The organism is Streptomyces sp. NPDC005551, from assembly GCF_042871785.1.
GTDB lineage: Bacteria > Actinomycetota > Actinomycetes > Streptomycetales > Streptomycetaceae > Streptomyces.
On record NZ_JBIAJE010000002.1, the window covers coordinates 741,813 to 797,265 of the forward strand.

The 55,453-nt window shown below is 71.9% G+C and carries 50 protein-coding genes and 4 tRNA genes (1 of these 54 running past the window's edge); 25 read left to right on the forward strand and 29 right to left on the reverse strand.

Annotated features, from left to right (window positions below):
* Window positions 1-413: 413 nt before the first annotated feature.
* The 3 genes from ACFYP4_RS07405 to ACFYP4_RS07415 all read left to right on the forward strand — a co-directional run bounded on the left by ACFYP4_RS07405 (window position 414) and on the right by ACFYP4_RS07415 (window position 1,823).
* A complete protein-coding gene (locus ACFYP4_RS07405; RefSeq protein WP_388783568.1) occupies window positions 414-800 on the forward strand; it encodes a hypothetical protein in 387 nt (128 codons plus the stop codon).
* Between the two features lie 263 nt (window positions 801-1,063).
* Window positions 1,064-1,759 (forward strand): bifunctional DNA primase/polymerase, encoded by a 696-nt coding sequence (locus ACFYP4_RS07410; RefSeq protein ID WP_358855937.1) that lies wholly within the window; start codon window positions 1,064-1,066, stop codon window positions 1,757-1,759.
* Window positions 1,750-1,823 (forward strand) — tRNA-Lys (locus ACFYP4_RS07415). The genes ACFYP4_RS07410 and ACFYP4_RS07415 overlap by 10 nt, the downstream gene beginning before the upstream one ends.
* A 106-nt stretch (window positions 1,824-1,929) precedes the next feature.
* Here the strand turns inward: ACFYP4_RS07415 and ACFYP4_RS07420 are convergent.
* Window positions 1,930-3,510 (reverse strand): M6 family metalloprotease domain-containing protein, encoded by a 1,581-nt coding sequence (locus tag ACFYP4_RS07420; RefSeq protein WP_358855938.1) that lies wholly within the window; start codon window positions 3,508-3,510, stop codon window positions 1,930-1,932.
* A 356-nt stretch (window positions 3,511-3,866) separates the two neighbouring features.
* Here ACFYP4_RS07420 and ACFYP4_RS07425 point away from each other — a divergent pair, with 356 nt between their 5' ends.
* Complete coding sequence (locus ACFYP4_RS07425; protein WP_388783572.1) at window positions 3,867-5,819, forward strand: putative bifunctional diguanylate cyclase/phosphodiesterase; 1,953 nt, start codon at window positions 3,867-3,869, stop codon at window positions 5,817-5,819.
* Here ACFYP4_RS07425 and ACFYP4_RS07430 read toward each other — a convergent pair.
* Entirely contained in the window at window positions 5,795-6,889 is a 1,095-nt protein-coding gene (locus ACFYP4_RS07430) for an LLM class flavin-dependent oxidoreductase (RefSeq protein ID WP_358855940.1), read from the reverse strand. The two genes, ACFYP4_RS07425 and ACFYP4_RS07430, sit on opposite strands and share 25 nt — an antisense overlap.
* 292 nt (window positions 6,890-7,181) lie before the next feature.
* Here ACFYP4_RS07430 and ACFYP4_RS07435 point away from each other — a divergent pair, with 292 nt between their 5' ends.
* From ACFYP4_RS07435 to ACFYP4_RS07445, 3 genes are all read left to right on the forward strand, one after another.
* On the forward strand, window positions 7,182-8,162 hold the full coding sequence (locus ACFYP4_RS07435) for a D-2-hydroxyacid dehydrogenase (RefSeq protein WP_358855941.1): 981 nt from the start codon (window positions 7,182-7,184) through the stop codon (window positions 8,160-8,162).
* Window positions 8,163-8,466: 304 nt separating this feature from the next.
* On the forward strand, window positions 8,467-9,225 hold the full coding sequence (locus ACFYP4_RS07440) for an IclR family transcriptional regulator C-terminal domain-containing protein (protein ID WP_358855942.1): 759 nt from the start codon (window positions 8,467-8,469) through the stop codon (window positions 9,223-9,225).
* A gap of 109 nt (window positions 9,226-9,334) precedes the next feature.
* Window positions 9,335-9,408, forward strand: a tRNA-Lys gene (locus tag ACFYP4_RS07445).
* A gap of 87 nt (window positions 9,409-9,495) precedes the next feature.
* On the opposite strand, the gene ACFYP4_RS07450 is transcribed toward ACFYP4_RS07445, so the two are convergent.
* From ACFYP4_RS07450 to ACFYP4_RS07475, 6 genes are all read right to left on the reverse strand, one after another.
* Window positions 9,496-10,149 (reverse strand): LuxR C-terminal-related transcriptional regulator, encoded by a 654-nt coding sequence (locus ACFYP4_RS07450; RefSeq protein WP_388783576.1) that lies wholly within the window; start codon window positions 10,147-10,149, stop codon window positions 9,496-9,498.
* Complete coding sequence (locus tag ACFYP4_RS07455) at window positions 10,134-11,372, reverse strand: sensor domain-containing protein (RefSeq protein WP_388783579.1); 1,239 nt, start codon at window positions 11,370-11,372, stop codon at window positions 10,134-10,136. Before ACFYP4_RS07455 ends, ACFYP4_RS07450 begins: the two co-directional genes overlap by 16 nt.
* Window positions 11,373-11,443: 71 nt before the next feature.
* A complete protein-coding gene (locus ACFYP4_RS07460; RefSeq protein ID WP_388783582.1) occupies window positions 11,444-13,129 on the reverse strand; it encodes a long-chain-fatty-acid--CoA ligase in 1,686 nt (561 codons plus the stop codon).
* Window positions 13,130-13,261: 132 nt separating this feature from the next.
* Complete coding sequence (locus ACFYP4_RS07465; protein ID WP_388783585.1) at window positions 13,262-13,879, reverse strand: lytic polysaccharide monooxygenase; 618 nt, start codon at window positions 13,877-13,879, stop codon at window positions 13,262-13,264.
* A gap of 160 nt (window positions 13,880-14,039) precedes the next feature.
* Complete coding sequence (locus tag ACFYP4_RS07470) at window positions 14,040-15,221, reverse strand: SPFH domain-containing protein (protein ID WP_358851327.1); 1,182 nt, start codon at window positions 15,219-15,221, stop codon at window positions 14,040-14,042.
* Window positions 15,222-15,462: 241 nt separating this feature from the next.
* A complete protein-coding gene (locus ACFYP4_RS07475) occupies window positions 15,463-16,803 on the reverse strand; it encodes a peptidoglycan-binding protein (RefSeq protein WP_388783588.1) in 1,341 nt (446 codons plus the stop codon).
* A gap of 187 nt (window positions 16,804-16,990) precedes the next feature.
* On the opposite strand from ACFYP4_RS07475, the gene ACFYP4_RS07480 reads away from it, so the two are divergent.
* Window positions 16,991-17,064, forward strand: a tRNA-Lys gene (locus tag ACFYP4_RS07480).
* A gap of 114 nt (window positions 17,065-17,178) precedes the next feature.
* On the opposite strand, the gene ACFYP4_RS07485 is transcribed toward ACFYP4_RS07480, so the two are convergent.
* From ACFYP4_RS07485 to ACFYP4_RS07495, 3 genes are all read right to left on the reverse strand, one after another.
* Window positions 17,179-17,841: a class F sortase gene (locus tag ACFYP4_RS07485; RefSeq protein ID WP_358851329.1), complete on the reverse strand. Its 663-nt coding sequence runs from the start codon at window positions 17,839-17,841 to the stop codon at window positions 17,179-17,181.
* A 10-nt stretch (window positions 17,842-17,851) separates the two neighbouring features.
* Window positions 17,852-18,439 carry a hypothetical protein gene (locus ACFYP4_RS07490; RefSeq protein ID WP_388783591.1) on the reverse strand — a complete coding sequence of 196 codons (588 nt, stop codon included), beginning with the start codon at window positions 18,437-18,439 and terminating at the stop codon, window positions 17,852-17,854.
* A gap of 114 nt (window positions 18,440-18,553) precedes the next feature.
* Window positions 18,554-19,333, reverse strand: coding sequence for an HAD-IIA family hydrolase (locus ACFYP4_RS07495; RefSeq protein WP_358851331.1), 780 nt, complete (start codon window positions 19,331-19,333; stop codon window positions 18,554-18,556).
* Window positions 19,334-19,630: 297 nt separating this feature from the next.
* Between ACFYP4_RS07495 and ACFYP4_RS07500 the strand changes: the two genes are divergently transcribed.
* Window positions 19,631-20,623, forward strand: a complete 993-nt coding sequence (locus tag ACFYP4_RS07500) for a hypothetical protein (protein WP_388783594.1) — start codon at window positions 19,631-19,633, stop codon at window positions 20,621-20,623.
* 112 nt (window positions 20,624-20,735) lie between these two features.
* Here ACFYP4_RS07500 and ACFYP4_RS07505 read toward each other — a convergent pair whose 3' ends face one another.
* Window positions 20,736-21,866: an ROK family protein gene (locus ACFYP4_RS07505; RefSeq protein ID WP_388783597.1), complete on the reverse strand. Its 1,131-nt coding sequence runs from the start codon at window positions 21,864-21,866 to the stop codon at window positions 20,736-20,738.
* Between the two features lie 124 nt (window positions 21,867-21,990).
* Between ACFYP4_RS07505 and ACFYP4_RS07510 the strand changes: the two genes are divergently transcribed.
* On the forward strand, window positions 21,991-23,094 hold the full coding sequence (locus ACFYP4_RS07510) for a Gfo/Idh/MocA family oxidoreductase (protein ID WP_358851334.1): 1,104 nt from the start codon (window positions 21,991-21,993) through the stop codon (window positions 23,092-23,094).
* Window positions 23,091-23,564: a heme-degrading domain-containing protein gene (locus ACFYP4_RS07515; protein ID WP_358851335.1), complete on the forward strand. Its 474-nt coding sequence runs from the start codon at window positions 23,091-23,093 to the stop codon at window positions 23,562-23,564. Before ACFYP4_RS07510 ends, ACFYP4_RS07515 begins: the two co-directional genes overlap by 4 nt.
* Window positions 23,565-23,734: 170 nt before the next feature.
* Here ACFYP4_RS07515 and ACFYP4_RS07520 read toward each other — a convergent pair whose 3' ends face one another.
* The 4 genes from ACFYP4_RS07520 to ACFYP4_RS07535 all read right to left on the reverse strand — a co-directional run bounded on the left by ACFYP4_RS07520 (window position 23,735) and on the right by ACFYP4_RS07535 (window position 27,004).
* Window positions 23,735-24,592: a fumarylacetoacetate hydrolase family protein gene (locus tag ACFYP4_RS07520; protein ID WP_358851336.1), complete on the reverse strand. Its 858-nt coding sequence runs from the start codon at window positions 24,590-24,592 to the stop codon at window positions 23,735-23,737.
* A 145-nt stretch (window positions 24,593-24,737) separates the two neighbouring features.
* The gene (locus ACFYP4_RS07525) at window positions 24,738-25,499 is read right to left on the reverse strand and encodes a YidC/Oxa1 family membrane protein insertase (RefSeq protein ID WP_388783601.1); all 762 of its coding nucleotides are present in this window, start codon (window positions 25,497-25,499) and stop codon (window positions 24,738-24,740) included.
* Window positions 25,500-25,596: 97 nt separating this feature from the next.
* Window positions 25,597-25,908 carry a DUF6412 domain-containing protein gene (locus ACFYP4_RS07530; protein WP_358851338.1) on the reverse strand — a complete coding sequence of 104 codons (312 nt, stop codon included), beginning with the start codon at window positions 25,906-25,908 and terminating at the stop codon, window positions 25,597-25,599.
* Window positions 25,909-26,185: 277 nt separating this feature from the next.
* A complete protein-coding gene (locus ACFYP4_RS07535) occupies window positions 26,186-27,004 on the reverse strand; it encodes a class E sortase (protein WP_388783604.1) in 819 nt (272 codons plus the stop codon).
* A gap of 241 nt (window positions 27,005-27,245) precedes the next feature.
* Between ACFYP4_RS07535 and ACFYP4_RS07540 the strand changes: the two genes are divergently transcribed.
* The 3 genes from ACFYP4_RS07540 (at window position 27,246) to ACFYP4_RS07550 (ending at window position 33,239) form a co-directional block, all read left to right on the forward strand.
* Window positions 27,246-28,721, forward strand: a complete 1,476-nt coding sequence (locus tag ACFYP4_RS07540; protein WP_358851340.1) for a glycoside hydrolase — start codon at window positions 27,246-27,248, stop codon at window positions 28,719-28,721.
* 179 nt (window positions 28,722-28,900) lie between these two features.
* Complete coding sequence (locus ACFYP4_RS07545) at window positions 28,901-29,914, forward strand: hypothetical protein (protein ID WP_388783607.1); 1,014 nt, start codon at window positions 28,901-28,903, stop codon at window positions 29,912-29,914.
* A 235-nt stretch (window positions 29,915-30,149) separates the two neighbouring features.
* Window positions 30,150-33,239, forward strand: a complete 3,090-nt coding sequence (locus tag ACFYP4_RS07550) for a DUF3427 domain-containing protein (protein WP_388783860.1) — start codon at window positions 30,150-30,152, stop codon at window positions 33,237-33,239.
* 11 nt (window positions 33,240-33,250) lie between these two features.
* Here the strand turns inward: ACFYP4_RS07550 and ACFYP4_RS07555 are convergent, their stop codons facing one another.
* A complete protein-coding gene (locus tag ACFYP4_RS07555) occupies window positions 33,251-33,895 on the reverse strand; it encodes an ATP-binding protein (protein ID WP_388783610.1) in 645 nt (214 codons plus the stop codon).
* 212 nt (window positions 33,896-34,107) lie between these two features.
* Here ACFYP4_RS07555 and ACFYP4_RS07560 point away from each other — a divergent pair, with 212 nt between their 5' ends.
* Window positions 34,108-34,953, forward strand: a complete 846-nt coding sequence (locus ACFYP4_RS07560; RefSeq protein WP_388783613.1) for a helix-turn-helix domain-containing protein — start codon at window positions 34,108-34,110, stop codon at window positions 34,951-34,953.
* Entirely contained in the window at window positions 34,953-35,153 is a 201-nt protein-coding gene (locus ACFYP4_RS07565; RefSeq protein ID WP_388783616.1) for a DUF397 domain-containing protein, read from the forward strand. Before ACFYP4_RS07560 ends, ACFYP4_RS07565 begins: the two co-directional genes overlap by 1 nt.
* A 68-nt stretch (window positions 35,154-35,221) precedes the next feature.
* Here ACFYP4_RS07565 and ACFYP4_RS07570 read toward each other — a convergent pair whose 3' ends face one another.
* The gene (locus ACFYP4_RS07570; protein WP_388783618.1) at window positions 35,222-36,328 is read right to left on the reverse strand and encodes a hypothetical protein; all 1,107 of its coding nucleotides are present in this window, start codon (window positions 36,326-36,328) and stop codon (window positions 35,222-35,224) included.
* 202 nt (window positions 36,329-36,530) lie between these two features.
* Here ACFYP4_RS07570 and ACFYP4_RS07575 point away from each other — a divergent pair, with 202 nt between their 5' ends.
* Window positions 36,531-36,833, forward strand: a complete 303-nt coding sequence (locus tag ACFYP4_RS07575; protein ID WP_358851352.1) for a hypothetical protein — start codon at window positions 36,531-36,533, stop codon at window positions 36,831-36,833.
* 19 nt (window positions 36,834-36,852) lie between these two features.
* Here the strand turns inward: ACFYP4_RS07575 and ACFYP4_RS07580 are convergent, their stop codons facing one another.
* Window positions 36,853-37,806: a GlxA family transcriptional regulator gene (locus ACFYP4_RS07580; protein ID WP_388783621.1), complete on the reverse strand. Its 954-nt coding sequence runs from the start codon at window positions 37,804-37,806 to the stop codon at window positions 36,853-36,855.
* Window positions 37,807-38,052: 246 nt separating this feature from the next.
* Between ACFYP4_RS07580 and ACFYP4_RS07585 the strand changes: the two genes are divergently transcribed.
* Both ACFYP4_RS07585 and ACFYP4_RS07590 read left to right on the forward strand, forming a co-directional pair.
* Window positions 38,053-38,502: a hypothetical protein gene (locus ACFYP4_RS07585; RefSeq protein WP_388783624.1), complete on the forward strand. Its 450-nt coding sequence runs from the start codon at window positions 38,053-38,055 to the stop codon at window positions 38,500-38,502.
* Window positions 38,503-38,512: 10 nt separating this feature from the next.
* Window positions 38,513-39,031, forward strand: a complete 519-nt coding sequence (locus ACFYP4_RS07590; protein ID WP_358851355.1) for a levansucrase — start codon at window positions 38,513-38,515, stop codon at window positions 39,029-39,031.
* A 68-nt stretch (window positions 39,032-39,099) separates the two neighbouring features.
* Here ACFYP4_RS07590 and ACFYP4_RS07595 read toward each other — a convergent pair whose 3' ends face one another.
* From ACFYP4_RS07595 to ACFYP4_RS07610, 4 genes are all read right to left on the reverse strand, one after another.
* Window positions 39,100-39,459, reverse strand: coding sequence for a VOC family protein (locus ACFYP4_RS07595; protein WP_358851356.1), 360 nt, complete (start codon window positions 39,457-39,459; stop codon window positions 39,100-39,102).
* Between the two features lie 13 nt (window positions 39,460-39,472).
* Window positions 39,473-39,943, reverse strand: coding sequence for a hypothetical protein (locus ACFYP4_RS07600; protein WP_358851357.1), 471 nt, complete (start codon window positions 39,941-39,943; stop codon window positions 39,473-39,475).
* A gap of 246 nt (window positions 39,944-40,189) precedes the next feature.
* Window positions 40,190-41,692 (reverse strand): MFS transporter, encoded by a 1,503-nt coding sequence (locus ACFYP4_RS07605; RefSeq protein ID WP_358851358.1) that lies wholly within the window; start codon window positions 41,690-41,692, stop codon window positions 40,190-40,192.
* An 88-nt stretch (window positions 41,693-41,780) separates the two neighbouring features.
* Window positions 41,781-43,142, reverse strand: coding sequence for a DUF445 domain-containing protein (locus tag ACFYP4_RS07610; RefSeq protein ID WP_388783863.1), 1,362 nt, complete (start codon window positions 43,140-43,142; stop codon window positions 41,781-41,783).
* A gap of 202 nt (window positions 43,143-43,344) precedes the next feature.
* Between ACFYP4_RS07610 and ACFYP4_RS07615 the strand changes: the two genes are divergently transcribed.
* Complete coding sequence (locus tag ACFYP4_RS07615) at window positions 43,345-44,703, forward strand: SGNH/GDSL hydrolase family protein (protein WP_388783629.1); 1,359 nt, start codon at window positions 43,345-43,347, stop codon at window positions 44,701-44,703.
* Window positions 44,704-44,751: 48 nt separating this feature from the next.
* Here the strand turns inward: ACFYP4_RS07615 and ACFYP4_RS07620 are convergent, their stop codons facing one another.
* The 4 genes from ACFYP4_RS07620 to ACFYP4_RS07635 are packed head-to-tail and all read right to left on the reverse strand — an operon-like array spanning window position 44,752 to window position 48,454.
* Window positions 44,752-45,621 carry a DUF1707 domain-containing protein gene (locus ACFYP4_RS07620; protein WP_388783632.1) on the reverse strand — a complete coding sequence of 290 codons (870 nt, stop codon included), beginning with the start codon at window positions 45,619-45,621 and terminating at the stop codon, window positions 44,752-44,754.
* A gap of 10 nt (window positions 45,622-45,631) precedes the next feature.
* Window positions 45,632-46,810, reverse strand: coding sequence for an ATP-binding cassette domain-containing protein (locus tag ACFYP4_RS07625; protein ID WP_388783635.1), 1,179 nt, complete (start codon window positions 46,808-46,810; stop codon window positions 45,632-45,634).
* 5 nt (window positions 46,811-46,815) lie between these two features.
* Window positions 46,816-47,661 (reverse strand): ABC transporter permease, encoded by an 846-nt coding sequence (locus tag ACFYP4_RS07630; protein ID WP_358851363.1) that lies wholly within the window; start codon window positions 47,659-47,661, stop codon window positions 46,816-46,818.
* Window positions 47,654-48,454 (reverse strand): ABC-2 family transporter protein, encoded by an 801-nt coding sequence (locus tag ACFYP4_RS07635; protein ID WP_358851364.1) that lies wholly within the window; start codon window positions 48,452-48,454, stop codon window positions 47,654-47,656. Before ACFYP4_RS07635 ends, ACFYP4_RS07630 begins: the two co-directional genes overlap by 8 nt.
* 200 nt (window positions 48,455-48,654) lie before the next feature.
* Here ACFYP4_RS07635 and ACFYP4_RS07640 point away from each other — a divergent pair, with 200 nt between their 5' ends.
* Window positions 48,655-51,036: a transglycosylase domain-containing protein gene (locus ACFYP4_RS07640; protein WP_388783638.1), complete on the forward strand. Its 2,382-nt coding sequence runs from the start codon at window positions 48,655-48,657 to the stop codon at window positions 51,034-51,036.
* A 112-nt stretch (window positions 51,037-51,148) separates the two neighbouring features.
* On the opposite strand, the gene ACFYP4_RS07645 is transcribed toward ACFYP4_RS07640, so the two are convergent.
* Both ACFYP4_RS07645 and ACFYP4_RS07650 read right to left on the reverse strand, forming a co-directional pair.
* Complete coding sequence (locus tag ACFYP4_RS07645; RefSeq protein WP_358851366.1) at window positions 51,149-51,493, reverse strand: co-chaperone GroES; 345 nt, start codon at window positions 51,491-51,493, stop codon at window positions 51,149-51,151.
* Between the two features lie 43 nt (window positions 51,494-51,536).
* Entirely contained in the window at window positions 51,537-51,875 is a 339-nt protein-coding gene (locus tag ACFYP4_RS07650; protein ID WP_388783641.1) for a DUF3618 domain-containing protein, read from the reverse strand.
* 226 nt (window positions 51,876-52,101) lie between these two features.
* On the opposite strand from ACFYP4_RS07650, the gene bcp reads away from it, so the two are divergent.
* The 4 genes from bcp to ACFYP4_RS07670 all read left to right on the forward strand — a co-directional run.
* A complete protein-coding gene (gene bcp / locus ACFYP4_RS07655) occupies window positions 52,102-52,569 on the forward strand; it encodes a thioredoxin-dependent thiol peroxidase (protein WP_388783644.1) in 468 nt (155 codons plus the stop codon).
* A gap of 107 nt (window positions 52,570-52,676) precedes the next feature.
* Entirely contained in the window at window positions 52,677-54,185 is a 1,509-nt protein-coding gene (proP, locus tag ACFYP4_RS07660; protein WP_358851369.1) for a glycine betaine/L-proline transporter ProP, read from the forward strand.
* Window positions 54,186-54,270: 85 nt separating this feature from the next.
* On the forward strand, window positions 54,271-55,347 hold the full coding sequence (locus tag ACFYP4_RS07665; protein WP_388783647.1) for an HNH endonuclease signature motif containing protein: 1,077 nt from the start codon (window positions 54,271-54,273) through the stop codon (window positions 55,345-55,347).
* 32 nt (window positions 55,348-55,379) lie between these two features.
* Window positions 55,380-55,453: transfer RNA gene (locus ACFYP4_RS07670), tRNA-Leu, on the forward strand; it runs 10 nt beyond the window's last position.

Consider the following 55,453-nt stretch of genomic DNA (forward strand, 5'->3'; position numbering starts at 1 on the left):
CCGCAGGCGGCCCACGGTTGCAGCCCCGACGGCTGGGAGGCCAACCACGCGGTCCTGGCCCGCCTCTCGGAACACCGGGTGGCCTGGCGACCCTGACCGCCCCTCCGGCGCCCTCACGGGCAGGCGATCAGCGAGACGCCGCCCCCTCCGACGGACGGAGTCCGGCACGCCGCCGCAGGCGGCCCACGGTTGCAGCCCCGACGGCTGGGAGGCCAACCACGCGGTCCTGGCCCGCCTCTCGGAACACCGGGTGGCCTGGCGACCCTGACCCTGGCCGCCACCCCGGGGTCGCGCGGGAGCCGGCGCCCGTGACCGAGGCCGCTTGCCCCGGGGCCCTCTTGCACCGGCAGGGGACAATGGACGGTGGCCCGCGCCGGACGCGGGGCACCGGAACCGTACGAGGAGGAGAAGACATGGCGGAGCCCACGCCGCGTCGGAACGAACCGCAGCTACGCCCCGCGCCCCTGCTCTTCGAGCCGGCGGAGGCCGCCGGCGACCCGGAGCACTTCTTCGACCTGGAGTCGATAGACGACCCGCGGGCCCTGCTCGCGCGGGCCACGGAGCTGACCCAGGCGTTCCGTGCCGCGGCCGACCGTGCCGTGGAGTTCCAGGCCATCGCCGCCGCCCAGCTCGCCGACCCGCGCCGCTTCGACCGGCTGACGACCGCCGCCATCGCCGAGCGCGCCCAGTGGACCGAGGACTACGCGAAGAAGATGGTCGAGTTCGGCCGCGACCTGCTGCGCAGCGGTACGGACGGAAGCGGCCGCAGCCACGGGCACGGGATCGGCGACCACGCCTGAGCCCCGGCCCCGCGCCGCCGGAAGCCCCGCACGGGCACGCGCCCCCGGTCGCCCGAGCACGGGCACGCGGTGCGCGAGGCGCGGTGCACGGCACGCCGTGCGCGAGGCGCGGTGCACGAGGTCCGTTGGTCCGGTGGTCCGGTCCGGCCTCAAGGCTGACTGGCATATGCCAGGCGGGCAAGATACTCCCCTCCCCGGCCCCCTGTCCGGACTTTCGGCAACTCTCCGGAACGGAACGCTCACACCGGGTAGATCTTGACGGCATGAGCAGCTCACGGAACCTCGCAGGCACGTCCCCGCACGGCTCCGGCGTGGCCGCGCCGCCCTCCGGCCGCTTCGACGCCCCGGGCGTCACCTCCGACGTATCGGGCGTCACCGCGGAGGGAGCCGCCTGGCTGGCCTCCGCAGGCACGCACCCGCGCAGCACCCTCGCACTCTGGGAGGAGCGGCCCGGCGCCCCGGTCGTCCTGCCCTGCGGCACCGCCTTCGACGTCGTCAATGCCCCCGCGATCTTCGGACGGCGAATGCTCGGCCGGCTGCGGGACGAGGGCCCCGGTTCGGGTCCGGTGGCCGCGTACCGCGGACGGATGCTCCTGTTCGCGGCGCCCGGCACTGCGCAGCGGCTGCCGTCCCTCCTCCGGTGGGAGGACTGGGGCTCCCGGGCGGACGGGAGGCCCGGCCGGTGCGGCGCGATTCCGCCGCTGCTGTGCCACGGCACGGGCGACGCCGTGACCGTGCCCGCCCTGTCCGCGGCGCCGGCCGAGAGTGCCCCTGACCGGCCGGAATCCCGCTGGCTCGTGGCTCCCGACACCCGCGGGCCCTGGCTCCCCGGGCCCGAGGTTCTGCTCTGGGCGGCGGTCCGGGCGGCCCGCGCGGCCGCCTCCGCTGCGGTGCGGATATCGATTTTTCCTCCCGCCGATCAGGGTGCTAAGGTCTACGACGTCAGCAGGCGCCGCTAGCTCAGTTGGTTAGAGCAGCTGACTCTTAATCAGCGGGTCCGGGGTTCGAGTCCCTGGCGGCGCACGTTGGCGATGGCGAGACAAGTTCGTGGAAACGCGAATCTGTCTCGCCATCGTTGTTTTCCCGAGTACCTTCGCGATCGTTGTCGCGATCGTCTTCGCGGCCGGGCTCAATGAGGCGTGATCTTCACCGTCCAGGAGCCCGACGCCGTGCGGTCCTCCACCTCGACACTGACGTTCTCGCCCGGCACGGTGAAGCTCTCGCCGACTCCGACCGGGGCGTCCGCCAGCGGCGGGTAGACCGAGTCTCCCCAGCAGCCCTCGGAGCGGGGATGCGCGTCGAGCACCTCGATGGGGCCGCTGCCGGACTCGGTCTGACTGCGCACGCGGTACACGAGGACGCCCTGCGTACAGGTCGAGCCGTCGTTGCCCGCCGGGGCGCGCACCTCGATGCCGAGCGCGCTGTCCGGGCCCGTGCGGACCACGGCGAGCTTCGTGCCGCGTCCCGTGCCCAGGGTGCGCGCGCCCAGGCCGACGGCCGGTATGCCGGAACCGATCGGCCGCTCGGACGAGCCGACGATCCGCCCGCCGGAACCGACGGGCTGAGCGCCCGACACCAGGGACCGTCGGCCCGCTCCCGAGCTGCCCGCGCCTGAGCTGCCCGAGCCCGCGCCCGCGTCCGCCTCCGCCTCCGCCGCCGCCGCCGGAGCCTGGTCGCCGGATCCCGGGATGCGCCCGGCGGGCCGGGGCGGGACACCCCCGGAGCCCGGCGTCCCGGACTCGGCGGCCTCCGTCACCGGTGGGCCCGCGGCCGCCGTCTCCGCCGGTCCCGTGGACAGCGGTTCGAGGGTGAGGCGGGTGCTGCCGGAGCCCTTGACGCAGGTGACCTGGTGCGGGTCCAGCCAGCCCAGCTTCCACTTGTGCCAGCCGAACAGGTCGGGTGAGAGGCCGAACTGACTGCCCATGAGGTCCCAGTCGCCGACGTGCGTGTCCCAGTCGCCCTTGCCGTCCGTGGGGCGGTGATAGAGGTCGGGCAGATCGAAGACGTGACCCGTCTCGTGGGCGAGGACCAGGCGGTCCGGCGGGTGTTTCTCGAAGACCGTGACCACGCGCCGGATCTCCTTGCCGTCCGCGCGCAGCGGGGTGTCGAGGTTGACCACCTTCGTCGCGTCCGAGTCGACGCCCGGCGCGTCCGGATCGGCCACGAAGTAGACGATGTCGTACCGCGAGAAGTCGATTTGGCCGTCGGCCGCCCTGAGGGCGTCGCGGAGGTAGGCGCCCCGGTGTGCCGCGTTCCAGTCGCGCCGTATGGCGTACGCGGTGGAGGCACGCGGCATCCGGATCCACCGGTGCTGCGGATGCGGGCGCAGCGTGAACTTGCCGTAGGAGGCACGTTCGAAGAAGCGGGTCGTGTCCGGGAAATAGTCGGCGGTGAGTTCGTCGGGTGTGGTCATGGGGGCCGAATCGGGGAAAGAAAGGAACACCATGACCGCGTCGAGGGCGCGGGTGGGGCGCGGATAGGAGGCGTTCCAGGTGTCGACGCCCTCCGAGTGGTGCGCCGGGGTCCGCCTCAGGACGCACGGCGCCGCGAGCGGTTCGGCGAGCGCGGGCGCGGTGACCAGGGAGGTCGCGGCCAGCGCGGTCATCGAGGTGAACGCGGCGGCGGTACTGCGCAACCGGGGCGCCCCGTCCCGGGCGAGTCCCTTCAGGGCCTCGCGGGTGAGCCCCTTCAGTGGCAGCGGACGCGGCACATCGACCTCCGGATGCGGTTGTCAGGACACCGCACCCAGCCTGTGGGTATTTGTAGTGCTACGCCCTGTTTGTCTGCACCAGAAGAGTGAGAGTGCTCCGACGGCGACACCCCCGAGCACTCACGGACCGTCACAAGCGATCGACTCGGTAAGGAAGCTGGCCAGGGGCGGGCAGAAACGATCTGCCAGCAGGGGTGCCCGTTCCCGGACGCCGCACGGTGGCTGGAAGGCCCCGGGGGCAACCTCTATGATCGGCACACTTTCCTGCACGGGCCCGGCTTGTGCGGCCGTCCCCCGTTCGGCCGAGTACCCCGACGAGACTTATACGAAGATCGAGTGCACTGCGGGAGCGAGCGGTGAGCGGAACCTCCGAAGGGCCGGCGCCCGCGGCGGACTTCGTCCGGCGGGCTGTCACAGAGCGTCACATCGACACACCTTCTCGTACGGTGATGTCGCCGCATCCGTCCGACGGAGCACCCCCGGGCCCCGTCTCCGGGGAGGTCCACCGGGAGCATCCCCAGCCCCTCACCGACGCGGCACCCGGCACCGGGCCCTCCCCTCTGCCGGGCCGCACCCGCGGTGCCGCCTTCGCCGCCGCCCCCCTCGCCATGGCCGTCGTCGACCGCGGGGACGTGATCGTCACCGCCAACGAGACGCTCGGCCTGCTGCTGGGCACCGGCTCGGCCTCGCTCGACGGGCGGACCGCCTCCGACCTGGTGGACCTGGCGTCCGACGCCCGCACCTGGCACGCGTACCGCGAGGTGCTGCGCGGCCGGCAGGCGCGGCTGCGCTGCACGCGCCGGATCAGGCACCCCGACGGGCACTCCCTCTGGGTCCAGGTGACGGTGACCCCGCTGCCCGGGGAGGAGGCCGTCCTGATGTCGGTCGCCGACATCAGCTCACGCCGTGAACTCCAGGCGCGGCTGCGCCACTTGCAGATGCACGACCCCGTGACCCGGCTGCCCAACCGCACCCTGTTCTTCGAGCGCCTCACGGCCGCGCTGGAGACGGACGCGTACGAGGAGGGCGGCACCGGCCGGATCGGGCTGTGCTACCTGGACCTCGACGGGTTCAAGGCGGTCAACGACACCCTCGGCCACCGGGTCGGCGACCGGCTGCTGGGGGCCGTGGCCGAACGTCTGACGCGCTGCGCCGAACAGGCGGGCCACGCGCGGGCCGCCACGCCCCTGGTGGCCAGGCTCGGCGGCGACGAGTTCGCGCTGCTGGTCGAGGACTCCACCGGCACCGAACAGCTCGCCGACCTCGCCGAGTCCGTACTGAAGGCGCTGGAGGTCCCCTTCGACCTGTCCGGCCGGCGACTGTCGGTGTCGGCGTCCATCGGCGTCGTGGAGCGCCGTGCGGCGGGGACCACGGCGACCGGGCTGATGCAGGCCGCGGACACGACGCTGTACTGGGCGAAGGCCGACGGCAAGTCGCGCTGGACGCTCTTCGACCCGGAGCGCAACGCACACCGCATGACGCGCCAGGCCCTGTCCTCCACCCTGCGCCCGGCCGTGGACCGCGGCGAATTCACACTCGAATACCAGCCGTTGGTGAGCATGGAGGACGGCGGGGTGCGCGGGGTGGAGGCGCTGGTGCGCTGGAACCACCCGCAGTTCGGGATGCTGACGCCGAATCGGTTCATCGGTCTGGCCGAGGAGGACGGTTCGATCGTGCAGCTGGGCCGGTGGGTGCTGGCGACCGCCTGCCGGCAGGCGCGGCGCTGGCAGCTGGACCATCCGGACACGGACCCGATCTTCGTCAGCGTGAACGTGGCCGTGCGCCAGGTGTGGGACTCCGACCTGGTCGCGGACGTGGCGCAGATCCTCGCGGAGACCCAACTCCCACCGCACCTGCTTCAGTTGGAGCTGACGGAGTCCGCGGTGATGGGCTCGGCCGGGCGTCCGCTCCAGGCGCTGCAGGCGCTCAGCGACATGGGCGTACGGATCGCCATCGACGACTTCGGCACCGGCTACTCGAACCTGGCGTACCTCAGCCGGCTGCCGGTCTCGGTCCTGAAGCTCGACGGCTCCTTCGTCCGCAGCTTCCAGTACGAGACCCTCGACGGCGCGGACGGCCATTCCGACTCCGCCGACGAGGTCATCGTCGAGGCCCTCGTCCAACTCGCGCACCGGCTGGGCCTGACGGTCACCGCCGAGTGCGTGGAGACGTCCGCGCAGGCCACCCGACTGCGCGGAATCGGCTGCGACACCGGGCAGGGGTGGCTCTACTCCCGTCCGGTGGCACCGGAGCGCATCTCCGAGCTGCTGGCGTCACCGGCCGTTCAGGCGGGCGCCGGCAAACCGTAGGCGTCCGCGATCAGTTCGTAGGAGCGCAGGCGCAGCTCGCCGCTGTGCGCGTTGCCCGTGATCATCAACTCGTCGGCGCCGGTGCGCTTCTGGAGGTCGTCGAGGCCGGCCCGCACCTCGTCGGCGGTGCCGTGGACGACGTTGGCGTTCCAGCTGTCGACGAACTCCCGCTCCATGGGCGAGAAGTCGTACGCCTCCGCCTCCTCGGGTGTCGGGACGAGACCGGGGCGGCCGGTGCGCAGCCGGACCATGTTCAGGGCGGCGGCCAGGACCTGGCGGCGGGCCTCCCTCTCGTCGTCCGTGGCGAGGGCGGAGACCCCGATGAGTGCGTACGGCGCGTCCAGCACCGCGCTCGGCCGGAAGGACTCGCGGTAGAGGTCGAGGGCCGGGATGGTGTTGTGGGCCGAGAAGTGGTGCGCGAAGGCGAACGGGAGGCCGAGGACGCCGGCGAGACGGGCGCTGAAGCCGGAGGAGCCGAGGAGCCAGACCGGGGGCCGGTGCGGGGACTGCACTCCGCCGGGCGAGGTCGACTGGACCGGGCCGGGGACCGCGTGGATGCGGGCGTACGGGTGGCCGTCGGGGAAGTCGTCGTCCAGGAAGCGGGTCAGCTCGGCGAGCTGTTCGGGGAAGTCGTCGGCGCCTTCGTTCAGCCGGTCCGTGCGGCGCAGGGCCGCCGCGGTGGCGCCGTCCGTGCCGGGTGCCCGGCCGAGGCCGAGGTCGACGCGGCCCGGCGCCATCGCCTCCAGCGTGCCGAACTGCTCCGCGATCACCAGCGGCGCGTGGTTCGGGAGCATCACGCCGCCCGAGCCCAGGCGGATGCGGTGCGTGTGGGCGGCGAGGTGGGCGAGGATCACGGCAGGCGAGGACGAGGCCACGCCCGGCATGGAGTGGTGTTCGGCCACCCAGTAGCGGTGGAAGCCGCGGGATTCCGCGAGGCGGGAGATGTCGACGCTGGTGCGGAGGGCGTCGGTCGCGGTCCGGCCCGCGCCGACCGTCACCAGGTCCAGTACGGAGAGGGGTACCGGGGCGGTGCCCTGCGCCCTGCCTCGGATGTCGTCCGTCTCTGTCACCGGGGTGCCTCCTGCTCGGTACGTCACGCTGTACGCGGAGTGCTAACAGGAGGGTGTCCCCGCTTATTCCCGTAGGGCACGGTGCCGGTCCCGGGGCCGGCCCCGGAGGTGTTCCGCCCCGGGGGTGTTCCCGCCGCTGACGAGGGGCGCCGGGTGCGGTCGTTCGAGACGGACCGTGCGGGGCCCCTGTTGACGAAGGGGGGTCCGGGTGCGAGCGTGGTCGGTCCGCGCATCTCGGACGCCCGCGGCCCACCCTCCCTTCCTCTTTCCCTCCCAGCGAAGCGGACGCGCCTTGCGAAACGGTCTCTCCTCGACGTCCGGCGGCCGGTCCGAAGCGACCCTTCTCGTCCTCGACGCCGAGCCGCTCCCCCGCCTCGGCCGGCTCACCGGCCGGGTGCGGATCGAGCACGCCGACGAGTCCACGCTGGCCGAGCGGCTGCCACGGGCGGACGTACTGCTGGTGTGGGACTTCACCTCGCACGCGGTGCGCCGCGCCTGGCCCGGCGAGGGCCCGCGCCCGCGCTGGGTGCACACGGCGAGCGCCGGTGTGGACCACCTCATGTGCCCCGAACTCGTCGCCTGCGACACGGTGGTGACCAACGCGCGCGGTGTCTTCGACCAGCCGGTCGCCGAGTACGTCGCCGCGCTCGTCCTCGCGATGGCCAAGGACCTGCCGCGCACGTGGGCGCTGCAGCACGAGCGGGAGTGGCGCCACCGCGAGACGCAGCGGGTGGCGGGCACCCGGGCGTGCGTGGTGGGTTCCGGCCCGATCGGGCGGGCGATCGTGACGACCCTCAGGGCACTCGGCGTCACCACCGCGCTGGTCGGCCGGGTGCCGCGGACCGGCGTCCACGGCCCGGACGATCTGGACCGGCTGATGGCGCGGGCCGACTGGGTGGTGTCCGCGGCGCCGTTGACCGAGGCCACGTACGGCATGTTCGACACGCGGCGGTTCGGGGTGATGCAGCCGTCGGCGCGCTTCATCAACGTGGGGCGCGGCGCGCTCGTCGTCGAGGACGCGCTCGCCGAGGCGCTGCGGAAGCGGTGGATCGCGGGCGCGGCCCTGGACGTCTTCCGGCACGAGCCGCTCGGCCCGGACAGCCCGCTGTGGAACGTGCCGGGACTGATCGTGTCGCCGCACATGAGCGGGGACACGGTCGGTTGGCGGGACGAACTCGGTACGCAGTTCGTGGAGCTGTTCGAACGCTGGGCGGCGGGGAGGCCGCTGCGGAACGTGGTCGACAAGCAGCGCGGGTACGTGCCCGGGCACTGACGTCCGGGAACCCGGAGAAGATCTCCGGCGCCCGGAGTACGACCTGCCACGGGAATTCCGCAGCGCCACCCCGGGACCGCGAGGAGTGAACGGGGCGAACCGAGAGGTCCACGCTGCGGAGCATGACGGGCGACGGTGACAGTGGCATATGCCAGAGGGGCGCGTTGCTGCTGAGGGACGGGGAACGCGCCGTCAATCTCGCCAACGGACGCCCACCGCGGGCGTTTTGGTGGTTATCGTGGAGTGAGCCCGCTTCCCGGGCTCGTTCTGTTCCGAGACGGGGCCGAAAGCGCAGGGGGAAACCGTGGCGCTGATGAACGAGCCGACCGCACCACACCACTCGGCCCAGGACGCCCTGCGTGTCCTGGAGACGGTGGCGGGCCGTCCGACGGGTGTCACCTGCACCCGGCTGGCCCGCCTGACCGGCCTCGGCACGGAGCGCCTGACCACGCTCCTGCTGATGCTGCGCCGGGAGGGCTACGTCGAGCAGGTCACCGACGGCGCCTACGTCGCGGGCGCCGCCCTCGGCAGGCTCAGCTCCGCGCACGGCCGCGACCAGGCCCTGCGGGAGAAGCTCCAGCACACCCTCGACCGGCTGCGCGACTCACTGGGCGCCGCCGTCTACATCAGCCGTTACATCGACGGCGAGGTGCACGTCACCCAGTGCGCGCAGGGGCCGACGGCGCCCGCGGTCAACGAGTGGGTGGACTTCCGCTCCTCCGCGCACGCCAGCGCGGTCGGCAAGAGCCTGCTGGGGCAGCTGGATCTCAACGGGCGCCGCGACCACCTCTCCCGCCACAAGATGGCCCGCCTGACCTCGCGCACGATCACCAGCGAGCGGGTGCTGCTCAGCCGGCTGGACGCCCAGCCGCCCACGGTGCCGGTGCTCGACCTCCAGGAGTACGCGGTCGGCACGGTCTGCGCGGCCGTCCCCATCACCGCGGGCTCGTCCGTCGGCTGCCTCGCACTCTCCCTGCCCCTCGAGCACGCGCACCGGCTCCGCCGGGCCGCGGACACCCTGAACCGCGGCGCGGCCCCGGTGCTCCTGTCCCTGGCCCTCTGACGCCCGGATCCCGGCCGCCCGGCCCGCCGCGGGGTGGTCGAAACCACCCCGCGGGACCAGGTATTATTTTTCCTGTCGCCGCCCCGCGAGAGCGGGAGGCGGGAGTCACGCGCCGCTAGCTCAGTTGGTTAGAGCAGCTGACTCTTAATCAGCGGGTCCGGGGTTCGAGTCCCTGGCGGCGCACGGTGGTGGGGGGGGGGGGGGGGGCGGGGGGGGGGGGGGGGGGGGGGGCGGCCGCGCCCCCCCCCCCCCCCCCCCGCCCTCACCGTTTCAGCCCCGGAGGTAGGCAAGCACCGCCAGGACCCGGCGGTGGGTGTCCTGTGCCGGCGGCAGGCCGAGCTTGGCCAGGATGTTCCCGATGTGCTTGCCCACGGCGGCCTCGGTGACGACCAGCTCCCGTGCGATCGCCCCGTTCGACCTGCCCTCCGCCACCAGAGCGAGCACCTCCCGCTCCCGGGGCGTCAGCGCCGCCAGCGGATCGCGCCGCCGCCGCAGCAGCTGCCGTACGACCTCGGGGTCGACGACCGTGCCGCCGGCCGCGACCCGCACCACCGCCCGCGCGAACTGCTCGACCCGACCGATCCGGTCCTTGAGCAGATAGCCGACGCCGGTGCCGTCCCCGGTGTCGAGGAGTTCGGCGGCGTAGGCCCGCTGGACGTACTGGCTGAGCACCAGGACCGGCAGCCCCGGATCGTCCGCGCGCAGGGCCAGGGCCGCGCGCAGCCCCTCGTCCTGGAAGCCGGGCGGCATCCGTACGTCCGTGACGACGAGCCCGGGCGCGTGGACCGCCACCGCCTCCCGCAGGGAGTCCGCGTCCCCGACCGCGGCGACCACCTCGTGCCCGAACCGGGTCAGCACCCCCACGAGCCCCTCGCGCAGCAGCACGCTGTCCTCGGCGAGCACGACTCTCAGCGCGGCAGGCACGGTATCTCCAGAGACAGGACGGTCGGCCCGCCGGCCGGGCTCGTGACGGCCAGTGTCCCACCGAGGACCGCGAGCCGGTCGGCGAGACCGGTGAGCCCGGTGCCCCGGGCCGGGTCGGCGCCGCCCCGTCCGTCGTCCCGCACCTCCACCCGCAGCCGCCCCCGGGCGTACTGGCCGGTGACGCGGGCCAGCGCGGCCCCGCTGTGCCGGCCCACGTTCGTGAGCGCCTCCCGCACCGCGAAGTACGCGGCGGACTCGACGGCATCGGCGAAGCGGGGCAGTTCGGCCGTCACCTCCACGGGGACGGCGGACCGGTCGGCGGCGTCGGCGATCGCGTCCGCGAGCCCGTAGTCGGCGAGCACCTGCGGATGGATGCCGTGGATCAGGTCCCGCAGCTCGCCGAGGACCCGGTCCGCCTCGTGGTGGGCGGCGTCGAGCCCGGCGGCCAGCTCCTCGGGCGCGTCGAGGCGCAGCAGGCCCAGTCTCATGCTCAGTGCCACCAGCCGCTGCTGCGCGCCGTCGTGCAGGTCCCGTTCGATCCGGCGGCGCTCCGCCTCGAAGGCGTCGACCAGCCGGGCCCGTGACCGGGTCACCTCCGCCAGCCGGCGCTCCGCCTCGCGCGGGGCGAGCAGCAGCCGGGCGAGCGCGGCGCGGGCCCGCGCGTACCGGTCGAGGGGCCACAGCAGGAGCAGCAGGAGTACGGCGCCCGCGACGGCGCAGACGGCCGCCGGGCCGTACCCGTCGATGAGCCACAGCTTGGCGACGCGGGTGTCCCCGCCGGTGAGCGCGAGCTGTACCGGTGCCCCGGCCACGGCCCCGGGGAAGACGACCGCGAAGGTCAGGACGAGCAGGTCGAGCGGCCACAGGACGACCGCGAAGAGGACGGTGTACGCCAGTTCGCGCCAGGTCGCCAGCTCGGTCAGCCGCAGCCGGGCCCAGGCGGCGAGGCCGGGTTCGACGGGGGTGCGGTGCGGGGTCGCACGGCCCGGCGGGAGTACGGGTGCCGGGTCGATTAGGCGCAGCCGTCGGCGTTCCAGGATTCCGACGGGCACGCCGGAGAGGGCGAGCAGCACCAGCAGGGGCAGGCCCGCGAGCAGGGGGGTGAGCGCGACGCCCGTGACGGCGAGCACCAGCAGGGCCGCCAGGAGCGGTACGCCGATCAGCACGCCGGTGACGAGGTAGGCGAACGCGCGTACGGCGTCCCGGTGAAGGCTGCTGGTCATGGGGTCACGGTAGGCGGCGCCGCAGGCCGGCGACCATACGCGCAGCGGGCGTACCGGGGGTGGGGCCAGACCTACCCCCGGTGCGGCCCGGGCGTCCGTCCGCGCAGCAGTTCCTCCCGGCCGCGGGCCCGGTACTCCGCCTCCAGCCGCTCCACGTCCGGCTCCCGCAGCCGGCGGTAGGCGCGCTCCCCCGGCGGCCGCCACCAGACGGGGTCCTGGCACCGGAAGCCCTCGCGTCGCAGCGCCGCCCGATGGATCTTGCTGGTGGCGGTGACCGGCATCCGGTCCGCGGTCCGGACGAAGCGGGGGGCCATCTTGGTGCCGAGGTCCGGCTGGGCGAGCAGGAACGCGGCGAAGGCGGCCGGGTCGAAGGAGGCGGCGCCGCGGCGCAGGGCGAGCGTCGCCATCACCTGGTCGCCCGCCACCGGGTCCGGCACCGCGTGGACCGCGACGGCGGTGGCGTCCGGGTACCGGGCGAGGATGTTCTCGATCGTCGCGGCGGCCAGGTTCTCGCTGTCGACGCGCAGCCGGTCGTCGGTGCGGCCCGCGAAGTACAGGTAGCCGTCCGCGTCGCGGTAGAAGAGGTCGCCCGTCCAGTACCAGCCGTCGTGCCGCCTGGCCCGGTCCGCGTCGGGGTTGCGCCAGTACCCCTCGAAGGGGTTGCGGCCGCGGTTCACCAACTCCCCTATTGCCGCTGACCCGTTGAGCAGCCGCCCGTCGTCGGCGAACCGGGCCGCCGGGCACTCCTCGCGGGTGCGGGGGTCGACCACCGCGAGGTCGTCACCGGGTGCCGCCCGTCCGACGGCGCCGGGCGGCGTGCCGGGGGTCCGCCGGATCGCCGCGCCGCCCTCCGAGGAGCCGTAGCCCTCCACGAGCCGTACGCCGAAGCGGCGTTCGAAGGCCGCCGCGTCGACGGCGCCCGCCTCCGTGCCGAAGCCGAGGCGCAGCGGGTTGTCGCGGTCGTCGGGACGGGCCGGGGTCGCCAGGAGGTACTGCACGGCCCGTCCGACGTAGGTGAAGTAGGTGGCTCCGCAGGCCCGTACGTCGGTGAGGAACCCGGAGGCGGAGAAGCGGCGGCGCAGTGCGACGCAGGCGCCGGCCGCGAGGGCGGGCGCCCAGTCGGCGATCACCGCGTTGCCGTGGAACATCGGCATGCAGATGTAGTGGACGTCGTCCCGGCCCGCCCCGAACTGGTCGGCCAGTGACCGGCCGGCGGCCGCCAGGCGCCCCTGGGTGCAGACCGCGGCCTTGGGGGCGCCGGTCGAACCGGAGGTGAAGTACAGGAGGAGGCGGTCGGCGGCGGTGGCCGAGGAGGCGTCGGGCCCGGCGCCCTCGTACGGGGCGAGCAGGGCGGAGTACGCGTCGGTGTCGGTCACCAGGACACGTACGCCCGGGAGTTCGAGGCCGTCCAGCAGGGGCAGGTGCGCGCGCTCGGTGATCAGCACGCGGCAGTCGGTGTGGCGGATGTCGCGGGCCAGTTCGGGGCCGCGCCGTGTGGGGTTGACCCCGGCGACGGCGGCCCGGGCGAGGGCGGCCGCGCTCAGCCACATTGGGTACTCCGGGGTGTTGTCGAGCAGGACTCCCACATGGGGTTCCGCGCCCGGCGGCAGCAGTTCGGCCAGCAGGGCCGCCCGCGCCGCCGCGCCCGCGGCCACCTGGTGGTGACTGAGCCACCGGCCCTCGAACCACAGTCCCGGCCGGTGGTCGTCCCACCGGTCCCCCACGAGTTCCGCGACGGTACGCCCCATGGACCCCATGGCAGCGCACCATAACTGACGTGTCGTCAGATGACGATGCCCGCGACGTCCGTGGCCCCGGACACCACGTCGCGCGCCGCGACCGGAGGCGGTCGCGGCGCGCACACGGACCCGGCCCGGGCCGCGCGTGGGTCAGAAGGTGACGTCCGAGCAGGCGTAGAACGCGTTCCCGGTGTCGGCGACCGTCCACACCGCGAGGATGACGTGGTGACCGCTCCGGCCGCCGGGGACGGTGCCGCTGTGCGAGAGCGTGGACGGCGGACGCTGGCTGTTGTACGGGACGGTGAGGAACGGCGTGGTGTCCAGGTCCGAGCGGCTGAGCGCGTGGTTCTGGTTCCAGCCGTTCTTGGTGATGTAGTACTTGAAGTCGGTCGTGGCGTGCATGGCCGTGAACTGCCACCGGAAGGTGTAGCTCTGGCCGCCGGTGACCCGGGTCGTCGGCCAGGCGCCGCCGCCCGGCCTCGTCGGCTGGTTGAGCACGCCGAAGTTGCCGTGACCCGCCGAACAGATCTGGCCGTCGGCGGGCCCGCCCGCGGGGAAGCCCTTGGGGCCCTCGACGCTCTGCGGCTCCCACTGGATGTCACCGCAGCCGGTCACGGTGCCGTTCTGGCAGAGCTTCTGCCGGCTGACGGGGAGGTCGGTGTAGCCGTGGCCGCTGGCGCCGGCGCTGGAGAGCACCAGCGTTCCGGCCGTGGCGAGGCCGACCGCGCCCGCGTACCACTTCGTCTTCTTGGTCGTCCGTATTCGCATGCTGCCGCTCCTGGAGAACATGGGGGAGGTTCCGTGAGCCGTACGCGCGCACCGCGATGTTGCAGGTCTAGACCAAGTCCCACATTATTGCCGGTAGTTGAACATGTCCATACCAATCTCGGAGCCAGTTCGCGTACCGGTGCCGCTCGTCGCCGTCCGCTCAGGTCGCGTCCGCGGTCCGCCCGGTGCAGAACGCCACCGTCAGGTCCTTGACCAGCGCCTTGCGTTCGTAGTCGTCGAGTTCGACCAGGCCTCGCAGGGTCAGCCGGGTCACCGTGTCCTCGACGGAGTCGACGACCGAGGCGAGTACGGAGTCGCGGTGCTGGGCGTCCAGCGCGGCGATCCGGCGCCGCTGCATCCGGGACGCGACCTCGGGGGCGTACTCGATCCGGGTCGGCTGCACCGAGAACACCTCCAGGCCGACGGGCGCCGTGTCCGCGGCCACCAGCCGGGTCAGCGCCTCGCCGACCGCCTCGCTGTTGCGCAGGGTCGGACCGTCCGCGCCGAACCCGCCGCGGACGGTCCCCGGCCGGTCGGCGGGCAGGTGCGAGAGCACCCGGGCCAGCGCCGCCTCCACGCACTCCCGCAGATAGGCCTCGTGGTCCTCGACGCCGAGCGTGGCGCGCGCGGTGTCCTTGACCCGCCACACCACGAGCGCCACCACCCGCAGCGCGACCCCGTTCACGTCGACCGCGGACATCGGTTCGCTGCGCCAGTGCCGCAGCCGCACGTCGACCCGGCGGCGCAGCACCAGCGGGTTGACCCACATCAGGCCGGTGCGCCGGACCGTGCCCCGGTAGCGCCCGAAGAGGCCGAGCACCCAGGCCCGCCCGGTGCGGCCCCGGGCCAGCCCGCCGAAGCCGAACAGGCCGAGCGCGCCGGCCCCGGCGTATCCGGCCCACTGCGCGGGGCCGAGCCCGGCGCCCGAAAGGCCCGGGAAGGGGGAGGGCGCGGCGGCGGGCAGCACGCCCGCCCACCACGAGGTGACCAGGCAGCCGGCCAGCCCGCACGCCCCGGCCAGCACACCCGCCGCTCCCGGCAGCACCCGCGCCGGGCGTTCGGCCAGTTCCGGGTCGACCCCGGGGACCGGCCGGGGCCGCGCCGGTACGGGGCGCCGCACCCGCGGCTGTTCGCCGGTGCCGCGCCGGCGTCCCACCACGGCGGGCGCGACCGGCACCGACACCGGGTCGGGGTCGTCCCGGAAGAGCAGGTGGACGGGGATCTCGGTGGTCGCCTCGTTCTGGATGAGCCGGGCCGGCCGCAGCACGGCCTCGGCCACCGCCTCCAGGGGTCCGGACGGCGCCCCCTCGGATTCCGGGGTGTGTGAAGTCGTCGTAGTCATACGTGCCTCCATGCCTCCGCGCCTGGAAGTGTTGTCACGAACCGCGCCGGTGCGTCGCCGTACCGGCACAGGGGTACGCCCGTACGCATGTCGCCGTACCGGCAGGGGGTGCGCCCGTACGCATGTGGCCGTACCGGCACCGGGGTGCGCCCGCCTGGATGCCGCCGTACCGGCACGGGGGTGCACCGGCGCGCCGGGCGGCGAGCGGGTGCGTGGGGGGTGGTGCGTCACGGGGGACGCGTCAGGAGAAGAGCCGTCGCCAGGTCTCCGGTCCCGGATAGCCGTCGGCCGCGCCGCCCCGCCAGCCCTGGGCCCGCTGGAACGCCTCGACGTTGCGCCGGTCCGCCTCGCCCCAGCGCGGCCCCGGACCCTTGGTGTAATGCGCGCCGAACCCCTTCCTGACCAGCTGCTGCCCGAGGCGTGTGACGTGGACGTTGTCCGCCCCGGGCCGGAACAGCGCCCGGCCCGGATAGCCGGGCACCCCGTGCGAGGAGGGGTCCGGCGTCGTGGATCCCGGGCTCCCGGCCGGGATGTCTCTGCCCCGCTTGCCCACCAGGTACGACCAGGTCGTCGGCCCCGGCAGTCCGTCGGCGCCCGCCCCGCTCCAGCCCTGGGCACGCTGGAAGGCCTGAGTGGCCAGCCGGTCGGCGTCCGACCAGCGCGGGCCCGGCCCCGTCCGGTAGAACCGGGCGCCGCCCCGCTCCACCAGGAGCCGGCCCAGCCGCGTGACGTGGGCGTTGTTCGCGCCCGGTCCGAAGTACCCGGCCCCGGGGAAGCGCGAGGACTTCCCGTCGGAGCCGCCCGGATCCGCCGGCGCGGCCGGGCCCGGCTCGCCGGCCGCTCCTTCCGCCAGCCCCTTGTAGCGGTACGCCAGATAGCGGTCGGAGTTGCTCCAGTACGCGTAGGGGGTCGACAGCTTCCGGGTGTACGGGCGGGTCTGCTCGTACGCGAGGTAGTACGTGTGCGTGGAGTCCGCCCAGCCGCCGAAGACGACCACGTGCGAGCCGTTCTCGGGGTTGCTCGGATTGTGGAAGAGGAGGATGTCCCCGGGTTCCAGCGCCCCCTTGGTCGTGCGCACGCCGAAGGTGGGGAGACTGCCCGTCCATTCGTTCCTGGGCAGGTTCCAGGCCATCGACACGAAGCCCGAGCAGTCCTGCCGGTACCCGTCCGACCAGTACTTGGTCATGTTGTACGGCACCTCGGCCGCGACCCACTTGTTCGCCCGGTTGATGATCTCGGCCCGGGTGGTGGCCGGCACGGCCACCACGGCGGGCGCACCGGGACGCTCCGGTTTCCCCGCCGGGCCGTGCAGCGGGGCCTTCTCGCCCTGGGGGGTGTCGGGCGGCTCGTCGCCCACCGGGAGGCCCGGCCTGGCGGGAGCGTGGGCGACGGCGACCGCGGGCACCGAGTGTCCCGCGCCGAGGACGGTGCCCGCCGCGGCCGCCAGCGCGAGCGCCCGCGCCGCGGGACGGGCCGGTCCGGGTGACGAGACCGCGGCGGCCTCGGCACGGCGCCGGACGGCACAGCCGGAGCATTCGCAGTCGCTCGCGGGATCGAATTCCTCGAACACCGGAGTCTCCATGCGACGCCCCTCACACTCCAAATCGAAATGTCCGCATTTCTGCACGATCGTCAGTTTCTCAATCGTCCCCCGTTGTCGCATGTTGACGGTCCGAATGATGTACGGCACCCTCCGCGCACGCCGACGCACCGGGAGCTCACGGACCGGACCACCTCCCGGAATCGGGTAGAGTTCTCCAGGTCAGCGCGCGCCGCTAGCTCAGTTGGTTAGAGCAGCTGACTCTTAATCAGCGGGTCCGGGGTTCGAGTCCCTGGCGGCGCACAGACAGACCGATGGGGCCCCTCGCCGATGGCGAGGGGCCCCATCGTCGTCTGCGCCCTGAGGGTCGGCACGCCCCGCCTTCGCACATACGGGTGATGCCCGGGGCCGGGCGGGTCATGTGCTGCTGCCGGTGAGGTACGCGGAGACGACCACGTTCGCCGTGTACGAGCGGCTGGCCCGGTCGAAGGTGCCGCCGCAGGTCACCAGCCGCAGCTCGGCCCGTCCGGGCTCGCGCGGCCCGTAGGCCCGCCGGGCGTCGAAGCGGTCGCGCGGGAGGACCTGCACGTCGTCGACGGTGAACTCGGCGACCGTGCCGTCGTCGCGGAGCACCCGGACCCGGTCGCCGGGCCGCGCCGAGCTGAGCCGGTAGAAGACGGCGGGCCGGGTCTCGGTGTCGACGTGTCCCACGAACAGGGCGGTGCCCGCCGCACCCGGCCGCGCACCGGCCGCGTACCAGCCGACCACGCCCGGCCGGTCGTAGGGCGGCGGCTCGATCGCGCCCTGCCGGTCCAGGCCGCCCGCCACCACCGGAGCCCGGATCCGCAGCGCCGGGACGTCGAGGCGCTGGGGCCGCGCCTGCCGCAACGGCTCGTGCGCGGGCGGCAGCCGGGCATCCCGGGAACGGCCGGCGCCGGCCACGTCTCCCGTGACCGGCGCCGCCCCCTGCCGTACGTCGGTCACCTCGCGGCCCCAGAGCCACAGCCCCAGCAGCAGAACCGCCCAGGCGGCGCCCGTCGTCAGGCGCCCGGCACCGGAGGAGCGTTCCCCGTCGGTCATGTCGGGTTCCTCATCCGCCGCCGCGGTCCCGGCGGGCGCTGCGCACCGCGACGGCCACCGCGGCGGCGCTCGCGAGGACCAGGCCGATCACGGCCTGCCCGGTACCCGGTCCGGTGGCGCGGGTGTCGACGGACGCGAAGTGGGCGGTGCCTCCGCCGCCCGCCCGCACCGGCGCGACCGGTGAGGCCGGCGCGGACGAGGCGGGCTGCTCCGGCCGGTCCGCGGGGCGGCTCGCCGGGTCCGAGGCGGCCCGGCCCGGCCCGTCCGCCCGGGCGACCGTGAGCGTGCCCCTGACCTTGTCGTCGACGCCGTCGCAGGTGACCTGCACGCCGTAGGTGCCGGGCTTCAGCGAGGAGCGGACCCGGCTCTCCCCGACGAGGGCGCCGTCGCCGCCCGTGAGCCGGGCGTCCGCGACGAACGCCGGGGACTTCGCGACGCCGGTCCTGTCCTTGCAGCCCGTCGCCCGCAGCGTGATGTCGGAGCCGGGGGCGGGGGGCGAGGGGGTGACGGAGACGGCCGCGTCGGCCGCGTACGCCGCGGGCGTGAACGCGGCGGCGAGCACCGCTCCGGTACAGAGTGTGAGTCGCAGTGAACCCATCGTGAACCTCCAGACACCTGGAGACTCTCCCTCCGGGACGGCAGTCGCATCCCGGGGAGGGCAATCGCTGCTCCGTTCGGGCGGATTTCCGCCGCCCGAGGCATGGAACGCGGTTCAGACGCGTTCGATCAGGTCCGCGATGGAGTCCACGACCTTGGAGGGGCGGTAGGGGTACCGCTCGATCTCGGCGGGCGTGGTCAGGCCGGTGAGCACCAGGAACGTCTCCATGCCCGCCTCCAGACCGGCGAGGACGTCCGTGTCCATCCGGTCACCGATCATCGCGCTGCTCTCCGAGTGCGCCCCGATGGCGTTCAGGCCGGTCCGCATCATCAGCGGGTTCGGCTTGCCCGCGAAGTACGGCTGCTTGCCGGTCGCCTTGGTGATCAGCGCGGCGACCGCGCCGGTGGCGGGCAGCGGCCCCTCCGCCGAGGGGCCGGTCTCGTCGGGGTTGGTGCAGATGAAGCGGGCGCCGCCGTTGATCAGCCGGACCGCCTTGGTCATGGCCTCGAAGGAGTACGTCCGGGTCTCGCCCAGCACCACGTAGTCGGGCTCGTGGTCGGTGAGCACGTACCCGATGTCGTGCAGCGCGGTGGTCAGGCCCGCCTCGCCGATGACGTACGCCGTGCCGCCGGGCCGCTGGTCCTCCAGGAACTTGGCGGTGGCCAGCGCGGACGTCCAGATGTTCTCCACCGGCACGTCCAGACCCATGCGCTGGAGCCTGGCGTGCAGGTCACGGGCGGTGTAAATGGAGTTGTTGGTCAGCACCAGGAAGGGCCGGCCCGACTCCCGCAGCTTCCTGATGAAGGCGTCGGCGCCGGGGATCGGCACACCCTCGTGGATGAGCACACCGTCCATGTCGGTGAGCCACGATTCGATGGGCTTGCGGTCTGCCATGCCGTTCTCCTGCCGTACGCGGTGCTGCGTGGCCCTCAGCCTAGCGATCAGTTGTCGGCCGGGGTCCGCCACTTCTCGACGTCACTCTGGCGGTTCCGGTCGATCCCGGTCCAGGGGCGGTCGGTCTCGGTCCAGGGGGCGGTCGGTCTCGTCCAGGGGCGGTCGGCCGGTTCGAGCCCCGCCCACGCGGGCCGGGGGCCGTCGGGCTCCGCCGACCGAGGGGACTCGGGAGTCCATCCGGGGTGTTCCTGGCGTGGCGGCTCCCGAGGGGCGGTGCGGATGGCAGGTCATATGTTCATGCGACTGCGTACGTCCCTGTCCCTGACCGTTGTCACCGCGGCCGCGCTCGCCTGCGGTCCCGTCCCGAGCGCGGCCGGGCTCGACGCCCCGCCGGCCGCGGCTCCCGGGGCCGACCGCCGCCCCGGCTGTGCCGATCCCGACGCCCGCGACTTCCCCCTGAGGACCCGTGTCCACGGCGGACCCGACGTCTACGAGACCGGCGGCGCCGACGGGACCTGGTACCTCGACCTCACCAACACCACCGCCCACCCCTGCGGCGGCATCCATCCCGTCGTCGTCCTCGTCGACGGGAAGCGGCAGCTGCGCCCGTCCCAGGTGCGGCTGGAGTTCTTCGAAGGGACCCGGGCGCACCCCGTCTCCTTCGAGCGGACGGACGACGACGAACTCGTCGGGGCCTTCGACGGGTTCCCCGGGTTCACCGTGGCTCCCGGGCGGACCCTCCGGGTGAAGGTGCGGCTCACCGTCACCTCCGCCGCCGTCGCGCCGAACGACGTCGTGGCGAACGCGGCCGTGGTGCACCGGCACCGCGACGACGGCGACTGGGTGGGGCAGTCGAACGACTACCGCTTCCGGATCGACGGCACGCCGGATGCCGCAGTGGACGGCACGGACACCCCGGCGACGGCCACGGGTCCGGCGTCCGCGGCCCCCTCGGCCCGGGCTTCCGGGGCTCCCTCGGCCCCGGCTTCGGCGGCTTCCCCGGCTTCCTCGGCTCCGGATCCCTCGGCCCCGGATTCCGGGGCCCCGGATTCCGGGGCCGCTACCGATCCCGGGGGGAGTGGTGGTGACAGCGGCCATGAAGGTGGTGACGGTGACGCCGGCGCCGAGGGGGAAGGTGGCGCGCCGGGCGGAATGCCGTCCGTCGAGGAACTGGCCAGGACCGGTCCCGGCACACCACACGACACCGGCCTTCTGATCGGCGGTCTCCTCCTCGTCGCGGGCGGCACCCTCCTGATCACTACGGCCCGCTTTCTGCGCGGACGCGGGTGACGGGTGAGAGGAGGCGGTGTGGGGGCGCCGTGAGGTGGGCCCCGTCGTTTCGTCCGGGTGCCCGGACGGCCGGAACCGCAGCCCCCGCGCCGTCCCCGGCAACCCCCGCCGGTCAGCCCTCGGCGCGCCCGAACAGGGGTGCGAGAAGGAGCTGGGCCGCGCCCTCCGCGACGGCACGCGCGCCGCCCGGCGCGAGACGCACCGGCACCGCCGCGTCCAGGCCCCCGCGCCGGGCGCGCTCGTCGAGGACGGCGCCGACCCCCCGTACGAAGGGCTCCTCGTGGGCGGCGACGGTACGGCCCCCCAGGAGTACCAGGTCGATGTCGAGCAGCCCGGCGAGATTCGCGGCACCCGCCCCGAGGACCCGCGCCGCCTCGTCCACGGCGCCCCGCGCCACCGCGGCGAGACACAGCACCTCGATGCAGCCGTGGTTCCCGCACTCGCACAGCGGGCCGCCCAGCTGGATGACCTGGTGCCCGAACTCCCCCGCCCCGGTCCGCGTCCCCCGGTGCACGGCCCCGCCGATGACCAGCCCGGCCCCCAGCCCCGTACCGAGGTGCAGATACGCGAAGGACCCCTGGCCCGGTCCGGCACCCCCGCCGACCGCGAGGGCGAGCGCCGCCGCATTGGTGTCCTTGTCCACTACCACCGGCACCCCGAGCCGCCCGGCGAGTGCCTCCCGCAGCGGAAACCCGTCCCACTCCGGGAACCCGGTGACCCGGTGCAGCACCCCGCGCTCGTGGTCGAGCGGGCCGGGCAGCGCGACCCCGGCGCCCAGCACGGACGCGGCCCCCGGCACCCCCGCGAGCAGGGCCGCCACCTCCCGCGCCGCCCCGGTGACGACCGCCCTGGCCCCGGAGCCGAGGTCCAGGGGCGAGCGCCGCTCCGCGACCACCGCTCCCGTGAGGTCGCACAGGACCGCGGTCAGTTCGTCCCGGTCCAGGTGGAGGCCGACCGCGTGACCCGCCTCGGGAACCAGCCGCAGCACCGTGCGCGGCTTGCCACCGGTCGACGCCCGCCGGCCCGCCTCCGCCGCCAGGCCCTCCGCCCGCAGCCGGGCGGTGATCTTGCTGACGGCCTGCGGGGTCAGCCCGGTCCGCTCGGCGAGTTCGAGACGGCTGATGCCGGCGGGACCCGCCGTGCGCAGCAGGTCGAGCACCAGCGCCGCGTTGTGGCTGCGCAGCGCCGGCAGGTTCACCCCCGCCTCGCCGCCGCGCCCGCGCACCACTCCCGACCGGTTCACTCCGCTCCCGCCGCCGCGCCCACGCGCCTCCGGCGGTCCGCTTCCGACTCCGCGCTGGTCCTGTTCACGTACGCCATTGTCCCCCGCGCTTGCACTTTGGCAACAGCGTTGCGAAAGTGGAGGCATGACAGGCACCAGCAGCACCGGATCCGGCTCCGGCACCCCCCTCCGCGTCGGCCTCGTCGGCTACGGCCTCGCGGGCTCCGTCTTCCACGCCCCGCTGATCGCCGCGACCGAGGGCCTCACCCTCGACACGGTCGTCACCTCGAACGCGGAGCGGCGCGAGCAGGCCCGGGCGGAGTTCGGCGACGGTGTCCGCTTCGCCGGCACACCCGACGAGCTGTGGGCGCGCGCCGACGAGCTGGACCTGATCGTCATCGCCTCCCCGAACAGGACCCACGTCCCGCTCGCGACCGCCGCACTGAAGGCCGGCCTGCCGGTGGTCGTCGACAAGCCCGTCGCGGGCACGGCGGCCGAGGCGCGCGAGCTGGCCACCCTGGCCGACGAGCGCGGACTGCTGCTGTCGGTCTTCCAGAACCGCCGCTGGGACAACGACTTCCTGACCCTGCGCAAGCTCGTCGAGGAGGGCGAGCTCGGCGACGTCTACCGCTTCGAGTCCCGCTTCGAGCGCTGGCGCCCCCAACTGAAGGGCGGCTGGCGGGAGTCCGGCGACCCGGCAGAGATCGGAGGTCTGCTCTACGACCTCGGCAGCCACGTCGTCGACCAGGCGCTGACCCTTTTCGGCCCGGCCGCGCAGGTCTACGCCGAGTCGGACGTACGCCGCCCCGGCGCCGAGACCGACGACGACACCTTCTTCGCGATCACGCACGTGAACGGCGTCCGGTCCCACCTGTACGTCTCCGCGACCACCGCCCAACTGGGCCCGCGCTTTCGCGTACTGGGCTCGCGGGCCGGTTACGTCAAGTACGGCCTCGACCCGCAGGAGGCCGCGCTGCGCGAGGGCAGCCGCCCCGGCAGCACGGCCGAGTGGGGCATCGAGCCCGAGACCCTGTGGGGGCGCGTCGGCTCGGGCGAGTCCCCGCTGACCGGCGGCGGCCGCCCGGAGCCCACGCTGCGGGGCGCGTACCCGGCGTACTACCAGGCGGTGGCCGCGGCGCTGCGCGACGGCGGCCCGAACCCGGTCACGGCGTACGAGGCGGCCGACGCCCTCGACGTCCTGGAGGCGGCCCGGCGCTCCGCCCGCGACGGTGCGGCGGTGACGCTGTGAGCACCCCGACGGCCGCCCCCACGATCCCCGAACTCGAGGAGCAGGAGCGCCGCTTGACGCTCCCGCGCTTCACGTACGACGACGCCTGGGCCCTCGGCTCCCTGCTGGTCGAGCTGGCCCGGGAGCGCGGCGCGCCGGTCGCCGTCGACATCCGGCGCGGCGGTCAGCAGCTCTTCCACGCGGCCCTGCCCGGCTCGACCCCGGACAACGACGCCTGGATCGACCGCAAACGCCGGGTCGTCGAGCGCTACGGCTGCTCCTCGTACCTGGTCGGCGCCCGTTTCCGCGCCAAGGGCACCACCTTCGAGGAGTCCTCGCGCCTGGACCCCGACGTGTACGCGGCCCACGGCGGCGCGTTCCCGATCGTCGTCGAGGGCACGGGGGTCGTCGGCACGGTGGTCGTGTCGGGTCTGCCGCAGGTGGAGGACCACCGGATGGTCGTGGAGGCGCTGGAGCACTTCAAGGGCTGACGGCGGCGCGGGCCCGCACCCTTCGAGGTCCGAGGCGGGCGCAGGTCCGCACCTTCGGGGGCCGAGGCCGGCACCGGCCCTCAACTACGAGGGCCGGGGGGCGGCCCCGCCCCGCGCGCACGAGGCCGGGGGCACCCTCACCCACGAGGGCGCCCCCGGCCGCGCAGGGCTCACGCGTCCTTGAGTTCCTGGCGCTGCCGTCCGAGGCCCTCGATCTCCAGCTCCACCACGTCGCCGGCCCGCAGGAAGGGCTTCGGCTCGGGCTGCCCGAGCGCCACCCCGGCCGGCGTGCCCGTGTTGATGACGTCGCCGGGGTGGAGCGTCATGAACTGGCTGACGTAGCGCACGACCTCGGCGACCGGGAAGATCTGCTCGGCCGTCGTGCCGTCCTGCTTGAGCTCCCCGTTCACCCAGAGCTTCAGCGACAGCGCCTGCGGGTCGGGCACCTCGTCCGCGGTCACCAGCCAGGGGCCCAGCGGGTTGAACGTCTCGCAGTTCTTGCCCTTGTCCCAGGTGCCGCCGCGCTCGATCTGGAACTCGCGCTCGGAGACGTCGTGCGCCACCGCGTACCCGGCGACGTGCGCGAGCGCCTCCTCGTGCGACTCCAGGTAGCGGGCCGTACGGCCGATCACGACCGCCAGCTCCACCTCCCAGTCGGTCTTCACCGAGCCGCGCGGCACGAGCACCGTGTCGTGCGGGCCCACCACCGTGTCCGCCGCCTTGAAGAAGATCACCGGCTCCGCGGGCGGCTCGGCACCGGTCTCCCGCGCGTGGTCGTGGTAGTTCAGCCCGATGCACACGACCTTGCCGATCCGGGCCAGCGGCGGTCCGACGCGCAGCCCGGCCGCGTCCAGCGCGGGCAGCTCGCCGGCCTCGGCGGCGGACCGGATCCGGCCGAGCGCCGCGGCGTCGGCGAGCAGCGCTCCGTCGATGTCGGCGACGACGCCCGACAGGTCCCGCAGGGTTCCCTCGGCGTCGAGCAGCGCGGGCCGCTCCGCCCCCGCCGTACCGACTCGCAGCAGCTTCATGATCACAATCTCCCTCGATCGCGGCAGCCCGACCGATGGGTGCAGCCATCGGAGGACTGGTCGATCCTCCAAGCTGGGCGTCCAGTCCGCAAGACCCCGTTCACGGACTGGACCGTAACCTGAGCGCCCCCTCCGGGCCCGCCCGTCAGCCGAGCGCGGTCGCCGCCGGAGCGGCCCCCGGCATGTCGCGGTACAGCACCGCCCGTTCCACCGCGCTCCACGTCGTGCTGGTGACCACGTACAGCGCGGCGGCCAGCGGCACCACCGCCACCGTGAACAGCGTGAAGAAGGACATCAGCGGCATGACCTTGTTGATCGTGGCGAGGCCGGGCACCTGCTCACCACCGGGCGCGGGGGCGGGTGCGGCCGACATCATCTGCCTGGTCCGCCGGTAGTTGAAGGTCGCCACCAGGGTGACGACGGCGAAGAGGCCGAGGTAGACGAGCCCAGGGGCGCCGAGCGGCCCGCCGTCACCCAGGGCGTCCGTCCAGCGGTCGCCGAGCGGGGCGCCGAACAGCCTGTGCCCGAGCAGCGTGTTGGCCCCGCCGCCGATCGTCGAGCTGGAGAACAGGTGGTAGAGGAGGAAGAACGCCGGCATCTGGAGGAGGCTCGGCAGGCACCCGGAGAGCGGCGAGACCTTCTCCTGCGCGTGCAGCTCCAGGAGGGCCCTCTGGAGCTTCTCGTTGTTGTCGCCGTGCTTCCTGCGCAGGGCCGCGACCTGGGGCTGGAGCCGGGCGCGGGCCCGCTGCCCGCGCGCCGACGCCCGCGACAGCGGGTGCACCAGCAGCCGTACGAGGGCGGTGAACAGGACGATCGCGGCGGCTGCCGCGGACGCGTGGAACAGCGGCTGGAGCAGGTCGGCCAACCGCTCGACCAGACTCGCGAAAACGGACATGAAAGCGGACATGGGTGAGCCCTCCGGGGGTCTCGTCGTGCCTGACGTGGAGAAACGGCATGACGGCCCGCGCGGGGGTACGCGGCGGTGAGTGAGGTGGCGCGCGTCCCTACGCGGTGACCGTCGGGAGGGCACACCCCGGCGCTCGGGGGCGCGTGCGTCCCGACGCGTCGGGATCGCGCTGGGGCAGGAACGCCGTGCGCTGCTCGCGGTCGCGGATGGCCGTCCGTACGCGCGTACGCGGGACGGCGGGCACGCAGCGCGCGGCGATGAGGGCGCAGGCGGCGAGCGCGGAGCCGGCCGCGGCGGTCGCGGCGAAGGCGACGACGGCCGAGAGGCTGCCGGTGTCGAGGAGGGCGAACTCCAGGACGAGCAGGAGCAGCGCGGCGGCGGGACGCATGGTCGCCCAGGTCCGCGTCATCGGCCACTCCCCCTTCGTACGCCTATTCGTCCTGCCGTTATACAGGATGGGTGCCGGGTGCGGGTTTCGCGGGAGCCGCGCATGTGTGGCCGTTGGCCGCGGGCTTCGCAGGAGCCGTCCGTCCGGTCGATGCGACGGGAGGTCCGGTCGGTGCGACGGGAGGTCCGGTCCGTGCGACGGGAGGTCCGGTCCGTGCGTTGGGAGGTCCGGTCCGTGCGTTGGGAGGGGGCCGGGGTGCCGAAGGCGCAGGTGCCGGGGCGGGGTCCCCGGCCCGGTGTCAGCGGGGCCGCACGGAGCGCAGTCTGCCCCACACCACCAGGCGGTACTTCGAGGTGTACTCCGGGGTGCACGTGGTGAGGGTGAGGTAGTACCCGGGCTCGCTGTAGCCGTAGGACGGGTGGACGGCGCTGCGCGGCACGGGGCGTACGACTCCGACGTCGCGCGCGGCGGTCTGCGGAAGCGTCCGGTCGACGGCGTACACGTAGGCGGCCGTCCGGGTCTCGACCTCGACCGTGTCGCCGCGCTTCAGCCGGTCGAGGTGCCGGAAGGGCTCGCCGTGGGTGTTCCGGTGCCCGGCGAGCGCGAAGTTCCCCGGCCGGCCGGGCTGTGCGGTGCGCGGGTAGTGGCCGGCGTAGCCCCGGTCGAGCACGTCCCGCTTGCCGATGCCCTCGGCGACGGGCACGCGGAGCGAGAGGCGGGGGACGGTGAGGACGGCGTAGGCATCGGACCCGCGGGGCCGTTCACCGGGGCTCCGGCGGGGCTGTTCACCGGGGCTCCGGCGGGCGGTGCCCGTCCGTCCGCCCGGGTCGGCCCGTGCGGTGCCGGCTCCGGCCCCGGCGCCCTGAGGCCGGTCCTCGCCCGGATCAGGGGCGGCCGTCACGTCCGGCGCGGGCCGCCGCCACTCCCTCTCCAGGGCCTCGACCCTCCGCTCGGCCCCCTCGCGGGCCTGCCGGTTGGTCCACCACAGCTGGTGCACGACGAGGAGCAGGAGCACCGCCCCGACGGTGACGAGGAGTTCGCCCGCGGTCCGCAGGGCCCGCCGGTACGCGGCGCGCCGCCGTAGCGTGCCGTGGTGCACGACCCCGGGAGTCCGCATGCGTACGCCTCCTTCACCGGCCCGCACGATAAGGGGTGTCTCCTCAACTGGCCAGCACGGCGCAGCACTTGGACCGCGCCGCCTCTCAGCCCTTCTCCTCACCCTTCTCACAACCACTGAAAGAAAGAAGGGTCACACCTCTCGACAACCTCGCCCGCCGCACTCGATGCTTCCTGATGACATGAGCGCGACACGTCAACGCCGGTGCCGCAACCGGCAGTTCGAGCGGGACGGAGAGGTCATGATCCGACGCAGAACACTGCTGGCCGCGACGGGCGGCACGCTCCTGGGAAGCGCGCTGGCCACCGGCACGGCACGGGCCGACGCGACCATCGCGGTCAACCCCGGCACCACGTACGGGACATGGGAGGGCTGGGGCACCTCCCTGGCCTGGTGGGCCAACGTCTTCGGCGCCCGGGACGACTTCGCCGACATCTTCTTCACCACCAAGTCCGTGGCGTACAACGGCCGGACGCTCCCCGGCCTCGGTCTGAACATCGCCCGCTACAACCTCGGCGCGTGCAGCCGGAACAGCGTGAACGGCGAGAGCATGGTCGCCTCGCCCAACATCCCGGCGTTCAAGCAGATCGAGGGCTACTGGCAGGACTGGAACAACGAGGACCCCGCGTCCTCGGCCTGGAAGTGGACGGCGGACGCCGCCCAGCGCGCCGCCCTCGTCAAGGCGACCGCGCGCGGCGCGACCAGCGAGCTGTTCGCCAACTCACCGATGTGGTGGATGTGCGCGAACCACAACCCGTCGGGAGCGTCCGGCGGCGGCAACAACCTCCAGACCTGGAACCACCGCCAGCACGCCTCCCACCTGGCCGCTGTCGCCCTCCGCGCGAAGACCGACTGGGGCGTGAACTTCGCGACGGTGGACCCCTTCAACGAACCCTCCTCCGCTTGGTGGACGGCCACCGGCACCCAGGAGGGCTGCCACCTGGACGCCTCCGTCCAGGCCGCCGTACTCCCCCACCTGCGCGGCGAACTCGACAAGCGCGGCCTGACGGGCACCCGGATCTCCGCGTCGGACGAGACGAGCTACGACCTCGCGCGCACGACGTGGAACGCGTTCGGCACGTCGACGAAGGCGCTGGTGGACCGGGTCAACGTGCACGGCTACCAGGGCTCGGGCGGCCGTCGTGACCTCCTGTACACGGACGTCGTGACCACGGCCCGCAAAGGCCTGTGGAACTCCGAGTACGGCGACGGCGACGCGACCGGCCTCACCCTGGCGAGCAACCTCTGCCTGGACTTCCGCTGGCTGCACCCGACGGCGTGGTGCTACTGGCAGGTGATGGACCCCTCCGCGGGCTGGGCGACGATCGCCTACGACGCGAGCACGCTCCAGGCCGGCGCCGTACAGACCAAGTACTACGTGCTGGCCCAGTTCAGCCGCCACATCCGCCCCGGCATGACGATCCTCGACACGGGCGTCGGCTACGCGGCCGCCGCCCTGGACGCGGCGGCGAAACGCCTGGTCGTCGTCGCCGTGAACACCGCGTCGTCGGCCCAGACCCTGACCTTCGACCTGTCCCGCTTCACCCGGGCGACCGGCGGCACGGGCGGCCTGGCCCGCCGCTGGAACACGGTGACGTCGGGCGGCGGCGACCTGTACACGCCGCACTCGGACACGTACGTGAGCGGAAAGGTCCTGCGGGTGCCGTTCGCGGCGGGGGCGGTGCAGACGGTGGAGGTGGAGGGGGTCGTGGTGTGACCCCGCCGTGACCCGTCGGCCCGCGCGGGGTCGTGGTGTGACCCCGCCGTGACCCGTCGGCCCGCGCGGGGTCGTGATGTGACCCCGCCGGCCCGCGCGCCCGGCCTCCCCTGCCCGGGCCGGGGCGCTGGCCTGCGGATCTCTCTCTTTTGTCGGTCCACGGCAGTACGGTGTCCACCATGCGCCCCGACACGCCAGCCGAGAACGTCGACCACAACGCCGAAGCGGCACGCCTGGAGCGGACCGCAGGCCTGTACCCCGAAGACGCCGAACACCTGCTCGTGCAGGCCGCGGCCCACCTGGAACTGTCCGGCGACCGCCCCAGCGCCACCGCGCTGTACGACCGCCTGCTGTCGTCGCCCGAGCCCCTGGAGAACCCCCACCTGGTCCGCGCCCTGAAGGCGGCGAACCTGTGGGAGTACGGTCACGAGGCGGAGGCGCGGGCGATCATCGACGGGGTCCGCGCGACGTCCCCGCGGGACCCGGCGGCCTGGGTGATCGTGGCCGAGGCCCTGGAGTCGCACGACGAACTGGAAGCGGCGCACGAGACGTTCACGGAGGGTGCGCGGCTCTTCCTGGCGGACGTCTCGGAGCCGCCGTACGCGACGCACCCCCTGCTTTTCGGCCGCCACCGGGTCCGCCGCATGCTGGGCGTGGCCCACGACGACTGGGACATGCTCGCGGACACGCTGCACTCGTCCCCCGTCTCCCTGGACGAGCTGCACGACCCCAAGCGGGTGTGGTCGCTGGGCTCGGACAACCCGGCGGAGCTGGCGGCGGAGATCTCGCGTCTGCGCGCGGAACTCGGCACGTTCCGGGAGGCGCTGTCGCGTCCGTTCCCGGTGGCGGTCCTGCACTGGCCGGCGGACGAACTGACGGAACTGCTGACGGCGTACCCGTCGCTGTCCTCGGAGTACCCGTCCCACGAGGAGCACCTCGCGACGATAGAGGCGTCACTGCGCGAGCTGTCCGCCTCCGGCACCCCGAACCTGGGCATCGTCACGGGCACGGTCCCGTCCTACGAGGCCTTCGCGGCCTCGGAGGCCACGTCCCCGGCGGACACGAACCTCCTCCCCCAGTACGCGACGACGCTCGCAGCCCGCGGCCGAGCGGTGGCGTGGCCCCCGCAGCGGGGGGCGGGGTGCTGGTGCGGCTCGGGGAACCTGTACACGGAGTGCCACGGGTCCGTATAGGTAGCTGGGCCTGCCCGCCCTCTAGTTCCCCTAATGACGGCGGCCCCAGCCCTACTCCTCGGCTGGGGCCGGCCTCGCATCTGCCGACGGCTATACCTCAATCAGCACCCGTCTGTCAGTTGTGCCTGTTAGAACTGGGCTAGCCGTACCAGTGATCAGGGGGACCAGCGTGACTCAACCGGGGGATCTGTCGCAGCCTGTTGCGGGCGTGTACGAGGAGCTCATTACCCGGCGGATGCAGGCACAGATAGAGAAGTTGGACACGGCTCGCTGGAAGGCCATCGACGGCGATGTCAGCGAGGAGTCCTCCCCGCATGTGATCGCGCGGCATCTCAGCCGGGCCATAGGACGAAGACTCGCCCAGGTGCCGCACGACGAGCGCGTAGCGGTCGCGAACCGGATGATCCAGTCGATCACCTCCGACATGGTTACTCCTTCGGGTCTCAACCCGAGCGACCCCGTCGAACTCATTGCCGACGGCCCTCGTCAACTGTTGGCTCTGGCAGAGCAGGAGGCTCCAGGTGTCTACGCCGTACGGCCCCTGACACCGCTCTCCGAGACTGCGCTGATCACTAACTCCCCGGAGGACCCCAGTCTCGGGACGGAACTGCGGGCCGAGCTGGCCACTGCAGACCGCATCGATCTGCTGTGTGCCTTTGTGAAGTGGTACGGCCTACGCGTCCTGGAGGATTCGCTCCGCGCCGCCAGGAAGCGTGGCGTCCCGATCAGGGTGATAACGACCACGTACATCGGTGCAACCGATCGACACGCTCTCGACCGCCTGGTGCGCGACTTCGGTGCCGAGGTAAAGGTCAACTACGAGATCCGTTCGACTCGTTTGCATGCCAAGGCATGGCTGTTCCGTCGCAAGAGCGGCTTTGATACGGCTTACGTAGGCAGCTCGAACCTGTCCAAGGCCGCCCTGCTCGACGGCCTGGAGTGGAACGTGCGACTCTCATCCGTCGCAACTCCCGCGGTGCTGCACAAGTTTGAGGCGACGTTTGATTCGTATTGGCATGACAGCGCGTTTGAGTCGTACGACCCGGACGACGACGGAGAGCGCCTCGATCGGGCTTTGGCACAGGCAGGCGGAACAGGTAACACCGCTGACCTGAGGATCAATCTGTCGGGCCTTGAGGTACACCCGTTCCCGCACCAACGCGACATGCTCGAACGCCTCCGCGTCGAGCGCGAGATCCATGGCCACAGCCGCAACCTCTTGGTCGCTGCGACCGGAACCGGCAAGACCGTTATGGCCGCGTTGGACTATCGAGCCCTGCACAGGAAGCACGACGGTGACGCTCCCACTCTGCTGTTCGTAGCCCATCGCAAGGAGATCCTCACCCAGTCCTTGCGTACCTACCAAGAGGTCCTCGACGACGCATCGTTCGGCGAGCTCCTCCACAGCGGTCAGGATCCGCGGCGCTGGCAGCACGTGTTCGCAAGCGTCCAGTCCTTGAACATCCGTCGCCTTGAGACGCTGGCACCCGATCACTTCGACATCATCGTGATCGACGAGTTCCATCACGCCACTGCGGCCACCTATCGCCGAGTCATCAACCACTTCAAACCGAAGCAACTGCTCGGCCTCACAGCTACGCCCGAACGGATGGACGGGCTCACCGTGCAGGACGAGTTCTTCGGCGGCCGCATCGCCGCAGAGATGCGGCTATGGGAAGCCCTTGAGAACGACCTACTCTGCCCCTTTCACTACTTCGGCATCCCGGATGGCACGGACCTCACGGGCCTCGGATGGAGGCAAGGCGCGTACGCGGATTCCGAGCTGGGAAACCTGTTCACGGGTAACGATGCACGTGCACGGATCGTGGTCAAACAGATTCGGGACAAGGTCTCCCAGCCCGGAGCGATGCGCGCCCTTGGCTTTTGCGTCACCAAGGCTCACGCACATTTCATGGCCGACTTCTTCCAAAAGGCCGGTTTTCAGGCCGCAGCTCTTGACAGCGACTCATCTGCCGGTGTGCGTGCCCAGACGCTGGCCGACCTGCGCAACGGAAAACTCCAAGTGATCTTTTCCGTTGATCTCTTCAACGAGGGCCTCGACATCCCTAACGTGGACACCCTGCTTCTTCTTCGTCCCACGAACAGTGCCACCGTCTTCCTTCAGCAGCTCGGTCGGGGCCTGCGCCGTACCGACACGAAGCCAGTTCTCACAGTGTTGGACTTCATCGGGCAGCATCGGGCGGAGTTCCGCTTCGAGGAGCAGTTCCGGGCCATGACGAACCTCACCCGCAACCGCCTTGTCGAGCACATCGAGCGCGATTTTCCGCAGCTTCCTTCCGGGTGTCAAATCATCTTGGAGGGAAAGTCCAAGGACCTGGTACTCGACAACATCCGCACTCAGCTGGGTGCGACAATCAAAACGTTGGTGAAAGAAGCCAAGGACTACGGCACCCCACGCCTCGCTGACTACCTCCGCGAGAGCCGGCGAGAGATCAAGGAACTCTACAAGAGCGACAACTCGTGGACTACGATTCTTCGTAGGTCAGGCCTGCTGGATGGACCAGTTCCGCCGGGGGAAGCTGACCTCCTCAAGCGCGTCCACGCCTTTCTGCATGTCGATGACCCGGATCGCGTACGCGCGTACCTCCGCCTCCTGTCACCGGATGCTCCCCCGTATGCATCACTCAGCCCGACCGAGCAGACGTATGCCCGCATGCTCTTTTTCAACATCTGGGACAACGCTGGCGGCTTCAGCAGCTTTGCGGAGGGCCTTGCATCACTGCGGAACCAGTCGGTGTTTCGCGACGAACTCCAACAGGTCCTGTCGCACGTCATGGATCGGTGCGATCACTTCCCCATTCCTTTGTCGGGGCCGCACGACAGCATCCCGCTAAAGGTCCACAGCTCCTACAACCGATCAGAGATTTTGGCCGCTCTCGGTGTTGCGCGCTTTGGCGGCCAGATGCCTCGATCGTTCGCCCAGGGAGTCCAGTGGGTTGAGGATATCAAAACAGACGCCTTGTTGATCACCTTGGAGAAGAACGAGAAAGATTTCTCTCCCACTATTCGGTACAAGGATTATGCGCTGAGCCCCACCCTGTTTCACTGGGAATCACAGAACGCGATCGCTGATACGTCCCGCACAGGGCTGCGGTATCAGCACCACACCAAGCAGGGCAGCCATATTCTGCTGTTCATGCGTCGTTACAAGAACACCGATATCGGCAAATCCCAACCGTGGATGCTGCTGGGACCCGCAACGTATGTGGAGCACACGGGTAACAAGCCGATGGGGATCACTTGGCGCCTTCAGCACGAGCTCCCCGCCGACGTGTGGACGTACTCCGCCCTCACCCCGGGGTGAGCTCAACTCCTCTACCTGCCGAGTGGTTCGAAGTGCATGTGCGCCCGCTCTACCACCTCGCCCGCGTCAACACCATGCGCCTGGAGCCAGTGGAGGAGGTCGACGATAACGTGAATGGCGACCTCCTTACCCGTGGCCTCGCTCAACACACTCGGAGCCTTCGCCCGGGGCAACTGCGCGGCACCGTAGTGGCTGAGAATGGCTTCAGCCCTGGCCACGGGAGCGTGCTGGCTATGCCCGCCGGACGAGTTCAGGCGGGTGGCCAGCTCGCACCACGTGATCTTTCGGTCCGCGTGCAGCAGCACGCCCCAGCGGTCAGCAAGAGCGTCGACAAGCGCCATACCCCGGCCTCCTTCCGCTTCGGCTCCCGCACACACGAGCGTCGGTAAGGCACGGGCGTCCGGATCTTGGACCTCGATCCGCACGTAGGTGCCGTTCATCGAGACAGTGAGAGTGGCGGGGGTCCCTGCGCCCACGTGCGTGATGACGTTGGAGACGAGTTCGGTCACGCACGACTGAGCCGTGTCAATGACATCGGGAAGGCCCCAGAGGGAGAGGTGCAGTCGCACGAGGCGCCGCAGGGCCCGCACCTCCTCAGGCTCCGCAGAGAACGGGAGGTTCCATCGTTTCCTTGGTACACAGCTCACGTACTCCATACCCGCCTCCTGTCCAAGGACCGCTCTCTACGGTCCGCAGTGGATTCACCACCGAGAGTTGCAGTGAAACTCTCAAAATGGAACTCTCACGCCACACATTCACGCTGCGCTTAGGAGTGCGGCACACCCTCGCGCGCCCCGGCGCACGCGACCTTGCCGTCATGGTCGGGCAGCCATCACGATCTGAGAGATCCATACGAAGGGCCGTACACATGGCAGTTGGACCTACCACTCGCAGGCGTCAGCTCGGAGCCGACCTGCGTCGACTTCGCGAGCTCAAGGGCTTGACGCTTGAGGAAGCAGGGGCGCGCGTCGGCATCTCGAAGGCGACGTTGAGTCGATACGAGACCAAGGAGGGCTCCGTTAAGTGGCCGTCCGTGGACGCTCTTTGCCGCGAGTACGGCGCCTCGGACGAGGAGCGAAAGGCCCTGGTCGAGCTGGCGAAGGGGGCCAAGATCCAGGGTTGGTGGAGGTCGCTCGCAGACCCCATCCCTGAATCGATGAACCTCATGCTGACGCTTGAGAACGAAGTGGTGCGAGAGGACCAGTACGCGTGCACGTACATCCCCGGCCTGCTGCAGACCCGCTCCTATGCCGAAGCCGTTCACCGCGCCTCGGAGATGCGCTGCCCGGAACGGGAGGTGCAGCACATGGTCGACATTCGCATGAAGCGACAGGAACTCCTTCAGCGCGACGAGCCCCCACACCTCTGGTGCGTCATCGATGAGGCCGCGATCCGGCGAGCCGTCGGCGGCCGGTACGTCATGCAGGAACAACTACGGCACGTACTCACGATGTCGGAGCTGCCTCACGTTACGGTTCAAGTCCTGCCCTTCTCAACGGGTGCTCACGCAGCGGCTGTTGGCAGCTTCGTCGTCCTAGGAAGCCAGACTCCTGAGCTGGACGTGGTGTACGTGGACACACTCGGTGGCGGACTCTTCATGGAGAAGCCCGAGGAACTCAAGCGCTATAGGTTGGCGTTCCAGTACCTCAGCGCCCAGGCCCTCGACCTTGAGGCATCTGCCGGGCTTATCCGCCGTATAAGCGAGGAGTCTTGATGACAGTGCAGACCGGGCCTCGGTGGTTCACGTCTTCCTTCAGCGGCGGTAGCGGAACCGAGTGCGTCGAGTGCGCGCTCAGCGACGATGGCGTGCTTGTACGTGATTCCAAAAACGCCGGAGGACCCATCGTCACTGTTGAAGGGGCTCCTTGGCGGGCGTTCATACGGGCGTTGGACGACGGTGCGCTGTCCCTTTAGGAGCTCTACGGGCAGGGACGTTTCGTCATGAGTGCCGACGCCTCACGCTGGCTCCCGGGCGCAGGCGGCTACTGGATGCTCCAACGTGGGCCGTGGGCACCGTTCATTGGGCACGTGAAGATGTTCAGTTCGCCCCAGCGGCCCACCGTTACCTCGGTCGGGGTGGCGGAACCGTGGGTGGGGAGGTCCCGGTCCTCCACAGGGGTCCAGCTGCCGCTGCCGCCGTCCCACTCCGAGCTGTCGATCGTGAGCAGCAGGTCCATCGGGGCCGCGCAGGTGCGGCAGTCCATGGGGGACGGGTCCGTGAGGTGCCAGGACGCGAAACCGCCGACGCGCCAGCCCGGCGGGATGGAGAGGTCGTACTGGTAGGCGGGCGGCTCGGGCGGGGCCTTCGCCTCGCGCGCCCTGGCCCACTCCTCGTACTCCGCCTCCGTGTCCCAGCTCTGTACCTCGTCCGTCATGTCCTCCCGCGCCGCCTCGGCCGACTCCTCGAGTGCTTCCTCCCACGCGTCGATCCGGGCGCACAGCTCCGCCGGCAGGAGACCTGCGAAGGGGTACGTCGTCACCTGTTCCGGGTGCAGTACGCAGGGCTCCGGGATGTACCCCGCGTAGCCGACGACCTCCGGCTGCGGGGGCGTGGCGAGCGGGTTCGTCACCTCCCGGGAACGGCGCCGGCGCAGGTGCAGTGACATGCCGTAGCCGCTGGCGCCGTGCCGGTCGAAAGGGCACCAGAAGACCTGGAGCAGGTCGCAGTCGTCCGGTCCCGGCGGCAGGTCGGCGATGTCCCGCCGGTAGAGCTGGGCCAGCCCGATCATGGGCAGCGGGTCGGTGTCGGCGAGGTCCGCGACGCGGTGTTCCCGGCTCAGTTCCGCCAACAGCCGGCGTTCCTCCTCGATGGGGCCGGCGGCCGGATCGCGGGCCCAGGCGCCCGCCAGGATCCGGCGCTCCTCGTGGATGTCCGCCGGGCGCCTGCCGTGGTTGCGCCCGTGCGACTCCGTGCAGACGGGCCAGGGCTCGTCCGCCGGCCACAGCAGCGGGCCGCCCACCGAGCTCATCGACGCGTCGGGCGTGCCGGGCCTCGGGTGCAGCCGGGTCGTCGTCCCCCGGTGCGCCGCCAACTCCGGGAAGTGTTCCTCGATGTCGAGCGGGCGGGGCGGGGTGGTCCTCCTGGTCATGCATCCGACTGTAGGTCTACGTCCTACGGCGCCGACGCCGGGCACGACCACGGCCGGCCGCTCACGCCCCCCAACACGGGCACGGGCACCGGCATTGGTGCGCTGGCACGGGCACGGGCACCGGTGATGCGGTCGTCAGGCCCCCGCGCCCACGCGTTAGCCTCGGTCGCGTTCGACTGACGTAGCAGCAGCGGAGGCAGCGATGGCGAAGGTACCGGCCGCGGTGGTGGCCGCCGGGGGGCTTGTCGGTGGGTACGGGGTCGCCCGCTGGACGAAGAAGCGGCAGCTGGGCGGGGTCGTGCTGGCCGCCGCCGGGGCCGCGGCGGCGCAGCAGTGGCGGCAGCAGGCCGGCGGTAGGGCCGCCGGGGCGCTGACCGCCGCGTACGTCGCCGCCTTCGCCGGGTCGCATCCGCTGGCCAAGAAGGTGGGCGCCTGGCCCGCCGTCTTCGGTGTCGCCGGCGCCGTGGCCCTCGCCTCCTGGGCCGTGGCGGACCGGCGGGGCTGAGCGCAGTCCAAGGGACCGGTCAGGCCGTCCTCACACCCTGAAACGCCCGCCGATACGCCTGCGGGCTCGTCCCGACCACCCGTCTGAAGCGGTCCCGGAACGCCGTCGGGGAGCCGAAGCCCGCCTGGACGGCGATGCGTTCGACGGGATGTGTCGTCGTCTCCAGGAGGTACTGGGCGCGGCGCACCCGGGCCCGGTGCAGCCACTGGAGCGGCGTCGTGCCCGTCTGCTCGCGGAAGCGGCGGTTGAGCGTTCGGGTGCTCATGCCTGCCTGGGTGGCGATGTCCTCCAGGGTCAGGTCGTCGCCGGCATTCTCCTCCAGCCAGTGCAGCAGGGGCTCCATCGTGCTGCCCGCCGGTGCCGGGGGCTGCGCGTGGACGATGAACTGGGCCTGCCCGCCCTCCCGTTCGAGCGGTACGACGGACATCCGCGCCGCGTGTGCGGCCACCGCCGAGCCGTGGTCCCGGCGGATCATGTGCAGGCACATGTCGATCGCCGCGGCGGCCCCCGCCGATGTGAGGAACTGGCCGTTGTCGACGTAGAGGACGTTCGGGTCGACGGTGACGGCCGGATACCTCGCGGCCAGGTCGGCGGCCGCGATCCAGTGCGTGGTCGCGCGCAGCCCGTCCAGGAGGCCGGTGGCGGCGAGGACGAAGGCGCCCACGCAGATCGACGCGATGCGGGTACCGTTCGCCGCCGCCGCGCGCAGCGCCTCCGGCACGCCCGGCGGCAGCGGGACGGTCGGGTCGGCCACCCCCGGCAGGATGATCGTGTCGGCCCCCGCCAGCGCGTCGAGGCCGTACGGGGCGCGCACCGCGAACGGGCCCGCGCTCACCTCCTCCTCAGCCGCGCAGACCAGGACCCGGTAGGCCTCGCGGCCATCCGGCAGCCTGGCCCAGCCGAAGGTGTCGATCGGGGCGGACAGGTCGAACGGAATGACCTGGTCGAGCGCGAGTACGGCCACGGTGTGCATGGCGAGAGCGTAGGCCTACGCCGGATTCCGGCCAAGCCGCCCATGGAACCCCAACCCCCGTCGCCAGGCGGGCGGTACACAGCGATACGCAGTGGTTGACCGGCCCGCGGCCGACGCGCACCACGCGCCACACGCCCGGCGCCCCGGGCGACAGCACGAAGCGGCTATTCCTCCTGGCGAGAATCCGTTATCACCTGGCAATATCGCCACTTTCCCAAGATCCGCCCTCGCCCCTACCGTCACCCCGTGACCAAGTTCCTCCTCGCCGTCCACGTCATCGCCGCCATCGTCACCGTCGGGCCCGTCACCGTCGCCGCGAGTCTGTTTCCGCCCGCCGCGCGGAAGGTGCTCGGCGAGCCGGGCGACGCGCAGGCCCTCGCGATCACGCGGCTGCTGCACCGCATCTGCCGGGTGTACGCCACCGTCGGCGTCGTCGTGCCCGTGTTCGGGTTCGCCACGGCGAGCAACATGGGCGTGCTCGGGGACGCCTGGCTGATCGCCTCGATCGTCTTGACGGCGCTCGCGGCCGTGGTGCTGGCCGCGTTGGTCCTGCCCCGGCAGAGCGCGCTCCTGGAGGGTCCGGGTGACCGGGCCGCGACCGTCCGGCTCGCCATGTTCACCGGGATCTTCAACCTCCTGTGGGCCACGGTCACCGTTCTGATGATCGTGCGACCGGGGTCCACCACGGGCGCATAGGATCCCGCTCATGTACGCACAGCAGGGACAGCCGGGTCAGCCGGCGTCACAGGCCTACCTGGCCTCGGTGGAACAGCGCCTGATCGCCGACGGATGCGCCACGCGCTGGGAGGACTGGGCCGGCGTGCCCGTCCTCGTGGGGCGCCGGGCGGACTTCAAGATGCGCTGGATGGCGACGCGGCTGCATCTGTTCACCGTGGCCGCGGCCGTTCCGGAGATAACCGTCGAGGCCGTCTCGGGGTTCACCGAGCAGGTGATGAAGTACGCCAAGGCCAACAAGGGCGGCCTGCCGGTCGGTCTGCAGAACGGGATCGGCGCGTTCCCCGTGCTGGTCAGCGACCGGGTCGACCCGGCAGCCGTGCAGTGGGCGGAGCAGCAGCAGCGCCTCAAGTTCGCCGTCATGACGCGGCCCGTCGTGGTCGACAGCGCCCGCCAGTACGTGGGCACCTACCGCGGCAAGCCCGCGCTCGGCCGGGTCTACGCCTCGTACTTCATCGAGAAGGGCTCGGCGTACTTCTACGGACAGTGAGCCGGCGCCCCGCGGCGCGCCCCCCGGGGGGACCTGCCGGGCTCACCGTCCGTCCGAGCGGGGCGGGTTCAGGCCCGGTGCCCCAGCACGTTCACGACCCGCCCGTTCGGGTCCCGTACGAAGAAACGCCGTACGCCCCAGTCCTCGTCGCGCAGTTCCCGCACGATCTCCGCGCCCGAGGCGACCACCCGCGCGTGGACCGCGTCGACGTCCTCGACCTCGATGCTCATGTCGGGGACGACCGGCCCGGTGCGGTCCTCGGTGCAGAGGCTGATCTGGGCGGTGGGGTGGGACGGGGAGGCGAGGGTCGCGATCCAGCCCTGGTTCATCACCTCGTCGAGACCCAGCAGGCCGTAGAAGTCCCGGCCGGCGTCCATCGCCTCCTCGGACTCGACACGGATGTTCGGAACGATCCTGCGGACAGTCACGGGCGGCGGCTCCTCACACGTCACAGGTACGGGCGAACACGGGTTCCTCGTCCTGCGAGTCTGCCCTGAACTGCCGGGCCACCGCAGCCGCGACGAGCACTCCGGTGGCGATCAGGAGCGTGTGGAAGGCCCAGGCGAGAGGCCACACGTTCGCCAGCCCGTCGGGCGGTCCGGGGTGCGTGCGCAGGGAGACGTACAGGAGCGCCGCCGGTGGCACCGCAACCAGCAGCAGCGGCCAGGCGAGGGCGTCGCGGTGGCCGAAGTAGGCCGCGAGGACGAGCAGGGCGGCGGCGAGGAACAGGACGCCGACGCCGGTCACCGGGCTGGTCTCGTGGAAGGCCCCCGCGCTCTCGACGCGGTTGCGCGGATCCCAGGGGAGGCAGAGGAGGTACGCCGCCGCGGAGAGGGCGGCGCCGAGCGCGCGCGTCAGCCAGCGTTCCGGCCAGGGGCGCGTTCGCAGGGGGCTCAACAGCTTCTCGGTCATGCGTACGAGGTTCCGCCATGGGGCCGGGGGCCGACAGAGTACGCGTACTCAGGCTTCCCTGCTCAGACTTCGGCGCGGTCCCCGGGTCCCGGCGCGCCGCCGGGACCCGGGTCCGCCGGACGGGCGGCGACACCGTCCGGCTCCGCCCCACCCCCACCGCCGGGTCCTCCGGGAGTCACCGCGTCCCGCCGACCGCCCCGGGCACCCCGTCAGCGGCGTGCCATCACCGGTGTCAGCCGGCCGGCGTCACGTCGCCGGTGCCGAGGACGTGGCGGAGGACTTCTCCGTGGCCGACAGCGGCGTGGCGATGTCCTCGAGGGACCGGCGTTCCGCGTTCACCGCGAGGAACACGGCGACCAGTCCGGCCGCGCACATCAGGCCCGCGCCGATCTGGAAGGCGAGCACGGTGTCGCCGACCACGCCGGATGCCGTGAGGTCCGCGAAGACGAGCGGGCCGCTGATGCCGCCCGCTGCCGTGCCGAGGGCGTAGAAGAAGGCGATGGCCATGGCCCGGGTCTCCATCGGGAAGACCTCGGAGACCGTCAGGTAGGCGCTGGAGGCGCCCGCCGAGGCGAAGAACAGCACCGCGCACCAGCACGCCGTCATCGTGACCGCGCTCAGCGAGCCCCGGTCGAAGAGCCAGGCCGTGCCGAACAGCAGCACACCCGAGATCAGATACGTGGAGGAGATCATGATGCGCCGGCCGACGGTGTCGAAGAGTTTGCCGAGCAGCAGCGGGCCGAGGAAGTTGCCGGCCGCGATGACGGCGAAGTAGTAGCCGGTGCTGCCGGTGGGCACGTCGAAGAACTTGGTGAGGATGGCGCCGAAGCCGAAGGTGATCGCGTTGTAGAGGAACGCCTGGCCGATGAAGAGCGAGAGGCCGAGCACGGCCCGCTTGGGGTAGCGCCCGAAGACGGTTTTGGCGATGAGGCCGAAACCGATGCTCTTGCGCTGCTCGATGGTGATCTCACGGTCGGGCTCCGGGAGCGGCCGCCCCTTCTCCTCCTCGATCTCGCGCTCCACGGAGGTGACCAGCGCGTCGGCGTTCTCGCCCTGGCCGTGGATGAACTGCCAGCGCGGGCTCTCCGGGACATGCCGCCTGACCAGCAGAATCACCAGGCCGAGGACGACGCCGAGGGCGAAGGTCAGCCGCCAGCCGACGTTCTTGGGGAAGATGTCGGTGTCCAGCATGACGATGGACAGCAGGGCGCCGCCGATCGCGCCGAGCCAGTAGCTGCCGTTGATGATCAGGTCGACCCGGCCGCGGTACTTGGACGGGATCAGCTCGTCGATAGCGGAGTTGATGGCCGCGTACTCGCCGCCGATACCGAAACCGGTGAGGAACCGGAAGACGAAGAACCACCACGGGGAGAAGGACAGCGCGGTCAGCGCGGTCGCGGCGAGGTACACCACCAGCGTGATCATGAAGAGCTTCTTGCGGCCGTACCGGTCGGTCAGCCAGCCGAAGAACAACGCGCCCGCGCAGGCGCCCGCCACGTAGAGAGCCGCCGCGATGCCGGTGACCTGCGCCGAGGAGATCGCCAGTCCGCTGCCGTCCTCGGAGAGGCGGCCCGCGATGTTGCCGACCGTGGTGACCTCGAGGCCGTCCAGGATCCACACGGTGCCGAGGCCGATCACGATCATCCAGTGCCAGCGGGACCACGGCAGGCGGTCCAGGCGGGCCGGTACCGCCGTCGTGACGGTTCCCGTGGAGCCGGGCACTGAGTCCGGCGTCGCTGAAGCTGTCATGGCTCCCTCTCCGATGAGTGACCCTCGGGTGACCCATGTCAGGGTGCCCGGATCCGCGCTGGTCACGCCATGCGGGCCGAGCGCCCGCTCACGCTCCCAGGGCCCGCGAGACGACGTAGATGAGGAGACCGGCCAGCGAGCCGACCACCGTGCCGTTGATCCGGATGAACTGCAGGTCGCGGCCGATGTGGGCCTCGATCTTCCTGGTGGTGTGCTGGGCGTCCCAGCCGGCCACCGTGTCCGTGATCAGGGAGGTGATCTCCGCGCGGTAGGTCGTCACGACGTACACCGCCCCTCCCTCGACCCAGCCGTCGACCTTCTCCTGGAGCCTGGGCTCGGTGGCCATCCGGGCGCCCAGCGAGAGGAGCGACGCCCGCACCCGCAGCCGCAGTTCGCTGCGCTCGTCCTCGGCGGCGGACACGATCATCGCCCGTACGGCCGTCCAGGCGGAGGCGATCAGGTCCTGGACCTCGCCCCGGCCGAGCACCTCGCCCTTGAGGCGCTCCACGCGCGCCCGGGTGTCGGTGTCGGACTGGAGGTCGGAGGCGAAGTCGCCGAGGAAGCGGTCGAGGGCGCCGCGCGCCGGGTGCGAGGGCGCGTCCCGCATCTCGGTGACGAAGCGGAGCAGTTCCCGGTAGACCCGCTCGCCCACCTTCTTGTCGACGAACCGCGGGGTCCAGCCGGGGGCGCCGCCCTGCACGGCGTCCATCACGGAGTCGCCGTGCAGCACCAGCCAGTCGTGGGCGCGCACGCAGACCAGGTCCACGGCCCGCCGGTGACCGCCGTCGGCGACGACCCGCTCCAGCAGCTTCCCGATGCCGGGCGCGATCTCCTGGGCCTCGGCCCGCCGGGTGATGGCCTCCCCCACGACCGCCTGGACGTCGGAGTCACGCAGCACCGTCAGCGCTCCGCGCAGCGCGGTGGCCAGCTCGGCGGTGACCCGGTCGGCGTGCTCGGGCTGGGCGAGCCAGGTGCCGAGGCGGCCGCCGATGCCGACGGCGCTCAGCCGCAGGCGTACGACCTCCTCGGAGAGGAAGTTCTCCCCGACGAACTCGCCCAGGGAGACGCCGAGCTGGTCCTTCTTGTTCGGGATGATCGCCGTGTGCGGGATCGGCAGGCCGAGCGGGTGACGGAAGAGGGCGGTGACCGCGAACCAGTCGGCGAGCGCGCCGACCATGCCGGCCTCGGCCGCCGCGGCCACGTACTCGGCCCAGTCGCCCGCGCCCCGGTGGGACGCCCACTTGGCGAGGACGTACACGACGGCGACCAGGAGCAGCAGACCGGTCGCCGTGATCTTCATCCGGCGCACCCCGCGGCGCTTCTCCTCGTCGGCGGGGCTGAAGGTGCTCATCGCCCGGCCGGCCGGGCCGGGGGCCGCCCGGTTCACCGGGCCACCCGGTCGGGCATGCTGTCCCTCGGCATCTGTTTCTCCCGCTTTCGTGCGTTCCATCCGCTCCACCCGCTCGGTGACCTCGTACACATTGTCCCTTCCTGACCGACTCATGGAACGGATCAGGAGTTCCCGGCGTCTGTCCGGACGGAGGTTCGGCCGGGGACCCGAGGGGTCTTTCGGTGTTCTTCTTCCCCATGACGCATCATTGGGGTCATCACATCGGAGCCTCGGGCTCCACGTCCGAGGAGACACGCACCGCATGACCAAGCGTCACGCCGGGGGTGCGGGGGTGTCCCCCGCACGGCACGGCGCCCTGCTCGCCGCGATCATCGCCGTGATCGTGCTGTTCTCCACCGCCATATACGTCGGTGTCTCGACCGACGACGGCGGTGAGCCCGCGAGTCCGGCCAAGGGGAACACCCCGCGCAACTCGGCCGCCCCCGCGTCCACCGGCACCTGGGTCGGCTCCTGGTCGGCCTCCCCCGCGGGCGCCGAGCCGGGCACCGAGACGAACGGCATGGCGGGCCGCTCCGTACGCAACGTCGTGCACGCCGGTGTCGGCGGCAAGAGTGCCCGTATCACCCTGTCCAACCTGTACGGCCAGCAGCCGCTCACGATCACGCACGCCACGCTCGCCGTCGCGGCGGCGCCGGGCGCCGCCGCGGCCGCCGCCGACTCGATGCGCCGGCTCACCTTCGCCGGCGGCGGAACGGTCGTCATCCCGCCCGGGCGGCAGGCGCTGAGCGACGCCGTGCGGATCACCGTCCCGCGGGGCGGCGACGTCCTGGTGACCACCTACTCGCCGACCCCGTCGGGCCCGGTCACCTACCACTCCCAGGCACGGCAGATCTCGTACACCGCCGAGGGCGACCGCGCCGAGGACGTCACCGGCACGGCGTACACCTCGCAGACCCCGTACTGGCGCTATCTGACCGCTCTGGACGTGCTGAGCAACGAGGCGGACGGCACCGTCGTGGTCATCGGTGACTCGCTGACCGACGGCGTCACCTCCACCGTGGGGGCCAACAGGCGCTGGACGGACGTCCTTTCGGACCGGCTGCGCGAGGCGGCCGGTTCCGGCGACGTGCCCCGCTACAGCGTCGTCAACCAGGGCATCAGCGGCAACCAGGTGCTGGCCTCGGGCCTCGGCCGCCCCGCCGAAAACCCGAGCGGGCTCTCCCGCTTCCAGCGGGACGTCCTCGGCCGGACCAACGTCAGGGCCGTCGTCGTCGACCTCGGCGTCAACGACATCCTGCGCAACCCGAACCGGGCCGACCCCGACCGCATCGTCTTTGGGCTGCGCAAGCTGGTCCGGCAGGCGCACGCCCGCGGGCTGCGGGTCGTCGGCGCCACGCTGATGCCCTTCCAGGGCCACCGCGGCTACAGCGACAACCGCGAGGCCGTGCGTCAGGCTGTCAACGCCCACATCCGGGCGGGCCGGGTGTACGACGACGTCGTCGACTTCGACAAGGCGCTGCGCGACCCGTACAACCCGCGCCGGCTGCGGTCCGACTACGACTCGGGCGACCACCTCCACCCCAGCGACAAGGGCTACCGGAAGATGGGGCACTCCTTCGACCTCGGCTCCCTCAAGGGGTCGGCGCCCGCGCGGCTCTGACGAGGCGTCCGGCCGCCGGGGTCCGTCCGGCCCCCGGCGGCCGGACGGTCAGTGGCCTCCGTGCCGGCGCCTCGTGCGGTCCTCGCGCCGCTCGGCCCGGCGGTCGCCGTGCGAGCGGTGGCCCCGACGCGAGCGGCGGTCGCGGTGCGAGCCGTGGTCGCCGTCCCGGTCGGTGAAGTCGTCGAAGTCGTCGAAGTCGTCGGGACCGCCGGTGTCCTCCGCCTCGCCGGAGCCCCCCAGCTCCTTGCGGGCATCCCTGCGCTCCAGCTTCTGCCGGCGGCGCTCCTCCTTCAGCCGCAGCCGCTCGGCCCTCGTCGCCTTGCGCTGGACGCCCACCCCGCCCCAGAAGGCGAAGCCCGTGACGACCACGCGCGGGGCCCCGGGATCGCCCGGGACGCCGTCCTCGCGGTGGTCGAAGCCGCCCATGACGCCGATGCCGCGGACGACGACCTCGACGCCCGGCGGTACGACGACGTTCACGCCGCCCATCACCGCGAAGCAGTTGAGGACGACCTCGCGGCCGGCGAAGTCCGCCTCGCGCAGGTCGATCTCCCCGCCGCCCATCAACGCGACGGACGTGAAACGCCGCGGCACGGTCCAGCGCCCCCTGCGCTCGAACCCCGAGAGGACGGCGACACCCCAGGCGGACGAGCCCTCGCCCCCGACAATCCGCCCACCCCAACCGCCGTTGACGTGGGGCGACTTGGTCAGGGAGTGCGGTGCGAGGGCCGCCGCACCGGGCAGGTCGCGGGTGATCGGCGCCAGCTCCCCGTACGTGCGGGCCCGGTACGTGGCGTCCAGCCGCTCCTCGAACTCCGCCATGTCGAGGCGGCCTTCCGCGAGAGCGTCCCGCAACCGCTCGGTGACCTGTTCACGATCGGCGTCGGAGGCCCGGAGTTCAGGGAGTTCGTCCGTCATACCGAGCAGCCTACGAGGTAGTCCTGTCCGCGTACATCTGCGCGATGACCGCCTCGATGTCCGGCTCGCGGACCGACAGGTCCACCAGCGGATACTCCGCCGCGATCCGCGCCACCAAAGGGGCGGCCGACTGCGCGGCCGGAAAGGCCAGCCACTGCCGCGGCCCCTCCACCTTCACCACCCGCGCCGACTCCACCTGGATCGGCGGCAGTTCACGCTCCAGGTCCACCACCAGGGTCCGCTCGCCCTCCCCCACCTCGTGCAGGCCGGCCAGCGGACCGTCGTACATCAGCCGCCCGTGGTCGATGACCATCACGCGGCGGCACAACTGCTCGATGTCGGTGAGGTCGTGCGTGGTCAGCAGCACCGTCGTGCCGCGCTCCGTGTTCAGATCGCGCAGGAACGCACGGACCTTCGCCTTGGAGACCACGTCGAGCCCGATCGTCGGCTCGTCGAGGTAGAGCACCTCGGGGTCGTGCAGCAGCGCCGCCGCGATGTCACCGCGCATCCGCTGCCCCAGTGACAGCTGGCGCACCGGCACGTCCAACAGGGGTGCCAGCTCCAGGAGTTCGACACAGCGGTCGAGGTTCTCCCGGTAACGGGCGTCCGGGATGCGGTACATGCGGTGCATCAGCCGGTACGAGTCGATCAGCGGGAGGTCCCACCACAGCGTCGTGCGCTGCCCGAAGACCACGCCGATCCGCTGGGCGAGCCGGGTCCGCTCACGGGACGGGTCGATGCCCGCGACCCGCAGCCGGCCGCCGCTGGGCGTCAGGATCCCGGTCAGCATCTTGATGGTGGTCGACTTGCCCGCGCCGTTCGGACCGATGTAACCGACCATCTCGCCCCGCGACACGGTGAACGACAGGGAGTCGACCGCCCGCACCTGCCGCCGCTCGCCGCGCCAGAACCCGGTCCTGCGGCGCACGTCGAAGACCTTCTCGACGCCGTCGAGTTCGATGAAACGGTGATCCGCCGCAGCGGGCGCACCGGCCGCGGGAGCCGTTCCCCCGGCACGCTCCGGCCGCCGCCCCGCCCCGGCGACCGGCTCTCCGTCCACTCCACGCCCGGCGGCCGGCTCTCCGTCCACTCCACGCCCGGCGGCCGGCTCTCCGTCCACTGCACGCCCGGCGTCCGCTTCGGTGTCCGCCGCGCGCCCGGTGGCCGCGGCGATGTCCTGACGGTCCATGTCCGCTAACTCCCTGTACTCCGGTAGGAACGAAGACCCACCCGCCAGGCCAGGCCCGCGAGCGCGCAGCAGCCCGCGGCCACCAGCGGGGGCGCGAAAGCCGTCCACACCGGCAGGTCGAGCGGATAGGGCCGGCCCAGCACGTACAGCGCGGGCAGCCAGTTGACGAAGGCCAGCGGCAGCACGAAGGTCACCCCGCGCACCAGATCCTCGGCGAAGACCGTGGGCGGGTACCGCAGCAGCGTGTTGCCGCCGTACGTGAAGGAGTTCTGCACCTCGGAGGCGTCCTGCGCCACGAACTGGAAGGCCGCGCCCGCCACGAACACCGCCGCGAAGATCGCACCCCCGCTCAGCAGCGTCACCGGGATCATCAGCACCTTGACCGGGGACCAGGCGATGTCGAGGGCGGCGACCGCGTAGCCGAGGACCAGCAGCCCCTGCGTGATCCGGCCCAGGCGGCGCAGCGCGAAGCGGTCCGCGGCGACCTGCGCCAGCACCGGCGCCGGACGCACCAGGAGCGTGTCGAGCGTGCCGTCACGCACCCGCCGGCCCAGCCGGTCCATCGAACCCATCGCGAGGTCCGCCAGCCCGAACGCGGTCCCCGACAGGCCGTACAGGAAGGCGACCTCGGGCAGCGAGTAGCCGCCCAGCCGGTCGACCTGCGAGAACATCAGCAGGATCGCCGTGAAGTCGAGCGCCGTCGCCACGAAGTTGCCGGCCGCCGTCATCACGAAGGACGCGCGGTAGGCCATCGTGGAACGGATCCACATGGCGGCGATCATGCGGTAGGCGCGCAGGGCGTCCCGCAGCCGCCCGGACGCCCCGTCCACGAGCGGACCGCCGTCAGCCACCCTGGACCACCACCCGCCGGGTCGCCACGCCCTGCAACAGCCGGCCCGCCGCGAGCAGCCCCACCGCCCAGGCCGCCTGGAACACGTACGTGGCCGCCGGATCCCTGCGGCCGAGCAGGACGTCCACGGGCGCCTGGATCAGCGACGCCCACGGCAGCACACGCACCACCTCGCCGAGCACACCCGGGAAGACGTTCAGCGGCAGCAGCATCCCCGAGCAGAAGATCCCCGCCAGGAAGGCCAGCTGCGCCACGCCCGCACCGTCCAGCAGCCAGAACGCCGACAGCGCCACCAGGAAGCGGATCGCGAAACTGACGACCACCCCGAGCGCCACCGCCACCAGGAACGCCAGCCACACCAGCGGGTCGGCGGGCAGCGCCAGGTCGAACACCAGCGCGCCGAACACCATCGGGACCACCCCCCGCCCCAGCAGATGGAACAGCGCCCGTCCCGCGTCCGCGGCCAGCCACCACGCCTGAAGATCGACGGGCCGGTACAGGTCGATCGCGATGTCGCCGGTACGGATGCGCTCGATCAGCTCGTCCTCGAAACCGCCCCCCATCACGGCGACCACCATGAGCATCGCCTGCCCCAGCCACACGTAGGTCAGCGCCTGCGCCTGGCCGTACCCCCCGAGGTGCGGCCTCTCGTGCCACAGCGCCAGATAGGTGTACGCCAGGATCAGCCCGAACACGGTGTTGGTGAAGACACCGGCCGCCGTGGCCGTCCGATAGGTGGCGTACCGCCGGAACCCGCTCACGGCGACGGCCGCGTACAACCGCGCTGTCCCCACGAAACCGGCCTCCCTCCGCTCCGGACCGAAGCGCACGAGCCTAGTCCCCGGGTGACCTGGCGTGCGACGCATTTTTCCGCCGCGACACGTCCCGGGATCGGGGAACGGAACGCCCGGTGCGAGAGTCTTCAAGAGGGGGCGCACCAGACGTACGAGGTCGTACGCATCCGTACGACGCGAAACAGGAGTCCGGCACCGAGATGAGCGACGAGCCGCAGCCGCAGGACAGCAGCAAGGGCCGGCCGCCCGAAGAGCCCGGGCAGGCCCCGCCGACGCCCGCCGGGAAGCGCCGCCGCACCGGCTGGCGCCGGCTCTTCCCGACCTGGCGGATGGTGCTCGGCACGTTCGTCGGCCTGATCCTGCTCCTCGTCGGACTCTTCGCACTCGGCTACTACCTGGTCAAGATCCCGCCCGCGAACGCCGCCGCGGTCAAGCAGAGCAACGTGTACCTGTACGCGGACGGCAGCCAGCTCGCCCGCGACGGCGAGGTCAACCGGGAGAACGTCACCCTCGCCGAGATCGCCGCGAACACCCAGCACGCGGTGCTCGCCGCCGAGGACCGGGACTTCTACACCGAGTCGGCCGTCGACCCCAAGGCCATGGTCCGCGCGGGCTGGAACACCGTCACCGGCAAGGGCAGGCAGTCCGGCTCGACGATCACCCAGCAGTACGTCAAGAACTACTACCTGGGCCAGGAACAGACCGTCTCGCGGAAGGTGAAGGAGTTCTTCATCTCCATCAAGCTGGACCGCGAGAAGAGCAAGGACGACATCCTCGAGGGCTACCTCAACACCAGCTACTTCGGCCGCAACGCGTACGGCATCCAGGCCGCCGCCCAGGCCTACTACGGCGTCGACGCCGACCGCCTGACGGCGGGCCAGGGCGCCTACCTCGCCACGCTGCTCAACGCGCCCAGCGAGTACGACGTGATCGCCCACCCCGAGAACAAGTCCGCCGCCCTGGCCCGGTGGAACTACGTCCTGGACGGCATGGTCAAGAAGGACTGGCTCAGCCCGTCGGCCCGCGCCGCCGTCGACTTCCCCACGCCGAAGGAGGCCAAGGGCTCCGCCGGGATGTCCGGACAGCGCGGCTACCTCGTCCAGGCCGTCCGCGACTACCTCACCGGCAACAGGATCATCGACGAGGACACCCTCGCCACCGGCGGCTACCGCATCACCACGACCCTGCAGAAGAAGAAGCAGAACGCCCTCGTCAAGGCCGTCGACGACCAGGTCATGGACCAGCTCGACAAGAAGAACCGCAAGGTCGACACCTACGTCCGCGCGGGCGGCGTCTCCATCGACCCCGCCGACGGCAAGGTCGTCGCCATGTACGGCGGCATCGACTACACCAAGCAGTACGTCAACAACGCCACCCGCCGCGACTACCAGGTCGGCTCCACCTTCAAGCCGTTCGTGTTCACCTCGGCCGTCCAGAACGCCGCGACCACCCAGGACGGCCGCCCGATCACCCCCAACACCGTCTACGACGGCACCGACAAACGCCCCGTGCAGGGCTGGAGCGGCGGCACCTACGCCCCCGAGAACGAGGACAACGTCTCCTACGGGCCGATCACCGTACGCGGCGCCACCGACAAGTCGGTCAACGCGGTGTACGCGCAGATGGCCGTCGACGTCGGCGCGGACAAGGTCAAGGACACCGCCGTCGCCCTCGGCATCCCGGCGGCCACCCCCGACCTGACCGCCACCCCCTCCATCGCGCTCGGCCCGGCCACCGCCAGCGTCCTCGACATGGCGCAGGCCTACGCGACCCTCGCCAACCACGGCAGGCACGGCACGTACACCCTCGTCGAGGACATCAGCAAGGACGGCGCCGCGAACGTCCTCCTGCCCGGCCGGGACATGAAGCAGGCCGTCGACCGGGAGGCCGCCGACACCACGACGTCCGTCCTGCGGAGCGTCGTCGAGGGCGGCACCGGCACCGCCGCGCAGGCCGCGGGCCGCCCCGCCGCCGGCAAGACCGGCACCGCCGAGGAGGACCAGGCCGCCTGGTTCGCCGGCTACACCCCCGACCTCGCCACCGTCGTCGCGGTGATGGGCCAGGACCCCGACACCGGCGCGCACAAACCGCTGTACGGCGCGCTCGGCCAGGCCCGCATCAACGGCGGCGGCTACCCCGCGCAGATCTGGGCCCAGTACACGAGGAACGCCCTCATCGGCACCCCGGCGAAGGACTTCGACCTGGAGGTGGAGGCGGGCGCGCAGGAGCCGCAGCTCCCCTCCACCGGGCCCACCGGCCAGACCCCCGGCACCGGCGGCCAGGACACCGGCGGCACCACCGGCGCCTCCCCCACCACCGGCGGCACGGACACCGGGGGCACGACCGGCACCCCCGGCACCGGGGGCACGACCGGCAGCACCCCCACCACGGGAGGCACCGCGACCGACGGCGGCACCACGGACGGCGGCACCACGGACGGCGGCGGGACCGACATCGGCGGCACCGACACCGGAGGCACCACCGACGGCGGCACGACCGACACCGGCGGCTCGACCGACGGCGGCGACGTGGCCGGCACGGCGGCCGGGGTGTTCAACCGGCCCGGGGGCAGACGCCCGTAACCCCCCACCGGCAGACCCGGTACGGCGCGTCTCGCCGGGATACCCCCGACCGGGCGAAGGGCACGGCGAAGGGGCCGGTGACCACGGTCACCGGCCCCTTCGCGACACCCGTCTACAGATACAGCCCCGTGGAGTCCACGGACCCCTCGAAGCGGTCCGCGGCCACCGCGTGCAGATCCCGCTCACGCATCAGCACGTAGGCGGTGCCCCGCACCTCCACCTCGGCACGGTCCTCGGGATCGTAGAGAACCCGGTCACCCGGCTCCACGGTCCGCACGTTCTGCCCGACCGCCACGACCTCCGCCCAGGCGAGGCGCCGGCCGACGGCCGCGGTCGCGGGAATCAGGATGCCGCCGCCCGAACGCCGTTCGCCCTCGGCGGCGTCCTGCCGCACGAGCACACGGTCGTGCAGCATCCGGATGGGCAGCTTGTCGTCGTGATGGGTCTTCTCGCTCACGCGACGAACCTACCCGCCCCGGCCACTCCCGTACGCAAGCGGGTCAACGCCTGCGACGCCGCGGGCCCAGCGTGAGCAGACCCACCAGCCCGACGGCGAGCAGCGCCACCGGCACGATGCGCTCCAGCCTCGGCGCGCCCTCCTCGGTGACGAACTGCGCCCGCACATCGCCGACGACCCGGTTCACGCCGACATAGGCGCGGCCGAGCGTGTGGTCGATGTGGGAGACGGCCTTGGCCTTGGCGTCCCCGGCGATGGTCTTGGGATGGACTCGCACACCGATCTCGTCCAGCGTCTCAACGAGGACTTCCCGGCGGCGTTTGATGTCCGCCTCGATCTGCGCCGGAGTCCTGGTATCCGACGTTCTCGACGTATCCGACACCGCGCTGCCTCCGTGGTCGTTGCGACGTAACTCTGTTCTCCGGACTGTCTCCGGTCGACAGTCTGTCAGCTCGCGGGCGATAGCACCCCACGGCACCCCCTGTCGGACGCACCGAAGCCCACTCGGGCCTGTCCGACACTTCCCGTCCGCCCTCCGGGCGACGACGGGAATTGTCACAGGCCCTAGGCTCGTTCCCCGAAACCCGCCCCTGTCACGTGAGGTACCGATGAGCGAGCGACTCCAGCCCGGCGACACCGCCCCCGCCTTCACCCTGCCGGACGCCGACGGCCACGACGTGTCCCTTGCCGACCACAAGGGCCGCAAGGTCATCGTCTACTTCTACCCCGCCGCCCTCACCCCCGGCTGCACCAAGCAGGCCTGCGACTTCACGGACAACCTCCAGGTGCTGGCGGGCGCCGGCTACGACGTCATCGGGGTCTCCCCGGACAAGCCGGAGAAGCTCGCCAAGTTCCGCGAGCAGGAAGCCCTGAAGGTGACGCTGGTCGGGGACCCGGACAAGTCGGTCCTGGAGGCGTACGGCGCCTTCGGCGAGAAGAAGCTGTACGGCAAGACGGTCGTCGGCGTCATCCGCTCCACGGTGATCGTGGACGAGGAGGGCAAGGTCGAACGGGCCCTGTACAACGTGAAGGCGACCGGCCACGTGGCGAAGATCATCAAGGACCTCGGCATCTGACGGGCATGTGACGAAGGTCCCTCCCGCCGGGGACCTTCGTTTGCGGTCGCCACCATCGAGCAGGTGATCCGCTGGACCACGAGATCCAGCGACGAGAGGATCCCTCCATGGCGGCCACCGGGCCCGGACCCGACGGGGTCACCGCCGACCCCGAGGCAGTGAAGCGCCACCGGACGCTCTTCCGGGCGGCCACCAGGCGCAGGAACCCGCCCCTGCGGCGCACCGACATCACGGTCACCGACGACCGGGCGGTCAGGCGGGCCGTGAACGCGGCCTCGCTCGGCAACGCCATGGAGTGGTTCGACTTCGGCATCTACAGCTACCTGGCCGTCACCATCGGCCACGTCTTCTTCCCGTCCGGGAACGGCACCGTCCAGCTGCTCTCCTCCTTCGCGACCTTCGCCGTCTCGTTCCTGGTGCGGCCCGTCGGCGGCATGGTGTTCGGCCCGATGGGCGACCGGATCGGCCGCAAGAAGGTCCTCGCCCTCACGATGATCCTGATGGCCGTCGGCACCTTCGCCATCGGACTGATCCCCTCGTACGCCACGATCGGCTTCTGGTCCCCGGTCCTGCTGATCCTCTTCCGCCTCGTCCAGGGCTTCTCGACGGGCGGCGAGTACGGCGGCGCGTCGACCTTCATCGCCGAGTACGCCCCCGACCGGCGCCGCGGCTTCTACGGCAGCTTCCTGGAGTCCGGCACGCTCGCCGGATACGTCGGCGCGGCCGGCCTGGTGACGCTGCTGACCAGCCTGCTCGGCAGCGACGGCATGGAGTCCTGGGGCTGGCGCGTGCCCTTCCTGGTCGCCGGGCCCATCGGCCTGGTCGGGCTGTACCTGCGGCTGCGGCTGGACGAGACGCCCGCCTTCCAGAAGCTGGCGGACGAGTCCTCGCCCCAGGCCTCCGGCGCCGCCTCCCCCGCCGGGACCACCGCCAAGGGCGACCTCGCGGCAATCTTCCGCGACCAGTGGCCGACGCTGATCCTCTGCGTCGCCCTGGTCGGCGCGTACAACATCACCGACTACATGCTGCTGTCGTACATGCCGACGTACCTGTCCGACGAGATGGGCTACAGCGAGACCCACGGCCTGCTGGTCCTCATCGTCACCATGCTGGTCCTGATGCTGGTCATCAACCGGGTCGGCACGCTCTCCGACCGCTACGGCCGCAAGCCGCTCCTGATGGCCGGCATGCTCGGCTTCCTGTTCCTGTCCGTCCCGGCCTTCCTGCTGGTCAAGCAGGGCAGCCTGGCCGGCGTCTCGGCGGGCATGCTGCTGCTCGGCCTCTCCCTGGTCTGCATGCTCGGCACGATGTCCGCGGCCCTTCCCGCGCTCTTCCCCACCCAGGTCCGCTACGGCTCCCTCTCCGTCGGCTACAACCTCTCCGCGTCCCTCTTCGGCGGCACGACCCCGCTGGTCATCACGGCGCTCATCAGCATCACCGGCAGCGACATGATGCCCGCGTACTACGCGATGGCCGCGGCGCTCGTCGGCGTCGTGGCCGTCGCCTGCATGAAGGAAACGGCCCGCAAGCCCCTGGCCGGCTCCCCACCCGCCGTGGGCACCCCGGAGGAAGCGGCAGAACTGGTGGGGGCCCGAACCCCGTCCCCGAGGTTCTGACCCCCCCCACGGCTCCGTGACTGTCCAACAGTCGGTTCGTTACTCCGTACGAGCCACGAACGGGTGGCGGAACGGAGGGGGAACGATGGGGGCGCGGAGCGCACCGAAAGCGACATCGAGCAAGCACTACGGTCACGTCGGAAAGGGACCGGACCGGTATGACAAGGACCGACTCGCGCCGGTCGTGGCCGAGGCCCGCAACTGGACCGACTTGATGCGGCGGCTCGGTCTCAGCACGAGTGGGGGCCAACGACGCGTGCTCCAGGACAAAGTGGAGGCACTCGGACTCGACACGGGCCACTTTTCCCGGCGCACACCTTGGCGCAAGTACACGGACGCCGTCATCGGCGAAGCTGTCGCCTCGTCGGGCTCGCTGCGCGAGGTGGCGCTGAAGCTGGGGGCCACCCCTGCCACGGGCACCCTCTCCCACATCCGACGCCGCATCAGCGCAGCAGGCATCGATACCAACCATTTCGTCGGGACGAGGCGGCCCGAGCCGGGCTTGCGGTTCACCCGGGAAGAGCTGCATGAAGCCGCGGCTGCGGCATCGAGCGTGCGTGCTGTGGCCCGCGCGCTGGGTCTTCCGGATGACGGCCGTTCGCGCGCCGCCCTGAGTCGCCTTCTGCGCACGCAGGACATCGACGTCAGGCACTTCTCACATCGCCGGGCGCGGATCCCGGAGGAGAAGTTGCGCGAGCTCATCCGCTGCTCCGCCAGCTACGCCGATGTGATGCGAGGTCTCGGCATGGCGGTCAACGACACCAATCACCGCCGTGTCCGCCGCGCGGCGTCCCGTCTCGGCCTCGACACCAGCCACTTCACACGCCGTACATGGGGACGGCCGGAACGGCCGGCACCCGCGTCGATCGCCCACCGGACACTGGTCGTGCTGCCAGACCACGCGGGGCGGAGCAACAGGAGCCGCCTGCACCGGGCCCTGATCGAAATCGGAGTGCCCTACCAATGCGTGAGGTGCGGCAACACCGGCGAGTGGCTCGGGCAGCCGATCACCTTGCAGATCGACCATGTCAACGGAGACTGGCGGGACAACCGCCGGGAAAACCTCCGCTACTTGTGCCCCAACTGCCACGCGTTGACGGAGACGTGGTGCCGAAGGACGGACAACCGGACGCCGCCGACCACCACATCCTCGGTACACTGAACGCCGCCGGTCGGGCTCGACAGCCGGCTCTCGCGGCCGTGATGGAACTGGCAGTCATGCTGGGTTTAGGTCCCAGTGGGTTCACACCCGTGTGGGTTCGAGTCCC

Bases quoted from the DNA above. Each gene is read 5' to 3' on its own strand.
- ACFYP4_RS07405 (WP_388783568.1), top strand. From the start codon at position 414: ATGGCGGAGCCCACGCCGCGTCGGAACGAACCGCAGCTACGCCCCGCG.
- ACFYP4_RS07410 (WP_358855937.1), top strand. From the start codon at position 1,064: ATGAGCAGCTCACGGAACCTCGCAGGCACGTCCCCGCACGGCTCCGGC.
- ACFYP4_RS07455 (WP_388783579.1), bottom strand. From the start codon at position 11,372: ATGACCAGCAGCCTTCACCGGGACGCCGTACGCGCGTTCGCCTACCTC.
- ACFYP4_RS07460 (WP_388783582.1), bottom strand. From the start codon at position 13,129: ATGGGGTCCATGGGGCGTACCGTCGCGGAACTCGTGGGGGACCGGTGG.
- ACFYP4_RS07465 (WP_388783585.1), bottom strand. From the start codon at position 13,879: ATGCGAATACGGACGACCAAGAAGACGAAGTGGTACGCGGGCGCGGTC.
- ACFYP4_RS07470 (WP_358851327.1), bottom strand. From the start codon at position 15,221: ATGACTACGACGACTTCACACACCCCGGAATCCGAGGGGGCGCCGTCC.
- ACFYP4_RS07475 (WP_388783588.1), bottom strand. From the start codon at position 16,803: ATGGAGACTCCGGTGTTCGAGGAATTCGATCCCGCGAGCGACTGCGAA.
- ACFYP4_RS07485 (WP_358851329.1), bottom strand. From the start codon at position 17,841: ATGACCGACGGGGAACGCTCCTCCGGTGCCGGGCGCCTGACGACGGGC.
- ACFYP4_RS07490 (WP_388783591.1), bottom strand. From the start codon at position 18,439: ATGGGTTCACTGCGACTCACACTCTGTACCGGAGCGGTGCTCGCCGCC.
- ACFYP4_RS07495 (WP_358851331.1), bottom strand. From the start codon at position 19,333: ATGGCAGACCGCAAGCCCATCGAATCGTGGCTCACCGACATGGACGGT.
- ACFYP4_RS07500 (WP_388783594.1), top strand. From the start codon at position 19,631: ATGCGACTGCGTACGTCCCTGTCCCTGACCGTTGTCACCGCGGCCGCG.
- ACFYP4_RS07510 (WP_358851334.1), top strand. From the start codon at position 21,991: ATGACAGGCACCAGCAGCACCGGATCCGGCTCCGGCACCCCCCTCCGC.
- ACFYP4_RS07520 (WP_358851336.1), bottom strand. From the start codon at position 24,592: ATGAAGCTGCTGCGAGTCGGTACGGCGGGGGCGGAGCGGCCCGCGCTG.
- ACFYP4_RS07525 (WP_388783601.1), bottom strand. From the start codon at position 25,499: ATGTCCGCTTTCATGTCCGTTTTCGCGAGTCTGGTCGAGCGGTTGGCC.
- ACFYP4_RS07530 (WP_358851338.1), bottom strand. From the start codon at position 25,908: ATGACGCGGACCTGGGCGACCATGCGTCCCGCCGCCGCGCTGCTCCTG.
- ACFYP4_RS07535 (WP_388783604.1), bottom strand. From the start codon at position 27,004: ATGCGGACTCCCGGGGTCGTGCACCACGGCACGCTACGGCGGCGCGCC.
- ACFYP4_RS07540 (WP_358851340.1), top strand. From the start codon at position 27,246: ATGATCCGACGCAGAACACTGCTGGCCGCGACGGGCGGCACGCTCCTG.
- ACFYP4_RS07545 (WP_388783607.1), top strand. From the start codon at position 28,901: ATGCGCCCCGACACGCCAGCCGAGAACGTCGACCACAACGCCGAAGCG.
- ACFYP4_RS07550 (WP_388783860.1), top strand. From the start codon at position 30,150: ATGCAGGCACAGATAGAGAAGTTGGACACGGCTCGCTGGAAGGCCATC.
- ACFYP4_RS07555 (WP_388783610.1), bottom strand. From the start codon at position 33,895: ATGGAGTACGTGAGCTGTGTACCAAGGAAACGATGGAACCTCCCGTTC.
- ACFYP4_RS07560 (WP_388783613.1), top strand. From the start codon at position 34,108: ATGGCAGTTGGACCTACCACTCGCAGGCGTCAGCTCGGAGCCGACCTG.
- ACFYP4_RS07565 (WP_388783616.1), top strand. From the start codon at position 34,953: ATGACAGTGCAGACCGGGCCTCGGTGGTTCACGTCTTCCTTCAGCGGC.
- ACFYP4_RS07570 (WP_388783618.1), bottom strand. From the start codon at position 36,328: ATGACCAGGAGGACCACCCCGCCCCGCCCGCTCGACATCGAGGAACAC.
- ACFYP4_RS07575 (WP_358851352.1), top strand. From the start codon at position 36,531: ATGGCGAAGGTACCGGCCGCGGTGGTGGCCGCCGGGGGGCTTGTCGGT.
- ACFYP4_RS07580 (WP_388783621.1), bottom strand. From the start codon at position 37,806: ATGCACACCGTGGCCGTACTCGCGCTCGACCAGGTCATTCCGTTCGAC.
- ACFYP4_RS07590 (WP_358851355.1), top strand. From the start codon at position 38,513: ATGTACGCACAGCAGGGACAGCCGGGTCAGCCGGCGTCACAGGCCTAC.
- ACFYP4_RS07600 (WP_358851357.1), bottom strand. From the start codon at position 39,943: ATGACCGAGAAGCTGTTGAGCCCCCTGCGAACGCGCCCCTGGCCGGAA.
- ACFYP4_RS07605 (WP_358851358.1), bottom strand. From the start codon at position 41,692: ATGACAGCTTCAGCGACGCCGGACTCAGTGCCCGGCTCCACGGGAACC.
- ACFYP4_RS07610 (WP_388783863.1), bottom strand. From the start codon at position 43,142: ATGGAACGCACGAAAGCGGGAGAAACAGATGCCGAGGGACAGCATGCC.
- ACFYP4_RS07615 (WP_388783629.1), top strand. From the start codon at position 43,345: ATGACCAAGCGTCACGCCGGGGGTGCGGGGGTGTCCCCCGCACGGCAC.
- ACFYP4_RS07620 (WP_388783632.1), bottom strand. From the start codon at position 45,621: ATGACGGACGAACTCCCTGAACTCCGGGCCTCCGACGCCGATCGTGAA.
- ACFYP4_RS07625 (WP_388783635.1), bottom strand. From the start codon at position 46,810: ATGGACCGTCAGGACATCGCCGCGGCCACCGGGCGCGCGGCGGACACC.
- ACFYP4_RS07640 (WP_388783638.1), top strand. From the start codon at position 48,655: ATGAGCGACGAGCCGCAGCCGCAGGACAGCAGCAAGGGCCGGCCGCCC.
- bcp (WP_388783644.1), top strand. From the start codon at position 52,102: ATGAGCGAGCGACTCCAGCCCGGCGACACCGCCCCCGCCTTCACCCTG.
- proP (WP_358851369.1), top strand. From the start codon at position 52,677: ATGGCGGCCACCGGGCCCGGACCCGACGGGGTCACCGCCGACCCCGAG.
- ACFYP4_RS07665 (WP_388783647.1), top strand. From the start codon at position 54,271: ATGGGGGCGCGGAGCGCACCGAAAGCGACATCGAGCAAGCACTACGGT.